Here is a 57,671-nt window from a genome sequence, read left to right as displayed (position 1 = left end):
AAAATTCTAACCGCTTCGTGACTTTGTTTTACTCACAATACGATCCTCCGACTCGGACTTTGTCTTACAGTAATGCAGCACACAATCCTCCTTTATGGTGGCATGCGACAACAAAAACAATCACGCGCTTGGATACTCTGGGAATGTTGATCGGCTTAGATGCTAACAGTCAATATGAGGACGCTAAGGCTCGCCTAGAACCCGGAGATACTATTATTTACTATACAGACGGCTTGACTGATGCAGCTAGTTCTAGTGGCGATCGCTATGACGAAGAAAACCTTGTAAATGAATTTAGTGCTGCTTGTAGATATTGCCACGACCCACAAGAAATTCTAGACTATCTGTTTGAGCGAGTACAGCATTTTATCGGTGCTGATAAACAAAATACCGACGATATGACACTAGTTGTACTGCAAGTTGATTAGTTAACTAGGGGCTAGAGACTAGGGATTAGGAATTAAGAAAACCTAATACCCATTCCCCAATTCCCAGTTTCTCATCTTGTGATTTCTAGATTGAGTTTATGTATTTCTAGGTGCATGATGAAATTGCCACTACTCTTGCACCACCTCAACCAATTCCTCAATCATGACATCAAATGCCCGCGCTAATTTCTGAATTGCCGTAAAATCTACAGTTGCTAATCCAGGCGATCGGGCATAGGTTCTGAGAGTGCTGTATACTACACCAGAGCGGTCTGACACTTCCTTTAACGTCCAACCTTTCTGATCAGCAAATTCTCTAATCTTTAGCCTCACCAACCCCATAATTTACTTGACAAGTGACTTGTATTAGTCATTTAATAATTTTATTCCAAAAAACGAGCTCTTTCTAGTTTTGGCAATTTGAAGGGCAATGGCGCTCATGTTGCCCAGCCTGGTGAAGACTAGGTTAAACCCAAATTTTGTTTGGGTATAAAAGTGCTTTGCATTTTCCGGTAACAGCACTCGTATAGCGGCACTCGCATTTAATAAAACCCTAAAAACAAAGTTTTCTGTCGGTAAAAGGTTATTTGCCAGAGGAACCTATTCGCGAAAGGCTATCCGCTAAAGGATTTGTCTATTATGTTATCATCATCCACATTAAAAAAGCTTGTTATTCGTGAGTCAAAAATTGTCCACAAATCCCCTGTGATTAATCCCCTAGCGCGATTTGTGACAGAAGAAGCTGTAGCCTTAATGTTCAAGATTAAGTTTGAAGATATTTACGTTGTAGAGTGCTGGCGTTATGTAGTTTATGTTCATGCCAAAGGCGTAAGTAAGTTTGTTAGCTATGCAGATTTTCCGCCAATTGTAGGAGTAAAGCCACCTACATCAGCAGAAATAGCAAAATGGCGCAGACGCTGGCGAAAGCATCCAGATCCAGCACGCAAGAGGCAAGCTCCAAATTGGTGGGTAGATTTCTTTAGCTGCGAGTTTTGGCAAGCTCTCTCGAAGGCTAGATTGTCTAACTGGAGTGAATTAGTGGGATTAATCAAATTTGCATTTAACGAAGAAACGTTGTGGGAACTTCAACAGATTTATTGTGAGGATTTGTTAATGGTTAGTGGTAAATAACCAAATACTGTACGGGCGGGTTTTAAAAACAATCTCTCTACAATAACAAAATTAATTTATGTAAACCCGCCCCTACTAACACAATTTATTCGGAAAGTTTAGCTCTAGCCCGTTCTGCCCGTGCCTGAGCTGAAGTCATCACTTCATCAAAGTTCTCCAGTACCTCGCCGGGGAAATTTTCTAAGATTTTAGTAGAAAGAGCGACTCGACCTTTACCTTCGTCTAAATCAATAATTACAGCTTTTATTGGTTGGTTAACTTGAAATACCTTTTCTAAATTGTCGATAAATTTCTGACTTACCTGCTTAATGTGAAGCAAGGCACTGACGCCATCTAAATCAATAAATACACCAAAAGGTCTGATCCCAGTTACTTTCCCTTCTACCAATTGACCTATTTCCAACATACTAAAATTGGCTGAACGAGTTGCCAAGCGTTGGGAAAGGATTAATTTGTTGTTGCTGCGATCAACTTCCAAAAAGCTAGTAGTGAGAATTTGCCCTTTGAGTGCTTCTAAATTGTCACGTTCGAGCAGGTGCGATCGCGGAATAAATCCTCGCAAACCTTGAATATCGACAGTCACACCACCTTTATTTACATTAGTTACCCGAACTTCTACTGTTTGGGAATTTTCTTGCATTTGCGTCAGTCGTTCCCAGAGATGTCTAATTTCCAACTGTCGCCGTGAAAGAGTGACTTGCCCTTCTGCATCCTGATCCCGGATCACCAAAAATTCTAGTTCTTCATTCAACGGCAAGATATCTGATAAGTTGGCTACTGTTCTCAAAGAAGCCTCTTCACGGGGAAGAAAAGCTGATGATTTGCCACCAATATCTACATAAGCTCCCTCAGTTTCTAACTGGAACACTTTTCCGTGTACTACTTGTCCCTTTTGAAACTGGTAGTCGTGTTGTTCTAGTGCTCTAGCAAAATCATCGAGCGAAAACGACGAATCGGCTTTTTGAGAAGGTTTGGCTTCGGAATTCATAACTTGTAAAGATATATTGCTATTTGTTAATAGCTAATAGTTAATTTCTAGCTATTAACTATTAACCATTAACCATTAACTGTTTAGTTGTTCTTTAAACAGTTGTTTGACTTGCTCCCAAGCATCAGCAGCAGCTTTAGGATTATAACTGGCACGCTGGTCGCAGAAAAATCCGTGGTCAGCTCCATCGTAGCGAAACACACGATGAGGAATGTTGTATTTTTCTAACTCTGCTTCAATCTGATCTACCTGTTCAGTAGGAATGCTGGCATCTTCCATGCCAAAAAAGGCGTAGAGAGCACCTGTAATTTCCGGTGTGCGGGTGATAGTAGGTGCGCCACCTCCAGGTGTAGTGGTAGTGATACGTGCGCCATAAAAAGAGGCAGTGACCTTAATGTCTGGTAGAGTTGCAGCAAGATATGCTACGTGTCCACCGAAGCAGAAACCAATACAACCAAACTGATTTTGTTTGACTTGGGGTGAGGTTTTGAGATAATCGATAGCTGTTTGAATATCGCTCAACAATTCGGATGCCTTGGTTTGCCCCCAGGCATAGTTTCTACCAACTTCTATATCTTCTTTTGTATATCCAGTTTCAAATCCCGGAGCAGTGCGCTGAAACAATGCGGGTGCGATCGCTACATAGCCTTCGCGGGCAATACGTTCTGTCACATCGCGGATGTGAGAGTTAACTCCAAAAATTTCCTGCAATACCACAATGCCTGGATAAGAGCCTGGTTCAGTTGGCTGTGCTAGGTAAGCGGCAATGTGTAAATTAGCTTGCGAAAGGTTAACTGTTGCAGTATCGATTGTTCGCTCTGCCATAATAGTTTTTACGAATGATCCGTAATAGCTTAGATATACTCATGCAAATATTTCTAGACTACCTCAAAGTCAAACTGTCAGTTACTTTTGGTGAATTCATGAAAAATTTTGCCCAGAAAAATTGAATGTATAAATAAAATATTTGACAAGTAGCATTTGCAGCTAGTCACAAATTGCTACTGCCACCTTTGGAGGTTTGGTAATGATTCAGTTCCGCATTCAGCCAGACAGTGAAATACCCGCATCTTCTCAGTTATTTAATCAAATCAGGTTTGCGATCGCTTCTCGTCAGTATCCTCCTGGTTACAAACTGCCGAGTACACGGGCATTGGCAATGCAAACAGGATTACACCGCAATACTATCAGCAAAGTTTACCGTCAGTTAGAAGACGATGGACTCGTAGAAAGTCTCGCCGGTTCGGGAATTTATGTCCGCGCCCAAGGGCATGAAGGTGGTAGTAGGCTGCAATCGCCGATTCTCAATGAAAATCCCCAAGCATACAAAGTTGTTCAACAAGCACTAGATGAACTTCTTTTCCAGGGCTGTTCCCTCAACCAAGCAAGAGAAATCTTTCTTGCAGAAGTAGACTGGCGTTTGCGTTGTAGTGCGCGAGTATTGGTGACAGTGCCTACTAGCGATATCGGTGCTGGAGAACTGATGGTGCAGGAATTAGAACAGTCTCTCAAAATACCAGTACAGCTCGTAGCTATGGAAGAATTAGTTGCTGTGCTTGAGAAAACCACCTCTGCTACAGTTGTCACCAGTCGGTATTTTATTGGTGATGTAGAAGTAATTGCTGCACCGAAAGCAGTGCGTGTGATTCCCCTTGATATCTATGACTATGCTAAGGAATTCGAGCTTTTGAAAAATCTTCCAAAAGAGAGCTGTGTTGGTATCATCAGCCTCAGTTCAGGGATTGTACGCGCTGCAGAAGTAATTCTCCACGGTTTGCGCGGAGACGATCTCCTCGTAATGACAGCACAGCCCAAAGATATTTATAAGCTTCATGCGATCGTTAAGCGGGCGCAGCTAATTATCAGCGATCAAGCCAGTTTTGCATCGGTGCAAGCAGCAGTACAAATGCTCCAAGAAGATATTATTCGTCCACCCAAGTTGGTACGCTGCGATAATTACATCGGCACCACATCTATTAACTTGCTTAAAAGAGAACTGGGTTTGGCATGAGTGGTTAGTCAATAGTCATTAGTCATTGGTTAGTGGTTAGTTAGTAGGGGCGGGTTTACATAATTATTTCGTTATCTTAGAGAGATTACTGTTAAAACCCGCCCGTACAGTGGTTAGTAGTTAGTAGTTAGGTTCATTACTCCCCTTGTCCCCTTGTCTGTTGTCTGCTCCTCTGGTTGTTAGTAGTTGATGATTAAACTAAACACTAGTAGTTAAGAATTCGTGATTCAACAGTGTCACTCTCAAACAACAACTGAGCCTAACCAAAACTGGCATGGCAAGCTCAATTTAATATATGCTCGCGCTCAAGGTGAAACCCAACTAATTCACAGTCAATATCAAGCACCATTGAAGGTACAACGTCCGTTTTATCCAGAGGGGAAAAATGTTTGTCATAGCGTGATTTTACATACAGCTGGTGGGATTGTGGGAGGCGATCGCCTATCGTGTAATTTTTATCTCCAACCTGATGCCCAAGCATTGATTACAACTGCTGCTGCTGGTAAGATTTATCGGACTAATGGGTTACGAGCAAGACAAACCATCAATATTCAAATTGATGCAAATGCTTGTTTGGAGTGGTTACCCCAAGAAACAATTGTGTTCAATAGTGCGTTGTATAGGCAAGATTTACGAGTAGAATTAGCTACGGGAGCAAGTTATTTAGGCTGGGAAATAACTAGATTTGGTCGCACTGCCAGAGGAGAAAAGTTTGTACAAGGAGAGTGGCGATCGCACACCGAAATTTGGCAGCAAGGCAAACCCTTATGGATAGATAGACAATGGTTACCCGGTAGCGACAAAATTTTTCACAGCCCTCACGGATTAAATGGACAAGCGATCGTAGGCAGTTTAGTTTGGGTTCAAGGTGCTGTTTCGCAGGAGATGATTGAAAAAGCACGTAATTTATGGCATGGAGAAGGTGAAGTCGGTGTGACTCGTCTAGAACATGGATTTTTGTGTCGATACCGTGGTTCTTCTACTGCTGAGGTGAGAAACTGGTTTATCAGTGTCTGGCAGCTAATTCGTGTATCTTTTTTAAGTCGTGTAAGCTGTCTGCCAAGAGTTTGGCAGATTTAAATAAACTGCCACCAATAAGGAGATCAGAATGCAACTGACGCCTCAGGAAAAAGATAAGCTACTTATTTTTACTGCTGCTTTATTAGCAGAAAGACGTAAGGCAAGAGGTTTGAAATTAAATTATCCCGAAGCTGTTGCTTATATTTCTGCTGCCATTTTAGAAGGTGCAAGAGACGGGAGAACAGTTGCAGAGTTAATGAGTTATGGCACCACTCTCCTGACGCGAGATGATGTCATGGAAGGAGTGCCAGAAATGATTGATCAAGTGCAGGTGGAAGCAACTTTCCCAGATGGAACAAAGTTAGTAACTGTACATAACCCTATTCGTTAATTCTAAGGTAAACATTATAAAAGTATGATCCCAGGAGAAATCATTACACCACAAGGAGAAATCGAACTCAACGCAGGGCGTCCGACGGTAAAATTGCGAGTATCAAATACAGGCGATCGCCCAATTCAAGTTGGTTCTCACTTTCATTTTTTTGAAGTTAACGCCGCTTTAAACTTTGAACGAGAACAAGCGCGGGGAATGCGCCTCGATATTCCCGCCGGCACCGCAGTTCGTTTTGAACCAGGGGATGAAAAAGAAGTGACGTTAGTTCCTTTAGTTGGTAGTCGTCAAGTTTATGGTTTTAACGGCAGAATTAATGGCAACCTCTAAGTATATTTATTTTTAAACGCAGAGGCACGCAAAGGTAAACGCAAAGGAACGCGGAGTTAGAGTTTATTGGCTACACGTTAGTTTCAAGGAATGTATTATGCCTTACAGAATGGATCGCCGCGCTTACGCAGAAACTTATGGCCCCACAACAGGCGATCGCATCCGCCTTGCTGATACAGAATTATTTATAGAAGTTGAACAAGATTTAACTACCTACGGGGATGAAGTAAAATTTGGCGGCGGAAAAGTAATCAGAGACGGAATGGGACAATCTCCGATTTCTAATGCCGATGGTGCTGTTGATCTGGTAATTACTAACGCTTTGATTCTCGATTGGTGGGGTGTAGTCAAAGCAGATATCGGTATCAAAGATGGCAAAATATTCAAAATTGGTAAAGCTGGAAATCCCTATATTCAGGATAATGTAGATATTATTATTGGCCCTGGCACCGAAGCCGTCGCTGGGGAAGGAATGATTCTCACGGCTGGTGGTATCGATGCTCACATTCATTTTATCTGTCCCCAGCAAATTGAAGTTGCGATCGCTTCCGGCATTACCACTATGATTGGCGGTGGTACTGGCCCAGCTACAGGTACAAATGCTACTACTTGCACGCCTGGCCCCTGGAATATTTACAGAATGCTACAAGCAACTGACGCTTTTCCTGTAAACTTCGGATTTTTGGGTAAGGGCAATGCCAGCCAAACTCAAGGGCTTGTGGAACAAGTGGTAGCTGGTGCAATGGGGTTAAAGTTGCACGAAGATTGGGGAACTACACCAGCAGCTATTGATACCTGTCTCAGTGTTGCCGATGAATATGACGTGCAGGTTGCAATTCATACCGACACGTTAAACGAAGCAGGGTTTGTAGAAAATACTATCGCTGCCTTCAAAAATCGTGTTATTCATACCTATCACACAGAAGGCGCAGGTGGCGGACACGCACCAGATATCATTAAAGTTTGCGGTGAAGCAAATGTTTTACCATCTTCCACTAACCCTACACGTCCTTACACTCTCAATACCTTAGACGAACATCTGGATATGTTGATGGTGTGCCATCATCTTGATCCGAGTATTGCCGAAGACGTAGCGTTTGCGGAGTCACGCATTCGTCGGGAAACTATTGCTGCTGAAGACATTTTGCACGATTTGGGCGCGTTTAGTATGATTTCTTCTGACTCTCAGGCAATGGGAAGGGTAGGTGAAGTAATAATTCGCACTTGGCAAACAGCACACAAGATGAAAGTGCAACGTGGAAACCTCACGCCAACCAACCTCACAGGAGAAGAGGAGCAAAGAGCAGATAACTTGCGAGTCAAAAGGTATGTTGCTAAGTACACAATTAATCCAGCAATTACTCACGGAATTTCTCAGTATGTGGGTTCAGTCGAAGAGGGTAAACTGGCAGATTTGTGTTTGTGGCATCCAGCGTTTTTTGGTGTCAAGCCGGAGATCGTGATTAAAGGTGGCGCGATCGCATGGGCGCAAATGGGCGATGCCAATGCTAGTATTCCCACACCGCAACCAGTGCATATGCGTCCGATGTTTGGTAGTTTTGCAGGCGCACGTCATGCCACGTCTTTCACTTTTCTTTCCCAAGCAGCTTTAGAAAGAGGTATTCCCAGTCAGTTAGGGTTACAAAAGCAAGCTGTGGCTGTTTCTGGAACACGTCAGTTGAGCAAGCGGGATATGAAGCTCAATGATGCATTACCCCATATGGAAGTAGATCCGGAAACTTATGAAGTCAGAGCAGATGGAGAATTGCTAACTTGTGAGCCAGCAACGGTTTTGCCGATGGCACAGCGTTACTTTTTGTTTTAATAGGATACAAAATTTACAATGCGATCGCATCATCAGATCTGGCTGTAAATGTAGCTAAACTGGGTTTTAGGCAAGCAAGTCAAACCATGAATATTTACGAGCTTTTGGAAGCGAAACGAGAAGAAATCCTCCAAAGTGCTGCCAAACACGGAGCATACAACATACGTATTTTTGGTTCCGTAGCACGCCGAGAGGCTGATGCAAACAGTAATGTGGATTTTTTAGTAGAAATGGAACCTGGAATCAGCTTTTTTGACTCACAATTACTTTGAAATTGATTTAGACGTGGTTTGGTCTGTTGTTGAGCGAGATTTGCCAAACCTGAAACGCAGATGGAAGTTATTTTACAAGCATTATCCTAACTGATGCAATTGAAAGTTAAAGATGCGATCGCTTAATTTTGAGGTAAGGATATTTAATCTGCATATACTACAACTGTATTAGTGATGCAGTCGCAAATATTGCCAGTCAAAGACAAAACAAACACCAACTACCCATTTTTCACGATCCAGTAATTTGGCTAGTTGTTTATTGGATAAGTTCCATCATTTTGCAATGTGTTTATTTATTAAATCGCTCCATATGTTGTTGATACAGTAGATTGGTAGCTATTTATTGGTAAATAAAATTTCTTGAGCGATGTTGATTATAAAATAAAAAACAATATATACCAAACTATTTACTTGTCAAAACAGAACTTTTATCAAAAAAATCATTCCCAATGAATGCTCTATCTTCTCGCTCCGATAAAATACTGGTAGTAGATGATTCCCCAGATAACGTATTTTTAATTAAAACTATTTTGGAGGAAGAAGGCTACACAGTTAGCACAGCAGAAAACGGCTCTTCCGCATTAGCAAAAATTGCAGAAGCACCATTTGATTTAGTGTTGCTGGATCTGATGATGCCAGGGATGGATGGTTACGAAGTCACTAAATGTATTAGAGAAAACAAGAGTTTGCCGTTTGTCCCGATTCTGTTGATTACTGCCCATGACTCACCCAATGTCGCGCATGGTCTAGACTTGGGTGCAGATGATTTTATCCGCAAACCTGTCACAGTAGACGAATTATTGGCACGAGTGCGATCGCTGCTTCGCCTCAAGCACAGTATTGATGAACGCGATGAAATTGCCCGCCAAAGAGAAGATTTTGTCTCTCGCCTAACTCACGACTTACGCACTCCCTTAGTAGCGGCAGATCGAATGCTGATGTTGTTTCACGAGGGAGCTTTGGGGCAGTTATCATCACAAATGCAGGAAGTGATTACAATCATGGCTCGCAGCAACAGCAACCTGTTGACTATGGTAAACACCTTGCTAGAAGTTTATCGTTTTGAAGCGGGTCGTAAGGCTCTGGCATTTCAACCAGTAAATTTAGCACAGTTACTAAAAGAAGTTGCAGGCGAGTTAACTCCTTTAGCTCAACAAAAGGGACTAGCTGTAAATTTGGATCTATGTGAAGACTCAACTACAAGCACAGTCGTAGGCGATCGCTTAGAACTGCATCGGTTATTTACTAATTTGATTGGCAATGCCATCAAATTCACTGATACTGGCTCTGTGACAGTCAATCTCACACCATCTATCACTTCTGGTGAAAGCGTTACCATCAAAGTTGCAGATACAGGAGTAGGCATTCCTCCCGAAGAACAAACAACTTTATTTGAAAGATTTCGCCAAGGCAGTCACAAGCGTTCTGGTAGTGGTTTAGGATTGTATCTTTCTCGGCGAATTGTTGAAGCACACAAAGGGACTATCGAAGTCGATTCAGAAGTAGGTAAAGGTAGTATATTTATTGTGAATTTACCTATGAAACAGTAAGGTTATTCTGATATTTTTCAAGGTAAAAAAATGGGTGTTGAATTATCAGTATGTGAGCTTGTTCACAAACAACGTAATTTTTTTGCAACAGGTCAAACAAAAGAATTAAATTTTCGGCTCAAAAATTTGGAAAGTCTCAAGCAAGTAGTTATTGAACATGAACAGGAAATTTTAAAAGCGTTAACAGCAGATTTACATAAGCCGATATTTGAAAGTTATCTCACAGAAATTAGTACTATCAAAGAAATAGATTATGCTAGAAAAAATATTAGAAATTGGATTAAACCTAAAAAAGCAGCAGTTTCCTTAGAGTTTTTTCCCTACTCAGCACGAATTCAACCAGAACCACTAGGGGTGGTTTTGATTATCAGTCCTTGGAATTATCCATTTCATTTAATAATTTCTCCATTAGTAGGTGCGATCGCTGCTGGTAACTGTGCCATCCTCAAACCTTCAGAATTTGCTCCTCACACTTCTACTTTGTTAGCCGAAATAATTAAAAGAACTTTTGATCCTGCTTATATTACTGTGGTAGAAGGTGCGGTAGAAACGAGCCAAAATTTATTAGCAGAAAAGTTTGATCACATCTTTTTTACTGGTAGCACTGCTGTGGGTAGAATGGTCATGGAAGCAGCTGCCAAACATCTGACACCAGTAACTTTAGAATTGGGTGGCAAGAGTCCTTGTATTGTAGATACTGAAATTGATATCGAAAAAACTGCGAGAAGAATTTGTTGGGGTAAATTTGTTAATGCCGGACAGACTTGCATTGCACCTGACTACCTTTTAGTACATCAAGATATTAAACAACCTTTACTAGATAGTATTAAAAAATGTCTGCAAGAGTTTTATGGTGAAAATCCAGCTAATAGTCCCGATTATGCCCGAATTATTCATGACAAACATTTTGAGCGACTCATAAAATTTTTAGATGATGGTGAAATAGTAATTGGCGGAAAAACTAATCGGGATCAGCTTTATATTTCTCCTACAGTTCTTGATCATATTTCTTGGGACGATTATGTCATGCAGGAAGAAATTTTTGGTCCCATTTTACCTATAATTACATATACCAATATTGCAGATGTGATAAATAATATTAACTCTCGACCAAAACCTTTAGCCTTATATTTATTTTCTAACAATAAAAATCTGCAACAGCGAGTTTTACAATCTACCTCATCTGGCGGCGTTTGCCTCAACGATACGCTCATGCAATTTGGTGTGCCAACTTTGCCCTTTGGTGGCGTGGGTGATAGCGGTATGAGTAGCTATCACGGTAAAGCTAGTTTTGACACCTTTTCTCATTACAAAAGCGTGTTGCAAAATTCTTTCTGGCTAGACTTAAAATGGCGATATGCACCCTATGAAGGGAAGTTGTCTTTTTTAAAGCGACTGATTGGTTAGTATGCTAACAGCTAATAGTTAATAGTCTAGTGGCGTGACCGGACTAAAATAGTGCAATAAAGTAGTTGGCTCAATGTTGCAGAAATTGAGTTAAGTGTACTTTCTCAACAATGCCTTGACCGTCGTATTTCGTCTGCCACTAAGTTATAACAGGAGTTATCTGCTTGGCAGAATCAGCGTAATTGCACTGCCTGCCAAGTTCAATGGCGCTTTACTACCCCTGATGCCCGCATCAAACTTAAACATCTCTATCCTAATGCACTAAATTAGCCCAGTCAATCCACTACATTTATTGGGTAATTTATTTTCTGTTAATCCTTAGGAGCAGCAAAAATTGTAGCTCTGTTTTAACGATTACAGGTTTAGAAAAAATTGATGATATTATCCAAGTTTTGGGTGAATTGAAAAATAGTAATGACATTGCTGCTGGAGACATTACTACTGAAGTTGCTACAGCCCTTTTAAATACAGCTAATGAAACTAAAGTGAGCTAAAAATATTTTACCCCTCCCCGCAAGCTAGGAGGGGTAAGGGGTGGGGTTCTACAACTGCTTCACCTCAGAAACTAACTTTGCCACCATTTCTTTGGCACTACCAAACAGCATCGTGGTTTTATCCTTGTAGAACAACTCGTTATCTACACCAGCAAAACCCGTACTCATCCCACGCTTAATTACAATTGTCTGCTTTGCCCGATCTACCTCTAAAATAGGCATTCCGTAAATCGGGCTATTGGCATCACTGCGTGCAGCTGGGTTGACAACATCATTTGCCCCAATCACTAACGCTACGTCCGTTTGCTCAAATTGGGGATTAATATCTTCCATATCGTGTAATTGCTCATAAGGCACATTCGCCTCTGCTAACAATACATTCATGTGTCCTGGCATTCTTCCAGCTACAGGGTGAATAGCATACTTAACATCAACACCCATACGTTCAAGCTGATCTGCTAACTCGCGCACACTATGCTGTGCTTGCGCCACTGCCATCCCATAACCAGGCACAATCACTACAGAACGAGCATAACCCAACATCATTGCGCCTTCTTCTGGATCGATGCTGCGAACTGTTTGATCTGTTGTACCAGCACCGCCACCAGTAGCACTAGCACCTCCACTTGTACCAAAAGCACCAAACAGAACGCTCACCAAAGAACGATTCATCGCCTTACACATAATTTCGGTGAGGATGATACCTGATGCTCCCACCAATGCGCCAGCAATGATTAGCATATTGTTCATCACCACAAAACCAGCCGCCGCCGCAGCTAAACCAGAAAATGAGTTCAACAGCGAAATTACTACTGGCATATCACCACCACCGATGGGGATGACGAACATCACGCCCAAAACTAAAGAAACTGCAACGATCGCTAAAAAGATAGACAAGTTATGCGGCGCTACGATTAAAAAGGCACTGCCCACCACATAGGAACCTAACAGTAAAACGTTGATGAGTTGCTGTAAGGGGAATGTAATTGGAGCACCGCTCATAATCCCTTGCAGCTTGGCAAATGCCACCATACTGCCCGTAAATGTAACACCACCAATTAACACATCCAAAAGCATGGAAATATTGGCATCTAGGGCTATAGCTTCCCCATGTTGCAGCAGCCGCCAAAATTCAGCAACAGCAACGAGTGCAGAAGCAGCGCCACCAAGTCCGTTCAGTAAACCCACCATTTGGGGCATATCCGTCATTTGGACTTTATAGGCAGCGATCGCACCCAACACCGATCCAATTGCCAACCCCAACAAAATCATTTCAAAGTTCAACACATGCTGATCCAAGAGTGTTGCTGCGATCGCCAACAGCATTCCCACAGCTGCAACAACATTACCTTGCCGTGCTGTAGCGGGTGAACCCAGCTTTTTCAAACCCAAAATAAATAGAGATGCAGCGACTAAGTAAGTCAGTTGAATCCCAGTTGGTAAAAAGTCAGTCATAATTTCGCCGTAATTGGTAATTATTGATTGCTAGTAGGAGCAGGTTTAAAAGATAAATCGTCGGTTTTAACAGAAAGATAATCAACAAAACCCGCCCGTACAGTATTTGGTTGTTAACCACTAACCAGCTTTCTTCTTGAACATTTGCAACATCCGATCAGTGACTAGAAAACCACCCACTACGTTGATAGTTGCCAGCACAATAGCAATCAAACCGAGAATGACTGACAAATTCCACTCTTTCGCACCGGAAGCGACAATTGCTCCCAAAACAGCAATGCCAGAAATAGCATTAGAACCTGACATCAGAGGTGTATGCAAAGTCGGTGGTACTTTGTTGATAACTTCAAATCCGGTAAATGATGCCAAAACAAATACAAACAAAGCAGCGATTAATGCTTCTGTCATGTTGAGAAAATCCTTTATTAGGGGCTAGAGGCTAGAAGCTAGGGGTTAGAGGCTAGGGGCTAGAGAGCTAAAATTCCCTAGTCTCTAATCCCTAGCCCCTAGTCCCTATTTAACTAACTGCTGATTGTTGAACACCAAGAGCTTGCAGCGCCTCTTTGATGCGTGAGGAGCGAATTTCACCTGCATGGGTGATACAAGCGGCATCAATGATGTCATCAGCAAAGTCTAGATGCACAGCCTTGTCTCGAATTAGTATTTGCATTAAAGATGTCAAATTCTTGGCATACAATTGGCTGGCGTGAACTGGCATTGAAGATGGTAAATTAATTGGGCCAATGATAGTGATTCCATTCCAGACAATATCTTTGCCGGGAGCGGTGCAAGCACAGTTACCACCCTGTTCTGCCGCAATATCTACAATTACAGAACCAGGTTTCATCTGCGCTACCATCTCCTGCGTGACTAATAAAGGCGCTTTTTTCCCTGGAACTTGAGCAGTTGTAATCACAACATCCGCATTCTTGATGTGTTCTGCGACAACTTCTTGGGTGCGCTGCTTGCTGGCTTCAGAAATTTCCTTCGCGTAACCTCCAACAGCAGTAGTTTCTTCGTCCAATTTGATTTCCACAAATTTTGCCCCAAGGCTTTGCACTTCTTCTTTCACAGCAGGGCGAATATCAAAAGCTTCTACCACCGATCCCAGGCGTCTAGCAGTTGCTATTGCTTGCAAACCAGCGACACCAGCACCCATAATAAATACTTTTGCCGGAGCGATCGTGCCAGCAGCTGTTGTCAGCATCGGAAAGTACTTTGGTAGTGCGGCTGCGGCAATTAGTACTGCCTTATAACCAGCGATTGAAGCTTGAGATGACAAAGCATCCATACTCTGTGCTCTTGTCGTGCGGGGAATCATCTCCATACTGATAGCACTAACCTTACGCTCTGCCAGGCGCTGTGCTATGACTGGATTCCCTAAAGGATTAAGAAAGCTAATTATTACCGATCCTTCCTTCAGTAAATCAATTTCTGAACGTCCATCTTCCCGCTCTTGCGGTGGACTAACTTTGAGCAGAATATCTGCTTCACTCCATAATTTACTGTTATCAGCAATAATTGTTGCTCCTGCTGCTTCATAAGCAGCATCACTAAAAAAAGCTCGCTCTCCTGCGCCTGCTTCTACCCAAACTTCTAAGCCTTGTTTTACTAAGCGCGCCACAGTGTCGGGGATTAGAGCCACACGACGTTCACAAACTTCAATTTCTCTAGCAACCGCTATTTTCATGCAATCTCCTTGAGATCAATATTTATTTCTGTGCAAGCTTTGAAATGTTTCTGTTGAGTTAATATACTCAGTCTCAATGTCTTAGGCAGAGCTATCGATTATTAGCTTTCCCAGTTGATGGCGACGCAGGCTTTCCCGCTCTACTTATCCCAGGCAAAACCTGACCGTATCACTCGCGGATGTCACAATTTTAAAGATACTTGCATTCATGGATTACTCATTGCACATCCTATGCCGATCCCCAAACTTTGCATCGGTGTCTTCAAGTTCTTTTAGGGATTGAAAAATATTGTTGTGTGTTCTTTACATTGTGCAATATCAATTAATTTCTGACAAACTAGATCCTCAAATAACTAGAATTAACTTTGTTGGGAATAACGTTTGTTGTAACCAATCTAGCCCAATTTCACCAGCGATCGCTGTATTGATTCGCTTAATTTTTATAACAAAAATCTGATTTTTAGATACACTAATACATATTCTGCAACACAATCTTTTCTCAACTGTGTTTTACACCTGGTGAAAATGTCGCCAAGCTAGCAATAATAAAAACGTCTACTCTTCAAAAAAGAGTGAGGTGAATTTAAAAATCAAATGTAAATTAAATTACTATTTTTTCAGTAACAATTCTGACAAGGACAAGAAATTGGCACCTTTCACCAGAATTTTACGTCCAGTTCTTAAAAGTTATTAGTCAAGTTTGGCTACGAGTCCCCATCCCCAATTACTGAAATCACACACCATAATTTTCTGCGACAGGAGCTTAACCATGCGACGTTTATTTTCTGCTTTAGCAGTGACTAGTTTTTTACTAGCAGGCTTACCAGCAATCAGCTTGGCAAATCCCTTGCCTGGATTCACACTCTTTAGTGGAGTCAAAGGTGAGAACCAGCTACCCTTTCGTTTAGATTTTGGCGGTAACGTTAACGCCTGGGATAGATACCGCTTAAGAATTCCTGCCAAAAAGATGAACTTGGCTGCTGCTCAATTTGTTGTTACTTATCCCCAATACTACAAAGGAACTTTTGATCCCAAAAATATTGAAGTACGGGTAAAAAACAAAAAAGTGCCACTATCCGAAGTTAGATGGGATAAAGAAAATCGCGTCATTGAAATTTTCCCTCAAGAGGCAGTGCCAGCAGGTAGTAATGTTGAGTTAGTACTCTCTAACGTTAAAAATCCTGCCTTCGGTGGAATTTATTATTTCAATTGCTCAATTCAATCTCCCGGTGATGTACCATTATCTCGTTACTTAGGAACCTGGTTACTTAGCATCGGTTAATTAAGACTTACTCATCAAAGGTCGATAGTCAAAAAATCTTCAGAAATATGTAGATTTTAAACTCTGAGGCTATCGGCTTTTCATGATTTTAAAGGCTTTTCCTACTTTGTGCATAAAATTAATGATATAATTATAGATTGTGACATTTTATATTAAGAGTTGTTGGAGAGGATCAGAGTATGCGAAGAACTTTAGAAGGAACTTGTCGCAAAAGAAAAAGAACATCTGGTTTTCGTGCCAGAATGCGGACACCAGATGGCAGAAATGTGCTCAGAGCAAGGAGAAGAAAAGGACGTCATCGTCTGAGCGTCTAACTCAACAGAAGCAGAAATAGCGGCTGTGGCTTTGCCCAAAGCATATCGGCTTAAATCTCGCCACGATTTCCAAGCAGTTTTTCGGGAAGGCATTCGCCGTCATGGCTCTAACCTGACTTTGAGAGCCTTGCGGTTGTCATCTGTGAAACAGCCTTTTGTAGATGCAAAGAGCAAGATTGCACAATCATCAGACTCAGCACTTCTTGCTCCAACCCTAATTGGTATTTCGGTTAGTACCAAAGTCAGCAAACGGGCGGTAGTTCGCAACCGCCTCAAGCGGCAAATAGCAGCAGCGTTGCATCAATTGTTGCCCAAAATCTCACCAGGGTGGCGTCTAGTGGTAATTGTTAAACCAGGCGTAGCAGAATCTAAGTGCGTAACCCAACAATTTCTGCAAGAATTAGAGCAGTTGTTGGCACAAGCTGAGGTATTAAATGGGCATTCGTGAAGAAGTTTATTTTGAAGGTGGGCCCCATATTGGGGATTTGATAATAAACATACTAATTGGGTTTACTGTTGTAGGCTTGCCATTAACAGTTGGGGCAATTGTCAGGGCTTTATGGCTGCGTTTCCGCATCACTGATCGCCGAGTTTCTGTAACTGGTGGTTGGATGGGACGTGATCGCAGCGATGTCATTTACTCAGAAGTTGTCAAAATTGTGAAAGTTCCCCGTGGGATTGGCTTGTGGGGGGATATGGTGCTAACCCTTAGAGATGGTAGTCGTCTGGAATTGCGGGCTGTTCCCAGATTCCGTGAACTTTATGATTACATCAGTGAAAGAGTTGCAGCCAAAAATCCCAATTTTAGCGGCGCTGTTAATAAATGATAGGGGCTAGGGATTAGGGACTAGGAATGTTAGATTTTGGATTTTAGATTAAATTCCAATCCAAAATCGCAAATCCAAAATCCAAAATTTAATTACCCAATCCCCAATACTGTGCGGCTATCCGTAGTAGAACTATAGTCGCAGGCAAATTCTGATTTAGATAAATTAGATTCAGTTGGCCAATTTTAGAATTCGGACAAGCAATAACTATATAGCTAATAGCTGCTATTAGCCATTAGCCATGAGCTAGTTTCCAATCTAAAATCGGTAGTTAATTTACATAACCTCAGGTTGAATTCAGAATAATGGATTTTGGTATCGGGTTCCTCTCGAACAACGTAATGTTGCCAATCATAGACTTGTTCTACAGCATAGTACCAAGCTATGGATTGGCGATCGTTGCCTTGACATTGATAATTCGTTTTGCACTTTATCCCTTGAGTGCCGGTTCAATTCGCAATATGCGACGGATGCGAATTGTACAACCCTTGATGCAAAAGCGGATGCAAGAAATCAAAGAACGCCATAAGGACGATCCGCAAAAACAGCAAGAGGAAATGCTCAACGTCCAAAAAGAATTTGGCAATCCTTTGGCTGGGTGTTTGCCGCTATTGTTGCAAATGCCGGTGTTACTCGCCCTATTTGCTACCTTACGAGGTTCGCCTTTTGCCAGCGTTAACTACACTGTGAACCTGCAAATCTTTCCAGCAGAACAAATTGAAAGAATTCAACCCCAGGCTTTTGCTACTGCTCCCCAAAACATCTATATTGCCGATGGAGAGCATATCAAGGTGAATGCTATTGTTCCTAGCGGCAACAAATTAGCGGTAGGAGAGACAACTAAAATTCAATATCAAACTCCTGAGGGCAAACCATTTCAATCAGTTTTAGCTGAACACCCAGATGTAAATCTCATTCCCCAATGGAAAATTACCAAAGGGGAAGAAAGAGTGAAAATTGATGCGGAAGGAAATATAGAAGCCTTACAGCCAGGAGATGTGACTATTCAGGGAACAATTCCCGGATTAGCAGCAGATAAAGGATTCCTATTCATTGATGCCTTGGGTAGAGTTGGCGCGATCGATCCTGATGGCACAATCCATTGGGATATTGTGGCGATGGTAGTGATGTTTGGCGTTACTCTTTACATCAGCCAGGTGCTTTCTGGACAAAATTCAAGTGGTGGCAACCCGCAGCAAGATACGGTTAACAAAATTACTCCCGTGATTTTTTCTGGGATGTTTTTGTTTTTCCCCTTACCAGCTGGGGTGCTGATGTATATGGTAATTGGTAATATTTTCCAAACTTTACAAACCTACATCCTCTCTCGCGAACCCCTACCAGAGGAACTGCAAAAAATCGTAGATACTCAGGAGAAAGAGGCAGAAGTACAACAAAAAACGCTGCCGTTTGAACCAAAAAGTTCTAAGAAAAAGGCTACAGGTTAATGATGACCGATAGTCGTATGCAACGAGGGCAGCAGTGGCTAAAAACTCTGCTGCAATTAACTGGGATCAATACTAATATTCAGGTTGAATTAGAATCACTTGCAACTGGCGAGGGTGAATCTCAAGAACCCGATAGCTTCTGGTTGACGATTGACGAAATCAATTTAACACCAGAGCAAATTCAGGTATTAATTGGCCCTGATGGTACAGTGCTAGATGCTATTCAATACTTAGCGAATTCTATTCTCAACTTGAACCAACCCCATGAGGAACAAGCCTCATACACAGTTGAACTAAACGGCTACCGCGTCAGAAGACAAGCGGAAATTCGAGCGATCGCTATGGGAGCAGCCGAACAAGTACGTACAACAGGCGCAGAAGTGGAAATTAAATCTCTTAGTTCAGCTGAACGTCGCCAAGTTCACACCTTTTTAAAGGACTTTAGCGACTTAGAAACTTTTAGCCGAGGTAAAGAGCCACATCGCAATTTAGTTGTACGTATGGCATCACCTGAATAATTAAGTAGTTGAAGGTTGGAAGTTGGTAGTTAATAACTAACAACTAACAACTAACAACTCATACATTTTCTCGCAATCAAAATATACGGATTTCCGTATTTATCAGCTATAAAACTAGATCCCAAATAAAGTTAGACTAAAGAAGTACTATCGGCATTTTTGTCGATTATTAGGCATAATTCTCGTGAGATTGTCTCACAAATCCTATGGACGCAATTTATATTCCGCAGCTAACTAAAGCGCCGGAGCGGACAGAGGAGATTCAGGTGAAAGAGTTTCTACCCGGTTTGGAAACCTTAACACCAGTTCGCGGTCGCATTCGAGTACGGCATTGTGGTAATTATTTAGAGGTGTTTAGTCAGGCAGAAACAATTATGACTTGCACCTGTAACCGTTGTTTGCAAAGCTACAATCATCGCTTAGTGGTAGATACTTCTGAAATCATCTGGTTAGATGAAGCTGTAGAGCAAGAACAAGCTTTCGTCTTGGAGCGAGAAATCGCTGTTGAAGATTTAGTGGAAACTTTATCACCATATGGGTATTTTGACCCTAGCGAATGGCTTTACGAGCAAATGTGCCTGGCAATTCCCCAACGCCAACTGTGTGATAAAAATTGTCAGGGTATTCAACCAATTAATAATAGCAATTCCGAACAGCTTTTAGACCGTCGTTGGTCTTCTTTGGAAGCATTGAAAAAACAATTTCCTTCTTAGCTATTTGTGCTTGCGTAATTACTGTCAGGGGTGCGTTAATGTAGTTTAACGCACCCTTGATTGCTTTATATTTAGCTCAACCTTCGCCATAATCCAACACCCTAGAAAGGTGCCGCTATACATATACGCCCTCTGGGCAGCTACTTATCCTGCGGGAATCCCTACGTAGAACAGAAGCCACTACTCTATGAAAAGCCGGACTACATCCGTCTACGTGTCTACCCGTAGGGTACAAAGACTGCCCCCGCAGCTTGTAAGTTTCAAGTCCACAAAGACGGTCTCCGGGAAGCCGCCTACGGCGTCTATGTTGGTTTAGCTTCAGGCTTACAGCCTGTAGGCGTTTCTATCCCCCGATTTGTAAAATGACTTTCTTTTGCCTTTAGTGATGTTCCAAAATTGAAATAATTAAAGACCTAGCTATATACAGAATGAACACAGAGATTGAGAAATATCCTATTTTGGCAATTAAAAATTTATGCGTTAATTATGGGGGCATTCAAGCTCTGAAAAAAATTAATTTAGTTGTCAATAATGGCGAAGTAGTGACGCTCATTGGTGCAAACGGTGCAGGTAAAAGCACCACCCTTCGCGCTATCTCTAAGATAGTAAATCCTCGTAGCGGTGAACTTATTTACAGTGGCAGAAATATTATTCGTCGTCAACCTCACGAAATTGTGCAATTAGGTATTGCCCATTGTCCAGAAGGCAGAAGGGTATTAGCACGGCAAACTGTTTATGATAATTTACTGCTGGGAGCTTATATTCGTTCTCATCAGGCAGAAGTAAAAGCTGATATTCAGCACCAATTTGAACTATTTCCGCGTTTGGCACAAAGACGTCATCAACTAGCAGGAACTCTCAGTGGGGGTGAACAACAAATGTTAGCGATCGCCCGTTCGTTGATGAGTAAACCTAAACTTTTGCTTCTAGATGAACCGAGCTTGGGTTTAGCACCAGCAATAGTTCGAGAAATATTCACCATCATTGAGAATTTACGCACAACAGGTGTAACCATTTTGCTTGTAGAACAAAATGCCAATCTTGCTCTACAAATTGCAGATAGGGGATACGTTTTGGAAGCAGGCAGTATCACCTTAACAGGTGCAGCATCGGAATTAATTACTGATGAGCGAGTTAAAAAAGCTTATTTAGGATAAATGAAAATAGTTTTATAGCCTTAAAAAATTAGGGAGGCGAATCTATATGGTACAGTTACCAACGACAACCCTAACTTTATAAGAGTTTATCAAGCTGCCAGAGACTAAACCAGCCAGTGAATATATTAACGGACAAGTAATTCAAAAACCAATGCCTCAAGGTAAGCACAGTATTATTCAGGGTGAACTAATCAGTGCCATTAATTTTGTAGCGAAGCCAAAGAAAACTGCTCTTGCTTTTCCAGAATTACGGTGTACTTTTGCTGGGCGTTCAATTGTACCAGATGTAGCAGTTTTTGCTTGGGAGCGAATTCCTGTAGATGAAAATGGAGATAGAGCGAACGTATTTCAAGCCGCTCCTGATTGGACAATTGAAATATTATCGCCAGAACAAAGTCCGACAAAAGTTACTGGCAATATTTTACATTGTCTAAAAAATGGCTGTCGTATGGGTTGGCTAATCGATCCAGATGAGCGATCGCTTTTGGTTTTTCCACCAGGAAAGCAACCAGAAATTTTCCAAGCAGAACACGTTATATTAACTGTTCCAGATTTAGTTAGCGACGTGAAATTGACTGTGGGGCAGTTATTTGGATGATTGAAGTTGTAAACTTGTCAAACTCTTTAAATCTTTGAATTTCCCAACATGAGATGATATTTATTTTGCAGCCCGCAAACTTATCCACTTGGGAATCAATCCATGAGTCAAATCATCTGGATCGCAAGACACGCCAATCGCCTTGATTTTGTTAACCCAGAGTGGTTTATAACAGCAGAACGACGCTACGATCCACCTTTATCTGAAGATGGTTTTTTGCAAGCACAACAGTTAGCTAACCGCCTAAAGCAAGAAAAAATTACTCACATTTTTGCTTCTCCCTTCCTCCGAACAGTGCAAACGGCGAACGCTGTTGCAGAGGTGCTGGATTTACCAATTAAGTTGGAAACAGGTTTAAGTGAATGGTTGAATCCTGCTTGGATGGCAGAAGAACCCAAAAAACTGTCAACAACGCAATTAGCAGAACTCTTTCCCCGGATTGATGTTAGTTATACGCCGCGCATTGCTGCTAACTATCCCGAAACTCATGAACAAGTACGAGCACGCTCTGGGCAAACAGCTAGATGTCTAGCTGCGGAATTCTCTCCACAAAATATCTTGCTAGTGGGACATGGTGCATCGGTACAAGGTGCAGCAATGGGGTTCGTAGGAGAAATTGCCTTAACAGAAGTTAAAGCTTCTCTGTGCAGCTTAGTAAAAGTTGTACGCCAACACCCAGAATGGTTTTTAGAACTTAAGGGAGATACATCTCACCTTACACAGGTAGAAGAATTTGTTCGGTTTAATTAATAAATATAGTGGCTAGTGGCTAAATCGCAATCAGTCACTAGCTATGATTAGCCATCACAAAAACCTAAGTTGATTTTGCTACACATTATGTCACTAATATTAGCAGGAGACATCGGCGGAACAAAAACTATTCTGCGACTGATGGAAGAGTCAGAAGGACAGCTTTTACGTACCATAAGCGAGGAACGTTACCTGAGTGGAGATTATGCCGATTTAGTACCGATAGTACAAAAGTTTTTGGCAGCAATTGATACTCCAGCACCTCAAAAAGCGTGTTTTGCGATCGCAGGGCCTGTAGTTAACAATACTGCCAAATTGACTAATTTGGCTTGGTTTTTGGATGCTGAACGTCTCCAAAAACAACTAAGCATTGCTTCTGTCTCTTTGATTAACGATTTTGCTGCCGTTGGCTATGGTATTTTAGGATTAGAACCACAAGATTTATATACTCTCCAATCTGGCAAACCAAATCCAAATGCACCGATTGCGGTGATTGGCGCTGGTACTGGCTTAGGGCAAGGGTTCTTAATCAAACAAGGAAGCTACTATCAAGCTTTTCCTTCCGAAGGTGGGCATACTGACTTTGCCCCTCGTACAGAATTAGAATTTCAACTGTTGAAATATCTATTGGATAAACACGATATCCAGCGCGTTTCTGTAGAAAGAGTTGTTTCGGGTTTAGGAATAGTTTCCATTTACGAATTTATGCGCGATCGCAAAATTACTGAAGAATCACCAGAGATTGCCGCGATCGTCAGAACCTGGGAACAAGAAGCAGGAAAACAAGAAAAAAGCGTTGATCCAGGTGCTGCAATTGGTACAGCTGCCGTACAAGGAAGCGATCGTCTTTGCGAAGAAACAATGCAACTATTCGTAGAAGCTTACGGTGCTGAAGCAGGAAATCTTGCTCTTAAACTTTTACCTTACGGTGGTTTATACGTTGCTGGTGGCATTGCTCCCAAAATTCTACCTCTCATTAAAAAAGGAGAATTTCTTTTGAATTTCACTTACAAAGGCAGAATGCGTCCTCTTTTAGAAGAAATACCAGTGCATATTGTACTAAATCAGCAAGTAGGGCTGATCGGTGCTGCTATCTACGCTGCTAGGTTATAGCAGACAATTTGGGTGAGCAATCCTTCCTAGACAATTTTACTGGTGCTACTGTGCATACCGCTAGGTTATAAAAAACTAGCAACATACGTGATCTCAATATATATAAAAGCAAAAACTATGACAAAAAGAGTGTTTTTGCCCTTAATTATCGCCACTTTAGTATGCAGTGGATTGCAAAATGTCGAGGCACGCCCACCCAGACATCAAAATTCTAAGACCAAGCCAATTATTACTCAACCAATTAAATCACAATGGGAGCTATTCACTGCTCCAGATGGTAGCTTTTCTGTTTTAATGCCAGGAAAGCCAAAAATCATTAGCCAAACCCAAAAAACTTTTATGGGAGAAATTGACTTGCAATTATTTGTTAGTCAACCAGCTAACCAGGAAGTGGCATACATAGTGGTGTATAATGAATTTCCCTATAGCTACGGTCAAATGACTAATCCCCAAGCAATACTTAGCAATGCTAGGGATATGGCTTTAAAAACTACACAGAGTAATTTAATCCGCCAACGTACAATTCGCAGTTCCAACGGTCACCCAGGTAAAGAAATCGAGTATGTAAATGCTGGTGGTAAAATTACTAAAAACAGGATGTATATTGCTGAGGGGCGCTTGTATCAAGTCATGGTTATTACTACTAAAAAACAGCGCAATACCCTATCCAAAACTCTAAATGGATATTTAAATTCTTTTCAAGTAGTCTTGAAAAGATAATTATATTTTTAGGGACATTGTTGCTTTTTGCCATGTCCCTTCTCACTGGGCAAATCTAGTGAAATCTAGAATTCCTTTGCTGCACATAATTTTGATGCACGTAATATTTATGCCCAGCCATAACAATAGCTAAGAATCCCCAAAGAATCATACCGGAAACACCTAGCATACCACTACCAATCGGTAAGGATGCCACACAAGCAATACCAATCGCGCGTGCGGCAGCCATAAAAGGATCGACGCGAGTTTCAAAATATTGAAATACTTGAAACAAAAGCAGAATTAATCCACCTAGATAAAAGACAGCTCCAAACCAACCTAAAGTGAAAAACATATCCAAAATTCCGCTATCAATCACAATTGGTTCTAGGAGTCCTTTTTCATTAACAATAAAAGTATTTCCAATTCCGTTTCCTAAGCCATTAGTCAAGGCTTTCGTAAGTCCATCTTTATAAATTTCTTGCCGAATCTGGGCGCTGTTATCTTTTTCTAAATTAGAAAAAGTTTCTAATCTTTTGCTGATTACCCCAGAGAATGGCTCCATATTAGCCAATGGTACTACACAAACTGCCATGACCAAAATAGTTACCATCAAACGCATTTGAATTTTCGGCTTTAGTGAAGAAAGTAGGCTCAGTAATCCTACTAACCAAGCTCCCCAAATACTTCGTACCATTGTTAGCAAGAATGACAAGTAACCAACCGCAGAGGCAGGAATACGTAAAACATCCTTACTATTGAATAACAACAGCAAACCAGCCATCATCGTAGTCGCAAAAGGGCCTGGTGATGCCATCGTACTCCAAACACGAATACCAAAAGGTTCAGGATCACCAAAACTTGTGAGTTTCGTGCCGATCAGCCAAAATCTATCCCACTCAGGAGCAATCAAAAACTGTACCACTCCATAGATTCCTGTTACCAAAACTCCCCATAGGAATGTGCGGACAATGTTTTGGCGATGTCGAGGATAATTTTGCCAGGTTATGAATATGTAGAAAGCAAAGCTAATAGGCGTTAACCAATCTAAAAGTCCTCTAGCGGCAGTAAAAGGTGTAGTTTTAACTAATCCAATTAAATAACCATACAAAACACCTAGAAAAGCTAATATAAAAGGCAAACCACCTTGACGATATGACCGAGGAAGGTTTTTCAAGGCAGTGTGCATGGTAATCAGTGTTACCAAGTATTGCGATACCAGTATGAAGCGAGTGCTATCAAAGCTAGTGCGATAATCAATTAAGCGAGCAACAAGAGGTGTAAGAAACCAAATCCACCACAGGAAACCCATGTAAAGTGTGGGGTATCGCAAATAAAGGAAAATGCCTACAGCGAAAGAAACCACTACATACCCTGGGCGAAAAATGGAGCCAGCGCCTACGGCAATGCAAGCTACCGAAAAAAGTACTAGTCCCAGGATTGCTAGCCAACCAAAAAGAGGTGGATTTTCTGGGGCGCTTTCTGCAAAAGAATTATTGAAAGTTACCTGCCTGTGAATCACTTAGTATCTCCAAAATCAAAGACTATATCCAAAAGACTACTGACTAGTGTTCACTTTTGCTGATTTTTCCTGCAAACACTGTTGCCAACTCCGCAAACCTGAAGAGCGCCCCCGCAACGATGCTAGCCACTTTCTTTGAGCTAATTTTCCTTCTTTAGGTAAAAATCGCAACCACTGTAATAAACCCAAAGCCTCTTGAGTACCCACTAATACAGCCCACAGCATAAATATGACACGACGCACAGGCGCAAAGTGTTCCAGCAATACTAAGGTTTCATTGTGTACTGCATTTATTAGTGCTACTTCATTCAATCTGTCTCGCTTATCCTCGTCAAAACGTTGTGCGGGATAGTGATCTACTGCGATCGCTGGATCGTAAATTAGTTTCCAACCATTTCGTTTTAGCGCCAAGCATAACGCCATTTCAAAATGAACTTGTGCGCCTGTACCCCACATTCGGTGATCAAAGCCAATTTGCGCGATCGCACTCCGACGATAACTCATGTTTACACCCTTGAGGATGTCTACCTCGCGCGCTTGCCCAACGCCTCGATGATGATTCCCAATGACACGTCCGAACCACTGGACTTTACCTACTATTGCAGTATCGGGATCATCTAGTAACTTATTTTGAAAGTACACCCAATCACGCCCACCTACACCACCCAAGTGCTCATCTGATAAATAGTAAGTTTCGATACGTTCTAGCCAATTGGGATGAGGTGCCGCATCATCATCCGTAACGGTGATGATATCGCCTTTGGCAGCATCAAGTCCAGCATTGAGAGCGGCAACAACTCCTGGAACATTGACTGTTATAGTACGTATTGGTAAAGGGTTAAAATTTGATTCTTTAAGTAATGCCCAAGTATCACTGTCAGTATTCCGTACTACCACTAACACTTCATCAGCAGGACGAGTTTGCAACTTCAGCGCTTCTAAACAACGAGTTAAGTCTTTGGGGCGACGATAGGTGGGAACGATGACGTTGATTGCGATCATGGACGGGTAACTGCATTCACTCTGGAAGTATTCTTCAATCTGCTCAACCATCCTTTGACCATTCCTTTTAACTCTAATTCTGTATGGTGCAGCCATTCAAAGAAAGGAGCTAGACCTAAAGATAGTACAAATAGACGTAGCCGCAATGCAGGTGAATCACCTAATTGTTTTAGCAATGCCACCAGTTCTGCCCGTTCTTGTTGGTCGTAAATGGGCAAAAAACAGTATGCTGAATGTAAAATAGCAAACTTCCGGCGCTGCCTTTCCAGCACTGTCGTATCCCAGCCTCGGTTTACAAAAGCAGGTAACAAGCTTTCCTCAAAGATTCTGATGTAACCTTTCAATTGCAGATGTTTGCGCTTAGGACGTACTTTTTTAGCGTCAGTCCATACTCTATAGCAAGCTAAAATTTTATCTACATAAACATTGCCATAGCCAGATGCTGGGATTCGGACTGCAAGGTCATAATCTTCAACAAATTCTGGGCGCTTGTCATAATAGTTCAATTCTTTTAATACTTTGCTTCTAAACATACAGATATTTGCCGCAACCCGATAACCAGTAACTGAGGCTTGTAAGGCTACATCAGCATCTTGAAACTCCTCTTTTCTGGCTACTCGCCCAACTGAAAGATTTTCCCCTTTTTCGTTAATTTGTTGGATAGCAACATGGGCATAACCTGCTTGGGGATATTTCTGCATTAGTGGAACTAAAGTCTCCACATAATTTGGCAGCAGAACATCATCGGAGTCCAAGCGGACAATAAATTCAGTTTGCGGTTGGCTCAACAGCCAAGTGTTATTGGCGGCAATACCGACGTTTTTTGGCTGCCGATAATAGTGCATCTGCGGATATTGCTGGCATAGCTGTGCCATTACTTCAGGTGTATTATCGGTACTGCCATCATCTGAAACCCACACCTCTACATTTGGGTAAGTTTGTTGACACGCACTCCGTACTGATTCTGTCAAATATTGTGCTTGATTGTAAGTAGGTATGCAGATAGCAACTTTTGGTAATTCTTGCATAGGAATAACTTTTCAAAGGTATGTACTAAGACTGATTTTTATATCAAAAAAGCTAGTCAATAAAAATATACGAAAAACAGATTAATCTATATTTCCTACTTCAAACTTTACTAGATGAACTTAACTCTTCAAATAAATCTACATAACGTTGTGCCATTTGATCCCAGCTATGATTTTGGGCGAGCGCTCTAGCAACTTTGCCCATTCGCTCACGTAAAGCGTGATCGCTTGCCAAAGCTAACAGTGCTTGTGCCAAAGCTCCGGCGTCATCCGGATCTGGTAAAACTATCCCTGATTCTGGCGTTACTAATTCAGCAGCTCCTGTTGTCTGGGCTGTAATCACAGGTAAACCACAAGCCATCGCCTCAATCACCACTAATCCGAAAGGTTCATAACGGGAAGGGAAAACGAGGAAATCTACTGCTTTCATTAGCTGTGGCACATCATAGCGAAGTCCTAAAAAATGTACGCGATCGCTTAATCCCAGTGAGTCTGCAAGTTGAAGATATGGGCTGCCTTCTGTAATTCCCGCTACTGCCAAATGTAATTCGGGAACTTTTACTAAGGCTTGCAACACCGTATCCAAGTTCTTGCGAGGAATTCTAATGTCTCCTGCAAACAGTGCTAAGGGAACTGCATTAGGAAGCCCCCAGATTTTGCGATCACTAGTACCTGGTGAAAACTCCTGCAAATCAACACCATTTAAAATCACCTGCAAGCACTCTGGCGCTACACCAATGTTTAATAAATCTTTGGCAATCTGATTAGAAATTGCCACAACTATTTTTGCCTGACTAAAAGCCTTTTTTTCCCAACGTGCATTTGCAGCTGTGTATAGCCATTGGTAAAAATCATATAAAACTCCGCGTGGATTCAGCAAAGTTATAAAAGATTTGGAAATAGACACTTTCGGAGAGAATTTTAGCCAAGAACTATGCACAAAATGGACTGCATTAACATCTGCTGGAAACACTGTAATTGCACCATTAGCTTTTACCAGCTCAATCTCAGACCGATGTTGACGTAACCAAATTGCACTCCGCCAGGAAAATATCATATTACGGATAAATTCTGTAGGCCACCTCTTCACTGAAATACGAATCCACTTAACTTGGCTATTTTCCTGTAATTCCGGGGCTACTTGGCTTGCTAGTAATGTAACATAGTAACCTCGACGAATAGCCTCCCAGGTAATTTCATAATTTACCCGACCTTGGCCATCACCTTTGATAACATTGTGGGTAACAATGCAAAGTTTCACGCTTAAGTTTCCCTAATTAATTATTATGTAAATTTTCAAACACTAGATGGCAACAATAACCTTTGGATTCGAGAACGACGCAGAATTTCTGGCCAAGCTTGGATAGCTTTTCGTTGTAACAGATATCTTGTCATCTGTACAAAATACAAAATTATAAAACCTAGTAGGTTCAATGGATTAGGAAATAAATCTTTATAGCGTTTAATACCAATATAAAGCCTAGCCGCTTCTATATATAATTCATAATTACTCAAACCACCAATACCAGATGTACCCACTTCAAGAATGCTATTTTCACCAATACATTTTGCTTTTAATTCCGAACAATATAAAATCTTATAACCACGCTTAATTGCTCGCAAACAAAGCTCTGCATCTTCATAGCCAAAAAATATATTTTCATCCCATTGTTCTTGAGTAAAAAATTGTCTAGGGAACAAAGCGGCATGAATAACTACAGTTTGAGGAATATCTTTAGTTGGAGAAAAGTGACCTTGAAATGTAAGTTTGGCAGGTAAGAGTTGATTGCCGATTTCATCATTTTTATGACGACTGGTACCTGTCAAAATAGTATATTTTCTCTCTTTAATTGGCATTTGATTATATCTGTCTATAGCAAGTTCAATAAAATCTGGCTCAACAGAAATATCATCATCTACAAAAGCAACAAAATCGGTTTCGGACTCTGGAATTGCATTCACAGCATTATTGCGGTTGCCACAGACGCCAGTTCGAGGTCCTAAAATATAACGAGTCCCTGGATATTTTTGGACAATTTGCAGATTTGCCTGCTGTACTTTCTCTTCAGGCGAATCATCGGAGACTACTACAATATGAGGTTTAACTTTAGAACTCCACAAAGCTTCCAGACAAGCATCAAGTTCTTTTGTACGATTTCTTGTTGTAACACAAGCAGATACTCGCATTGATTTTACCTATATATAAATTGCAATAAATTAATCTTCTAGATATATGGAGCAAACTTGGATATTTTCTGTAAATATTTAAAATCTTGCTGCTACCTTTGTAGGAGTAAAACTTAGCATTAGTGCAGCAATTGTCCGTAAATTTAACTTTTGGCGCAAAGAACGCCAAAGATAAGGACGTGCTTGTTTAACTTGTTCGGCTCGCATTAAGCCAATTCCTAAGGTTGTGCTTACTTTAACCCATTGTTGACGAAAATATGGTTTAAACTCCTTTAGTTTTTCATCTTCCATAAAACACTGAAAACAAAACATATCTGCTTGAGCTTTACGGATTTTTGCCTGATAGTTTTGCCTACCACTAAGCATTGTTTCTGTTTCTTCATGTCTCCGGTATCTAGTTAATTTTCCCGGATAATAATAAGCTCCCATACCTGTAGAGCAACACAGATAAGTTAAGTAAATATCCCATGAGCCGCCTACTTCTACAGGAATCTTATCCCAATCTATAACCTCTCTACGAATGACAGCCGCCATTGCTGTAGCTACCGCTTGATCTACTAAGCCAAGCTTGTAGAATGGTTGATAAACACCTTCTTGAAGATTGGCTCTTTGAAATAACTTTGAACAATGCTCTGTAATCTCATGATTAATTTCACCCTCAGCATTGATCACATAATGATCACAAAAAGATAAAACTAAATCAGGATTAGCTTCGAGGGGAGGAATAAGCTTTTCTAAAAAGTCTTCTTCCCAAAGATCATCATCAAGTAGAGTAGCTAAGTATTTTCCACGCGCCATTCTAAAGGCTTTCATAGTGTTGCCGAACATTCCTATGTTCGTTTCATTGCGCGAAAAACGAATTCGCGGATCTTTAAAAGAATCCACAATTGCTTGTGGATTTTCCGGACTACAATTATCAGAAACAATAATTTCTATATTTTTGTATGTCTGGCGAACAGCACTAGTCAGAGCTTGCTTGAGATACTCTGGACGATTATAAGTTGGAGTGATAATACTAACTAGAGGTTTAGTAGTTATATCCATACGAATATTTACCTAGAATTGAATTATTAAAAAACTTAATTAAAGTGTAAAAATAAATGGTTAATCAGGCATATATATTTTGTTAGTTGCTTAACTGTTTATTTATCAACATATTTTTCCTCATCTCCATGCACGCCGAATATAATTATTAAATTCCTGTAGGCTGCCCACCCATAATTCGTTTTTACCTTACTAGACTACTGTCTCATTCACGCTAATATTAGGATGAGTCAGCAATTTAATACTCTTTATCCAAAACCGCACCAGATAATAAACTTTTTCCCACAGACTATAAAATCGCCATCCCAATATCAAGTTTGAGATGGCTAGAACTTCTTTGGTATCCCATTTACCACGTCTATAAAAGTTTGTACGCCGATATTGGAGATTTCGAGATAAATTTACTCTGTAAGGATGACCAATTTGTTCCAAAAATTCGTTAACGTATCGGTTGGTCATCTCAATTTCTGCTAGTGCTTGCGCTTGTTCACTTTCACTTGTGGAAGATTTAATGAAGTGATTAGCACCGTGAATGCGATAACTCCCCAAGACTTGATTCAATGTTTTAACTTTGCCTAAAAAGGCAGTGCAGTATATTAGACAACCATCTGCACATAAACGCCATTTGCTACAGTCAATAGGAAATACTTTTTCCAAAGCTTTACGTTGATAAGCCAGTCCAGAGGTGGGTGGGAAACACCAAGCATTACCCGTGTCTATAATTACTTGTGCTAAATTTTCATCCAGTAACTGACCGACGCTAGAACTACCATTGACAATGTTGCCATTACCATCAATGTTGTTCAACAGATGCATTACTCCAATTACCTCAGAGCTCTTGAACTCTTCTACTATGCGCTCCAATTTTTGCGGATCCCACACGTCATCAGCATCTAAAAAGGCGATAATATCTCCACTAGCAGCTTCAAATCCAGTATTAAACGCTGCCCCTTGCCCTTGGTTTGGCTGGTAAATCGCCTTAATTCTATCGGGTGCTGTTTGCTGTAACTGGGCAATCACTTCACGGCTATTATCTTTGGAACCATCATCCACTAAGATGATTTCAAAGTTTAGATAGGTTTGTGCCAAGACAGAATCAATAGCTGTTGGTAAGTAACGAGCGTAGTTATAGTTTGAAATAATGACGCTAACCTTCATTTTGTTTAATTGATTATCGATAGGGTTTAAAGATACCTTTGCTAATTTTATGATGCTGGTATTATTTATGACTTAGTTGGGAGAAACAACTAAAAAATACATTGCTATGTATGAAAGTTAGCAAAAGGAATTACGTATATTTTTTAATTTATATCAAGGCTAATGGCAAAAGGTAATAATTTTACCTAGCTTTTTTGAATCAAAATTTTTATTACGACTTTCTTTATAAGAACTTTAATTTGCCAGAAGTAATAGCGGATGAACCATTGAGAACACCACAAAAGATTTTCAATGGGCGTAAACCAATTACTGTCTCTGAGATAGCGAATCCACACTAACTGTTGCGGATGAATGCAACCTATCTGCCAAGGTTTAGAACCTCCTGCAAAATGAAAGATATAAGGCTTACTAATTAATTCTTGTCTAATAGCCCCAATCTCTTTCTTGTATGCTGATTCATCCCAAATGTCGTAAAAGTAAATATGTGATATCAGGTTCCATTTGGGATCTAGTCTTCCCCATTGATTAGCCAGAACCACATTAAGACCTTCTTGGTCTCCCAAGTGAACATCTTGGCTATATTCTTGAAGATATTGAATTACACGTTGGCTAACATTTTCTGCTCGCCATTTTTTTACATTGATTACCAATACCCCAGAATTGAAATAGGGTGTTTGAGGCGCAAGACCAAATTCTTGGTATTTAGCTATACCAAAGGGAGAAGATACATAGGGAGTTCCCAAATCTTGAACAGCTAGTACTGCGTATTCGCTTAATGGTTGTTCCCACAAGTTTTTGAGATTTGCCTCTACTTGCAAGTCACAATCTAAGTAAATAGCTTTTTCAAACTGCTCTGGTAACAGATCTGGAATCAGCAATCTCAGATACGAGGCTACCGTTATCCAGGGAAGGGTATGTAAATTTTTGAGTGATTCTAACTCTGATGGCGTTACCCATTTGAGATGAACATCAATATGCTCTAGATCAATTACACGCTCTAGCCGTTTTTTACTTTGGTTACTAATACCACCGTCGATAATATATAGATAAAGTCTGCAATTGTTTTCTAAATGGATCAGTGTGCTATACAGAGTTATGGCAAGGGGCATAGCATAGTTATCATCCGCCCCACAAACTACAACAAGCGGTTCTTGTTGTAATGTCGTAGAAATTACCATAGGTGACTATTTTAAGATTTAAGTATATAATATTGAAATATATGTAAAAGATATTTCAATTTTGAAAAATCATAGTTAAAACTCAAAAGTAGAAAACTTGCTTATTAAGGATAAGTTCTCTATACTTTTAGCCTAATTGACCTAATTCATGCTGCATTTGATGATAATTCCAAAGCTTGCCTCGTTGTTGCAGCAGTTCTTGGTAGTTTCCTTGCTCTACAATACGTCCCTGTTCTAAGACAACGACTTTATCTGCTTTGGCAATTGTGGAAAGTCTATGAGCGATCGCGATTACAGTTCTACCGACAGAAAGCTTCTCTATCGATTCTTGGATTAACCGTTCTGATACAGAATCTAAAGCGCTAGTTGCTTCATCCAAAATTAGAATTTCTGGATCTCGTAGCAAAGCACGAGCTATGGCGAGTCGCTGTCTTTGCCCTCCAGATAACCGTACTCCGCGATCGCCTAGTTGTGTATCAAAACCAGCAGGCATTTCCTCTATAAATTCCAATGCATTCGCTAGTCGGGCGGCTTCTCGAATTTCAGCTTCGGTAGCCTCTGGCGTACCATAAGCTATATTATTCCAAACTGAAGTATTAAAAATAAATGTATCTTGGCTTACTACAGCCATCTTACGTCGCAGCGAGTTAATTTCAAACTGCCGCACATCAACTCCATCAATTAAAACTTGTCCTTGTGTTGGATCATAAAATCGTGGAATTAAATCTACAACTGTGGTTTTACCAGCACCGGATGCCCCAACTAGTGCTGTCATCCTCCCTCGTTCAATCGTAAGTGTAATATTATGCAGTACTAAATCGTTGGGGTTATAGCCAAAATCCACTGAGATTAAATCAATTGCTCGTTTTAAGCTGCTAAATGCAATATCACCGTTCTGAAAGTAAGTTTTATTATCAGTTCGCAACAGTTCTTTGATATTTTCTACTGAACCTTTTAATGTGCTGAGGAAAGCAAATGTTCCATTCATATCTTGAATGCTGGGTACCGCCCTCAGCAAGACAAAGAAAAATGTCAACAAGGAAGCAACTGGTAGTGTTAGTTGTGTAAATGAAATAATAATTAAACTAACAAGCACTGTAGTGGCGATCGCTTCTGCTACTGGCTTTACCAGTGTCCAAGCTAAAGCTACTTTCACTGAAGCATTGAATACATTCTCACTAGCTTTGTAAAAACGCTGGCGCTCAAAATTTTGAGTACAAAATGCATGAACAGTACGAATACCATTAATAAATTCTATAGATGTTGAATTTAAAGTCCCATTGGCATTAGAGATCCCAAAACTTTGTTCTCGGATTCGGGCATTAAAAGTTGTTAGTCCTACTGCTAAAAGTGAGAAGACTAAAACTGAAATTATTGAAAGTTGCCATGAAATCAAAAACATGGCGATAAAGTAAACAGTAACTGTCAAACCTCGTGTAAATAAAAAAGCAATACCACCAAAACAGGCTTTTATTCTCTCAATCTCTGTGGTGATAGTATTTATTAACTCGCCAGAACGTGTTTTGGCAAAATAACTTATTGATAATGCTTGTAACTGTTCAAACATTTGCACTCGCAAACGATGCGCAAGATTTAATTGAGCTGTTTCTGTATATATTGATGCAAAGTAATTGAATGTTACTCGCATCCAAGTACTCAATAAAATTAGAATAGATATTAGATATAAAGGATTAATTATTGTTGTATTTGCAATCCATGTATCTAACCAGCCTATACCTATCTGAGGTTGGGCATTAGGATTAGTTAAGCTTTGCAAAAAAGAAAGTAGAAAACCAATACTAACACCCTCAAATGTTGCTGCTAATAGAGAAAAGGTAATAGCTAAAACTGTAGTTTTGCGAAAATTCTTAAATTCTCGCAATATCAAATAGTTGTCCTTCCAGAATTTATTAGCTGTGACTAAATTTTTAATTATTCTGCGCAATGGCTGTAAAAGATTTAGATGCATGGATATTTTTTACAATATTTTGACAAAGAAGATACTCTGCTCCAGAAGATATGTATACAATTTATCTCAGGCACTTTGCAGAGAAAATAAGTGATCACTGCATAGGCTTGGTCAGCAATTGTTTCAAAATTGAAGAGGAGTTTTACAAAATATTATCTGCAAATGCTGGTATACAGTATAACTCTCATCAATACATTAATCCACTCACTTGAAAAAGACACAGAAGGTGGAAATCTAAAATAATTTCAGACCTTCTGGTGTACGTAGACAAGACTACTTAAATAAATTCACTCACAGAATTTGGCTGTCTAGTTGTAAAAGCTTCGTTTCTGCACCTTCTTGCCATAAACCCGTAATTCCAGGTAATTTATTAAGCTGGCGTTGAGCTTCTAAATTTAGACGTGCTGCCTCAGCTAATGTCCAGTAACGGGGACCGATCAAACTCATTTCACCCCGAAGTACATTGAACAAAAGTGGTAAGTTATGTAGTCCGTACTTAAGCATGAAACGTCCCAAAGATGTAAATTGATTCTCATCCTCGCGAACGCCTGCATTATTTTTATAACTTCTTGTTGAATCGATCTGTATTTTTTTGTTAACTACAGTTGTACGAAACTTGAGTACTTTGAACAGTCTACCCCTCTCTCCAATATGCCACTCTTGTTCAAAAATTGACCCTGGGGAGTAAAAACGTATCAGCAATTGCAATCCGAGCATAACAGGGCTAATTATCAGCAGCAACGTCAAAGCAACAGTAATATCTATCAGCCGCTTTAGTAAAACTTTTGATAGTGGTTCTTTTTCCCTAGTAGGTATACGTAAGTATATTGGCTTTGATGCTTGCTTGCATGCTTCAGCCCAAAACCTTAGCCTTGCCTCACCTAACTTTGGATCGATGCGAACAAGCTTGATTGAAGAATACTTTAAACATTCTACTAAGTGTTGTTTATGATCTAATGAAGGTAAGTATGGCTGTTTCACTTGTCCAAGAGGTCTCACTAACAGCTGCCCTTGTCGCCATTGAAGCGTACAATACGGGGAGCGATGATCTTGGTTTTGTTTGGTTACAGTATAGCGATCGTCTAAAGTTGAAAGAATAGAGTTAGGCATACGTATTGGTACTTATAGAAGGATAGCGCGCCGAACTGATATCAAAAACTGTTACACTAAATAATCCAATCTATATCTAGCTTTTTTGCAATAACGAACTTGAAAATTAGTTGTGCAGAGAAAAGATGATAGGATTGGTGTCAAAAATAAATTTGTACCTTAATAAACTCTAATTGAGAAAATGAAGACACACAGACACCTAAATATTTATTCAGTTTTGAACTATCAAATTACTGATTGAGCGCGTTGATTTTTAATAATGTGTTTCAATATCTAGGATATAAGACTCGGTAGAATTAACACTGGATTAAGTAAACTCTTTATTTACTCTTTAAACAAATTGTCTCTTTCTTCGGCTATTGTTAAGTTATTATGAATTATTAATAGGATATAAACAGTAAAGCTTTGACTCATCATGTTGATTCTAGCACTACTTAAGTGAATAATTAACAAAAATTTTACTGATTACGACTTAGATGCGCAACGAAGCAAAACACAATCAATTATCTGGAGTTAGCTTAGATGTCATGGATAGAATATTGTAATATAATTTTGCAATTAAACAATTCAAATCAAACATAATATCAATCAAAATGTAATTTATTAAAAACGAAAAATATGGATTTATAACTTACCTATAATTATCCGAAATACTGTTTTAAATAATTTACAAAGTTCTACATATTGTGGCAGCAAAATGATTCATTATAAAATTGACTTTAGCAGTATTATTACTATGCTCAATTCCTTTTTTCAACTTGTTTCTTATAGTATCCGTAGACTGCTTACTCTTCGGTAAACCGCCTACGGTATTTATGTAACTATAGATAGACGATAATCATTTTAATGCTAATTAATCTTGTAACCTGTTTTGGATAACCTAATCTAGTGGAAACTTCATCCTGGTTTCTGTCCTCAATGAAGTATTCTCAATGTCATTTACTGCAAGTTATTAAAATGAAGAAATTTCCCCACTATTAAGAATATATTTATTGATAGAACAGTACAAGTGCCATAGTCTCGCTTAAAAAAATGAACAATAATATCATTGCTTATTGCTCTATTTTTACTACTAAATTTCACCCAGCTATATAGTTTTTCATATCTACTAACCATATAACTAGCAGTATCGATGGTTTTAGGATTTTTTATTAGTATTTGTCAAATAGTTATATCAAATTGCAGTTAACGCTTAAAGATATATATCTAAATATAATGTAAAAGCTGAATTTATATAGTTTTATCTTTAGGCTAATTTATGCTAAACCGAATTTTTCTCAGTAAATTAAATAGATAATTCCAACTTGCAAGCAACATCTAGTTGAAATACTTAAAATTCACTGTGATGTTTAGGGTAGTTAGGTATGTGGAAGCAATTATTAAATTTGCTTACTTATTTAATCTAATTGTTATACCTGCTACCCCAACCATTGACTTACGTGTAAACTTATTAACCTAAGTTTTTCCATTTCTTTGGTTTGCAAGATCTCTCCAATCAATAATATTTAATAAACCTGCATAGGAAATGGAGAAACTTAAGAGTATAAAATTGTTATGAAATCTAAATGGTCACACAGTAATATTTTGGCTACTCTTCAATAGCTTGTTGCAATGCAAAAGAGTGCTGTTTAGCATAAGGGACATAGGTACTGCCAGAATTTGACACTCCGTTTGCGACAACACCAATTAAATTTAACTTACTGAGCATAGCTGTAGCTTGTGCAAGCTGATTTTTAGTTACTCTGCCAATACTTGCCGCCATAACAACACTTCGACAAGCGGATGCTGTAAGTAAAGCATCTACCAAGCCAAGGACTGGAGATGCATCTACGATTACCAAATCATAGTTTTCTTCAAATGCTATCATCAATTCCTGCATTCGAGGGGAACTAAGCAGATGAGCAGGATCAGCAGGTGTTGGGCCAGCTGTCAAAATATCAATATATGAAGAACCCGAAGATTGAAGATTTATCTGGTTTGGCAGAGTTACATCACTTGCTAATAGAGTTGAAAGCCCTTGTTCATTAGGAAGATTTAGCTGTTTATGTATACTAGGGTCGCGTAGATTGGCATCTATTAATAACACCCGTTTATGCAGACGGGCAGCGCTCATTGCTAAACCCAATGCTAAAGCAGATTTTCCTTCATCAGGTAGCGCAGAAGTAACCATTAAGGATTTGTATGTGGAAACTGAGTTTATAAGTTCAATGTTTTTATAAATCAGATCCATTGATTCCCAACGTGGTGGTGATTGTAGTACCTGAATTGTCCAAGGAGCCAAAACCTCAGGCTTTCCAAAAGGCAATTTGAAGACTGAATCTCTTGCTCTAGCTGGAGGCAACTTAGGAGTTGTTCCTAACAACGGTATGGCAGCTTGCTTTTCTAATTCAGCGGTAGTGTGAACAGAATCATCAGCAGCTTCACGAATAAAAGCAACAACACTTCCTAGCATTAACCCAACTACTGCTCCTAACAAAAGGTTTTGCTGGAGATTAGGACCAACGAAAAAGCCTCTGTGAGGTTCTTCTACTACCTGCCAATTAAATCCTCCCTTAGCAAGTTCCTGCCGCAATTCTTGTTCTGCCTTCAATAACTGCTGTAACCTTTCTCGGCTCAACTGGACTTGCGGTTGTAAACGACCGTACTCAGCCAACTTAGCAGGGAAACTTTTGAGTTCGTCCCGTACTTGCAGTTCTTTTTGTGCCAAAGTTTGATCGCGAGCTGCCAAAGCTAATAAATTTGTTTGGGTTTCAACTAATTGGCTTGCTAGAGTGAGGTCAATTTCACCGAACTGTCCTTGGTTGAGTAGACTTCCTTTTGAAACATCTGCATTTTCAGACTCTCCTCCCAAAGTGCGCCCTACTTCTTGTTGCAGCAATGCCATCTGCTCCTTGCGCTGTTCTAGCAATTTTTGCACTTGGGGAGTTTCATCAGTGAAACGTAAACGTTCCTGTGCTAAAGCTAATTCTGTTTTTTGAATTTCGTTGAGTAACGTTTGATAGCGAGAAGACTGACTAAGACGAGAAGCAACCAAAGCTTTTTGGGGAGTACGATTCAGTTGTTGTTGCAAAGAAGTATAGCGAGCTTTAGCCTCTTCAAATTGAGAACGAGCTGTGCGTCGCTCTTGGAGAATACCATTCAAATTATCTTCTAAAACTTTTGCTTGTGACTCTGGATTAATTAAATTCTGAGTTCGGCGAAAGCGTTGTAAGTTAGCTTCGGCATTTGTAACTTCTTCACTTACCTTTTTGATCTGTTCTCTAACAACTCTAAGACCTCCCCTTAAACGTTCATCCTGCTGCGCTCTATTGTATTCCAAATAAACTTTTTGTATTGCTTGTAGAATTCTTTCTGTTTTATCTGGGTCGTGAGCAGTATAGTCTACTTGAAAAATTTTAGTGGGAAGATTTTCTTCTCCTGTTCTTAATTGATTTAAGACTAAAGCCCCTTTGATTTCATTTACAGTTATATCTGGATATTCTGGTTTCAATTTGTCAACAGCTTTTTGGATGAGTTTGGAACTCTGCATTAAGCTAAGTTGGGTGGCTGTGTCTATTTCAACATTAGTATCGGTGAACTTATTTTCCCCTGCTGTTCCTTCTTGTTTACCTTGATAATTGGGCTCCACTAGTAGCTGCATTGAGCTTTTGTAAGTGGGTGGCGTTCTTTTTGTTATAGCTCCTGCAATAGCGATACAAGCAATAAATACTACTATAAACCAGGGAAATCTACGGATTAAGACCGCAAACAGTTGTCCATAACCTGGTTCTGTCTCAGTTACTGGATTTACTTGGAGGCTTAGACTGGATTGATTCACGTTTACTATCCCTCAGCTAACAAATCAAACGAGTGATCTACTTAAGTTACAAGCTTGGTCAATTACTTGCTCAACTTTACTAAAGAAAGCCTGTTCAGAAAAATTTGCTACTGCATGAGCGCGGATGTTTTGATAATCCCAACAGATATTATTGCCTTCTAGTAGTGCAGCTTGCAGGGATTCGGGTGTTTGCCTTTTAAAAAGTACCCCAGTTTTACCAGGTATTTGAGTATCTAATACTCCTCCTGCTCCATAGGCAATCACTGGTGTTCCACTGGCATTTGCCTCTACCGGAACTAATCCATAGTCTTCTAAAGCAGCTATTATGATAGACTTCGCTTTAGCGAATAACTGAGTACGTTGTGCATCTGTAACGTGTCCTAAAAATTTTATATTGTCTAAAGCTTTGGATTGCAACCGTTCTCGTTCAGGGCCGTCTCCTGATATTAATAATCGCCATCCGAGCCAGTTAAAAGCTTCAACTATTATATCAAGCCGTTTATAGCTGATCATCCGAGCAGAGGCAAGATAAAAATCTTCTTTGAGATCAGAAAAAATAAACTTAGTAGTATCAATGGGATAGTTAATAACGATCGCTTTTTTGCCATAAGTTTTTTGAATGCGATCAGCGACAACACTAGAATTTGCTATATAAAGGTCCGGTTCCTGTGCGTATATGAGATCTATCTTTCTCATCACCTGGAAAACTTGTTCAATCAAAGGAGCAAAATATCGATAGTCTCCATACTCGCGTAAATATGTTTCTGTATCCCATAGAAAACGAGTAATATTGTGGCAAAAGCAAATATGTTTTGCTCTGGGATTTTTTTGCACAGCTTTGGCAAAGCTAGTACTGCTACTAATAATCAAATCGTATGCTTGCAAATCCAGTGCGCGAAAGGCGGGAAAATAGAAGGGAGCCATCAAACGGAAATATTTAGCTGCACCGGGAATATTCTGTAAAAAGGTTGTTTTAACTATGCGTTCACCCAAGTCAATTGTTTTTTGAGGGTCGTAAACAGAGGTGTAGATGTCGGCTTGGGGGTAGCGCTTGCAAAGTAATTCAAAAACTCTTTCTGCACCCCCTCGTTGAGTTAAGTAATCATGTACTAACGCTATTTTCATAAAACTATTCCTGATTTATTTAGTTTATACAAAAGCTAATTTAGCTTTGACACTACACCGACCTAAGCAATTCGTTGTTGTTCTTTAGATACAATGTATTGGCACAACAAACCTGACTTTTTTCAAGAAAAATTGCTGCAAGTCATGCTAATTTTGTAAATTCTTGATGAAGATTTACTGTTTTTCTCACAGGCAGCGATCGCGCTCGACATTATAGTTCGAGGAAACCTATGTTCAGAGTCTAACCCTACCATCCACACAAGCTATCCAATGTCCATTCTCCATTAGATGAGGATCGATATGGTGCATACCAGAACCATTCCATCCAGTATTACTCGGTTCTAAGATAGGATTTGGGCTGATTTCTCGTTCATGGTATGTTGTTGGTGACAAATCATCGATTTCAAAGGCTCGTACTTGAATTCCGTATTCAGGATCGCAATCTTGGGTATGTCGGATAATACTGTCTTTCATGACTAGAACTCTACCGGCTGGTCTAGCAATATGGGCATTACCGCTGACAATTGGACTACTTGGATGTTCTATCCAAGGGCCAAGTAGATCATCGGCATAATAAAGACGGAGGGTATCCCATTTATGTTCTGGGTTAGTCTCAGTGAATAACCACCATTTATCCGCGTAGCGAAAAACAGATGCGTCCAAAAACACTGAGCCATTCAGAATATTTCCTACAAAATTCCATTGAGTAGGAAATTTGGATGCCTTATACAATTTTACAGAGTTAGCTTGGTATGTCTCTGGAATCATGTAATATTCATTCATCCATTGAAAAACATATGGATAAGACAAGTGATATGGCTCTGCGAGAACGATTTGTCGGTACTGCCAATCTACAGTATTTTGACTAGTTGCGAGTCCAATTTCCCCTTTGCATGTCTGACTATTAAAAACCTCAAAGAACATATACCAAGTATGCTTGACTTGCAGCATAAAGGGATCAGCAACAAAACCTGCCCGCACATCTGAAACATCTTGGCGAGTAAGAACAGGATTTTTTTGCAGGCTTGCAGAATATAAATCTAATAAAGAATCTCCTATATAGATACCAATTGACCATTGAAGAGACTTTTCTGGCAAGCCAATAGGCAAATTGTTGATTAACTTGGGTGGTAACTTATTGATAATTGGTCTCAGTGGTTTTTTGATGAGTGTTTTTATGCTCTTCATTTACAAATTCTCAGTGAACAGAGGCAGAAGGTTTATTCTTACATCTTCCAATTCATAAAAACTTTAAATATGCTCTATGAAATTATTAATTATTAATCTAAGCTATGTTACGATATGACGATATATAGGGATATTAACTGAGAACAAGCACAGTAATATATATTGTTTTTAATTTTTTGATAAAAATCATCTAAAAATTGTATTTACAGTAAACAAACAGTTTGGGCGTAAAGGATAACAGGAATAAAGCTCCAGATATATCTGCTTACGAATCCTGAAAATCCTTCTTTGGAGTGAAATCAAACCTCAATTATATATTTATCCCTAGAAATAATATTTTTGCGATATTAATAACTTGAATAATATAAATATACTCACTTATGTAGTCGTTGCAAATTTTACTACATATAGAAGGCTAGTAATCAATGTTTTGGTAAAAGCGGTCGCTGCATCTAGAAAAACTACTTGTCTTTGACTATCATCTATCATTTTTTTCATCAACTTAAATTCAGGATGCTAAGAAAAATTTTGTTATTTTCTATTCTTTTAAGTTATCAGCTATAGTAATACTGTATTTTACTACTCTTTGAATCACAATAAAATTTATATTCTGCATTCTTATTTTAGATGATTCTTTAGATGAAAGTTAAAACTTAATGCCTACCAATAGGTGAAATGTTTTGCTGTTGGTAGGCATTACTTCTCCCTAACTATTCCAATTTTTATTTATTAGCCTAGTATTTAGGATTGGTAATTTTGTTTCGAGATTGTGATTTTTTTGGATAGTATTAATTGTTTGTAGATAAGTTGTGCAAAATCTCTCCCTAGTATGATGTGCTCTAGCATATTCCCATGACTGTCGTGCCATTAGTTTCAATTGCCCAATAGATAAACAAGAAATTCTAATAATTGCCTCCTTAATTTCTTTCAATGAACACTCATGTAAAATCACACCAAAATTATGCACATCTACACCAGATTCATAGCTGAGGATTGGAATTAAACCTGCATGCAGACAGGTCACTACTGCACCAGATTGCCCTTCAGAACAAGAAGGATAAACCAGTCCTATGCAACTATTTGTAATTTCTCGAAATTGATGACTGGTAATATCTATCCAACCTACAGTATGAATATTCGGTGTTTGATAAAGCTCTTTGTAAAAAGCTTGGACAAAATCTTCTTCTTTGTCAACTGGCCCACAGATAGTCAGATGATAGTCAGACATTTGTGAAAATACATCTAAAAGCAAATCCAATCCTTTGTGAACCAAACCACCACTACTGAACCACACAAAATGCTTACGACAAGCATCAAAGTTTTTATTTTCCGGCCATGGATAAACTACTGGTGTAGTGATAGGAATTGGATAGAGTGGTTTTTGAGCATATTTGTAAGTATTAAGAGTAAACTTATTACCAAGAACCGTAGCATAGTCAGCATGTTCAATGGCTTGGTTGGGTGGTTCGTATCTACGAGGTTTTAGAGTAATGCCACGTCGTTGTTGTAGTGCCAGAAGTCTATTAGCTTCAGCAGCATTATGAAACAAAAGATGTGCTGTATCTGCATGGAATATCTTGATGCAATCTTTGTTTAGGTGTGGAGCACTTCTTTGTAAATTCCAACGGGTTTCAATGAAAAATACGTAGTCCTTTTGTGGGATAAAAACATCATTATCGCAACGAATCACATCCACGCAATAGCCCATTTCTAAAAAAGTTTTTGCTATTTGCAAGCACTCCCAATAGTGAGTGTGGGAAACAGGAAGAGATTCATCTACTTTGAAGAGAAAAGGTTCAACAATATATGAGATCAGCACGTTACCTATGGTACGCTGTTCTGGCTTGAGCGATACCATCATTCGTCTTTGCATCCGAGCTTGGATTTTGCCTGCCAAAACAGTGACAGTACTTTTAACACCACTGATAACGTTAATTTGCATACACACTTCAATGACATGAATAATGAAAGTTTTGTGGAGAACTAGATTACTCAATTGCCATTGACTGTTGCCAACAAGTACTCACACTCTAAAGATTGCCTAAATTAAATTTTTAGGTGTTTTGTACAACCTTATTGATTACACCATTCTCAAATTATTCAGTGTAAACCGATTATGACCAGACGTGAAATTTCACGCCTGGTTGAATCAGTTTTAGAACTATCGGGTCAAAGTATTAACTTTCACCAATTCTAGCCCTGCTAAAACCTTTTTAAGCTGAATTGCCATTATATTGAGATTGGCATCAGATATGAACAGAACTGCTTACTTGACTGCTGCTAAGGTTTTAGGCGAAGTGAAATAAGCGTTTTGCTCAGATCTGAGTTTGTCACAAAGTCTGTCTTGGGGTAATTCTACGTCGTCGTAGGTTAACACCCCATCTTTAGGAATACCTCGCTTGAGACGACATCCCTCAGCTAAACCTATAGGCAGGAGGTTTTGTTCTTGAACTATATGAGAGTTTTCACACTGTCCGTAGGTCATGTAGTAGCCTATGCCATCTAAAGTCTCACCTGCTTTCAAGTCAATTTTGGCAGTAGTGACAACATCAACAAGGGGAGCACCCAAAGGACTTAAGACGTAATCTTTGAAGAGAACTGCGCGTGCAACAGACATTGGCACTTCAAAGTGACAAAGGTGGTAAGGAGTGTAGAAGCTATACAGGGGGCCTTCACCCAACTTGTATAGATTGAGGTAATGACGTTGCTTGGGATCGTCGTGGCTGGCAAATACAAAAACTCCTGGCCCTGGTTTGGCTCCAACGACGTAATCAACTATTCCACCCAATTCTTTTAGTTGTTCAACGTCATACATATTAGTCATTTCATCAACATGGCCGTCGAAGTTGTATCCCAACATTCCACGTTTGGCAACTTTCATTCCTGTGGCGTTAGCAACGATCGCCTGTTCAAAGGAAATTTTTGTGCCATCGGCGAAGCTGGTGACCATGTGGGGCTTTTGTCCCCAACGTTTAGCAAATGCTTCCTGGGTAGTTGGATTTCGGTATGGATCTTGCAACCCCTTGATGTTACCACACAGTAGGGGAGTTAGACCAATGCTTTTGACAAATCGGTAGAGGTTCATTTGTACCCCTGGTTGATCGCCGTCGCAGGCGGAGAGGATGACACCTGCCTTATCGGCATATACTTTTAGGATTGGGCCGATCGTGCCGTCAAGTTCAGCATTCATCATGATCACGTGCTTACGATTGGCGATCGCTTCCATGATTATATGTGCGCCAAACTCAACTGCGCCAGTCACTTCAATTAAAGCATCGATGCCCTGGGCCTGGCATAAACTAATCGCATCTTCGGTAACTGTGTAGTTACCGTGGGCGATCGCATCTTCTAATTCAGTGACAGTGGAGGCGATTTTAAATTCCTCAATACCTGCTTCTAAATAAGCTCTTTTTGCTGCATCGAGATTACGGTTAGAGATGGCAACTAGCTCCATACCGGGAACAGAATTGATAATTTGATTGGCAATTCCTCGTCCCATAAAACCGGCACCAATCATACCAACTTTAATGGGGTTGCCTGCTTCAGCACGGGCAGCTAGAGCATTATCAACGATAATCATCACTTAAACTCCTTTGTCAACTGATTACTGGTTGTATTCGGTAGCAAAACTCAAAAATTGTAGTTTAGGAAAATAACTATGGTGTGTTATGGTTTTTCCACAATATTTCTCGATAGGGTTAGACAAATTTGCTTCTTATGTGATGTGTGCTGAATATATTTCCATGCTTTGTTCACTATATATTTCAAGCTACACAAAAAACAGATTGGCAATTTATAATTTAGTAACTTTTTGATTCCTTTTCTACAATTGAACACTCCTTAGTTTTGTGTACGATTTTTCATGTAAATATCCCTCCCAATACTTCTCAGAAAATCTGAAAATGAGTATTAGGAGGATATGATTAGTTGCAATCACACAAAACACTAGTGCGATGATTATGAGTGAGATTTAAATTTATTTAAACCTAAAATTGTCTCACTTTAGCAAAGCTCAGTCAAAAATCTGATTATTCTTGTGTTAAGACTAAAATTTTACAGCATTAGCTCAGTGCCTAATGTTCGAGAATTTTTATTCTCGTCTAAGAAGATGCACTACCAACAGTCATCATTGTCATCAAAGGCCAAGTTCTATCTTTTTCAGAAATTTCAGTTACTTCTAGAGGCCATTCAATATTAAAAAATGGATCATCATAGCGCAAACCTCTTTCATACCCTGGCGTGTAAAATTCACCAACTTGGTATAGAACTTCAGCCCCATCGGTGAGTGCTTGATAACCGTGGGCAAACATTTCTGGTACATACAAAGCGCGATGATTTTCCGCAGTTAATTCTACACCGATGTGTTGTAGAAAAGTAGGTGACTCAGGACGCATATCAATAATTACGTCATAGATAGCACCTTGAATACAGCGAATTACTTTCGTTTCTGCTGCTGGAGGAATTTGATAGTGCATTCCCCGCAGAGTCCCTTTTTTGTGGTTAAAAGATAGGTTACATTGAGCAACAGTTGGCTTTAAACCATGAGCCTCAAATTCTTTAGCGCAGAAGGTACGAGCAAAAAAGCCACGGTGATCGTGTTTTTCTTCCAAATCAATAATGTATGCGTCTTTGAGTTCAGTTTTGGTAAAAATCATAGATTAATTCAGACCTCTAAAATTATGGAGAAAATTATCTATCCTAAGTATTTGTGATACACCTATCATTAATCAATTATAAATAATAGGTGTAAATAAGTCTTAGCTAATTTCCTAATACAATACTTTCCGGAACTGCTTCTATTTGCTTACGTGGAAGCAGAATTCTGAAAGCTGATTTACATACTAAACTCAAATAGGGAATTATTGTAGAGATTGTCAGTATGGGCCATCTTTTCAAGGCACCGAAGAAAACTCTCCAATTATTTTTGATAAAATGTTGCAAAACTAATCTGCTACAAAATTCTGGAGAATATCCTAGTTCCATCAGTTTTACATAAAGTTTAGGTAGATCTATATATTGCATCTTAAGTAAAACCTTTGGTTCGCGCATCCAATGACTAAGTCCAAAAAGACTTTCTACATATGTCTCTTTTGTAACTTTTACACTACCGTGAGCAGCACAAAAAGCAGTCCAGTATACTTGTAATTCCATATTATCCAAGCCGGATAAACATTTTTTTACAGCAGACTGCGCCAGTGCTGTTCGGTATATCTGAGCAGTCATAAAACCTACACCAGAGTGATTTTCCTGCAAGCAACGTTGAAATACTGCTTTGCCATCAACACAAACTTCTTCATGTTTAATATCAAAGCAGCGTTCATAAATTATTTGACCAGTTGGTTCATAACGGCAAGAAAAATTGAGAATTAATAAAGATAATTCTGGAGATTCTTTGAGATTCTTTAATATATAAGCAATAGTTCTATCCTGAATAGGATCGTCATCACCAACTGTCCACACATATTCACCTTTAGCTTCATTGATGCAATAAGTTATATTTTTGATTACACCTATATTTTTATTATTTCTATTGACTTTGACTTGGATATCACCAAGTCTATTTAACCATTTTTCAATAATTTCCTGTGTGTGATCTGGAGAACAATTATCAGAGATGATAATTTCACATTCTGATTCAAAGCCTTTGATAGCTTGGGAAAGCCACATGAGCTGGCGATCAAGTAACTCAGCACGGTTATAAGTAGGGATAGCAATTGTCAATAATTTGTTCATACGGGATGTGGTTGTATCTGTAGGAAAGTTGTTTTTGAACCTTGTAATTGCGTCATTGGCTACTTCAATTTCAATTACATTCAAACAAATAAGCAAAACTCAATTAGGTAAATAACATCTATTAGAAAGTGGTAAGTATAGTGTTTAAACTCCTCAAAAAAATGATGATTTTACATAGAGATAATTCCGAATCAAACATAATTGATTCGGAAACTTTAAAGGTTTGTTAGTACCAATTAAGAAGTTCTGCTACTTTTTAGCCCAGAAGAAATCTTGGTCAATTTGTTGGGTACGAATTAGGTACTCTAGCTGTTTTAACCGAGTGAAGCCTCTAGAGAAGAAGGTTTCCTGTGTCATATCAATGAGGTTGAATAAATCAAATAACTGCCTTGCACCCTGCTCGGCATTCCAATCACATTTAAAACCAGGAAGTTTGGTGTTAATTTTCTCAAAAGAAACACGATAGCTGCGATTATCTGAGCCTTGCTCACCAAAGCTTAGTTTACATCCAGGAAACGTGTCTGCAATAATTTCTGCAATTTCTTTGACTCGGTAATTGTTAGTGGTATCACCAACGTTGAAGATTTGATTATGGACGATGTCGCGGGGTGCTTCAAGGGTGCAGGCGATCGCTTTGGAAATATCCAACGCGTGTACTAAAGGACGCCAGGGTGTACCATCACTGATCATCTTAATTTCTTTAGTAGTCCATGCCAACCCTGCCAAGTTATTTAAAACAATATCAAAGCGCATCCTGGGGGAAGCACCAAAGGCTGTGGCATTTCGCAAAAAGGTAGGGGAGAAATCATCATCAGCTAGTGGTTTAACATCTTGCTCTACCAAAGTTTTGCATTCTGCGTAAGCTGTTTGGGGATTGACGGGTGATTCCTCGGTAACATCTCCGTCGGTAGCAACGCCATAAACACTGCACGAAGACATATAAACGAAGCGACGCACACCTGCTTCTTTTGCTAGTTTTGCAAGCCGAACTGAACCCTTGTGGTTAATATCGTAGGTGATATGAGGTGCGAGTTGTCCAGTCGGATCGTTGGAGAGTTCCGCCATATGAACGACTGCTTCAACACCTTGTAAATCTTCCGTAGTGATATGACGGATATCTTTGTTTAATGTTTTAGCTGTTAATTCAGTACCGTTATATAACCAACCAACTTTGTAATAACCTGTATCTACACCTATAACTTCATGTCCCTTTTGCAGCAACAAGGGAGCTAATAATGAGCCGAGATATCCTTCTGTTCCAGTGACTAGTACTTTCATTCAATATTCCTTGGTGTTGATTGGTTGAATTTAATTTTTTTTAGGATGCTCTAGGTACTTGTTAACTTCTGCGGATTGTTTGCGCTAAAAATTACAAGCAACTACAGACTTAAACTAGTGCAGTTTTTAAATGCTGTTGCTCAGGAATTTGTGCAATTATTGCTTTACCAATTTCAATGGAAGAAGTCGCTGCTGGAGAAGGAGCATTGCACACATGAACGGAATTTTGCCCATGAATAATCAAAAAGTCGTCTACTAACTTACCATCATTCATTAATGCTTGGGCGCGAACTCCAGCGTGGGTGGGAACTAAATCTTCTGCTTGGACTTCGGGAATTAGTTTTTGTAAACTTTTCGTAAAAGCTGCTTTACTAAAGGAACGAACAATTTCCTTAATTCCTTCATCGGCGTGTTTTGCTGCCAGTTTCCAAAACCCTGCATAAGTCATAACTTCGGCAAAATCACGCAAGTCAAAGTCTGTTTTGTTATATCCTTCTCGCTTGAAGCTAAGAACAGCATTTGGCCCGGCATGAACGCTACCATCAATCATGCGGGTAAAATGCACGCCCAAGAAGGGAAATTCTGGATTAGGAACGGGGTAAATTAAGCCTTTTACTAGATAGCGCTTTTCTGGGGTGAGTTCGTAATATTCTCCTCGAAAAGGAACTATTTTTGCTTGCGGATCGGCTTTGCCTAATTTGGCAATGCGATCGCTGTGCAATCCAGCACAATTGATCACAAAACGAGCTTCAAAAGTGCCATTACTTGTTTCTAGTACTTGAGTGTTGCTAGTGGTAATAATCTTTTCAACTTTGGTATTGAGTCGCAGTTCACCACCCTGCTGTGCAATTATTTGAGCATATTTTTCGCAAACTTGCTTATAATTGACGATACCCGTCGAAAGTACGTGAATTCCACCTACACACTTGACATGAGGTTCGATTTCTTTAACTTCTTCAGGGCTAATTCTTTTAATTTCTATACCATTTTCTAAGCCACGCTTGTATAGGTTCTCTAAACGTGGCAATTCTTCTTCTTCAGTGGCAACAATTACTTTACCGCAAACTTCATAATCAATTCCGTGTTCTTGGCAGAACTCTACCATTGAATGGCAGCCGTCACGGCAAAATTTAGCTTTAAAACTTCCTGGTTTGTAGTAAATACCAGAGTGAATTACACCGCTATTGTTACCAGTTTGGTGGAATGCCCATTTACTTTCTTTTTCTAGTACTAAAATCCGGGCATGGGGATAGCGTTTACCTAAAGCCATACCGGTGGAAAGACCTACAATTCCTCCACCTATAATTGCAAAATCGTACATTGGTAAAATGGCCCTTCCACAACAATAAATGAAATTTGAGTGATGAATGAGTGATGCACAATCAAGAAGTTAATGGTCAATTCATTTCATCACTAATAGCTCTCTAAACTAGATTTATAGCCTACCATGCCTTCCAAGGAGCTTTCCCACTCTTCCATAGCTCTTCTAAATAATTTTTATCCCTTAATGTATCCATTGGTTGCCAAAAACCATTATGTTTAAAGGCAGATAGCTGTTGCATTTCTGCAAGTTTTTCTAATGGTTCTTTTTCCCAAACACAAGAATCATCTGGGATGAGATTGATTACCTCAGGTTCTAATACGAAATAACCACCATTAATCCAAGCACCATCTCCTTCTGGTTTTTCATGGAAGCTGGTGATTGTGGTTTGCTCTTGTCCTAATATAATTGCACCAAAACGTCCTGGGGGTTGAACAGCTGTGAGTGTTCCTAAGGTCTTTTGTTCTTGATGAAATTTAATTAGTTCTGTAATATCAACATTACATACACCATCACCGTAGGTGAAGCAGAAAGTCTCGTTTCCAATATGTTCCTTGACTCGTTTTAATCTGCCACCAGTCATGGTATTGTCGCCTGTGTCTACCAAAGTGACGCGCCAAGGTTCAGCATAACCTGAGTGTACACTCATTTGGTTAAACCGCATATCAAAGGTTACATCTGACATATGTAAGAAGTAGTTGGCAAAATACTCCTTGATGATGTAACCCTTATAACCGCAGCAAATGATGAAGTCATTAATACCGTGGGCAGAATAAATCTTCATAATATGCCATAGGATTGGCTTCCCGCCAATTTCAACCATAGGCTTTGGTCTGATACTAGTTTCTTCACTTAGGCGTGTGCCTAACCCACCAGCCAAAATCACTGCTTTCATGCAATTGCCTCGGATTTTTATAAGTATTAATGATTGTTTGACTGTTTCTAAACTTAAATCAAGCAACTATTGATTGCTAAATTCTCAAGTATATAATTTAAGCGTATTTCTGCTAATTATTATGAAGGCTGAGTAAAAAAACTTTATTTGACTGTAAAAAAATTAAAAAGCTTGAAATTATAGTAAGCCTTCTTTTTCAGTAATATAAATGTATAACAAAGTAGCTAGCTAGAGTTTCAACGGTTTTGAGTAATTTCACTCTTTCTAATTTAGAATAAGCTAGCTACCAATGCCAATATATGATTTGTTATTTACTTTTTTAGTTGTTCTAATCTAAAAAATTAGTGTTTTGGAAGACTGATTCACACTTATTTTCAAGAACTACGCAGATACTACTGAGGGCTTGTTGATAATTATCAACATCTTCTTGCTCAAGGGAAATTTTGGCAGCAGTCTGCAAATCATTTATTGCTTTATTTTTATTAACACTAGATTCACTGCCTCCATACTGAGCAAGTTCATAGCGAACCATTCCTCGTTTCAGATAAACTTTTGCTAATCGTGAATTAAGAAGTAAAGCTTGATCAAAGTCTGTGATCGCTTGGTTGTATTCTTTTTCAAAGTCACTACCATATTGAGCAGTTTGATAGCGGACAAGCCCGCGTTGGAAATAGGCTTCTGCCCTTGATGGATTAATAGCGATCGCTTGATTAAAATCAGCTATGGCTTTTTGATAATTCAGTTGCGAATCACCTGTATATTTGGCAATTTGAGCGTGGGAAATGCCTCTTCTGATATATGCTTCCACTTCCTTTTCATTAAAGCGCAAAGCACTATTAAAGTCACTAATTGCTAGATTGTAATATTTTTCAGGATCGCTACTAGATTCAGCAAGCATATAGCGAGCATTACCCCGATTAACATATGCTTTGAATTCTTTGGGGTTAGTTTGAATTGCTTGGTTATAATCTGCAATTGCAGCCTCATAATCTTTAAGGTTATAGTGGGCATTGCCCCGATTTATGTAGGCTTTGGCGTATGTGGGAGCTTGTTGGATTGCAAGAGAAAAGTTTGCGATCGCTTGATCATAGTCTTTGAGTTTGTAAGAGGCATGCCCTTGCTTATAGTACTCCGCAAACGTCAGATTTCTACGATTGGCATTGTTGGTATTAGGAGAAATAAATGTTTGTTGAGAGTAGGAATTTTGAGTTAGATAAGGGCGACTAGTAAATTTAACTACTAAGTCTAAATATCCTAATGTACCCAATCCAAGCAAGCCAAGAATAATTGGATAAAATTTGGGCTTTCTGGCAGGTTTGTAAAAAGGAACATTGTGATGAGCAAATGAACTGTAACGATGAATTTGTTGCAATGGAATAACTGGCTGTGGAGCACGCCGATGTTGGGAATAGCGCTTTCTTGATTGTGGGCGGGGTTTGAGATGCTCTTTTGCCGCGATCGCAGCTGGTGAGGGGAAAGGATCGCGTCCTCCCAATCTTAAAGCGCGTTCACACCAAGGGCAAGATTGTAAATGGTTGCTGTAGCGATGTTGGGGGTTAACTTCACAGTTCATTAAGGATTCTTCAGCTTCTGCCAAAGCTAAAGCCCAAGTTTGCGCACTAGGACGCAGTAAGGGGTTATTGTGTCCTTCTTCAAAACAACGCACAAACAGATCCTGCAAACTGGGATGCAGAATTTTCCAAGCAGGTGCGATTGGAGTAGGAATATAGGGTACAGAATGATTCTTACTGTAAGTGAAATGACCACTTGCTATGCGAGCTTCGTAAGGAGGTGGTTCACCTGCGCCTGTGTAAATACCAGAAAATGGATGCGTACCCTCCATTAACAGTTGGAATATTAGTACTGCTAAACCAAATAAGTCATGGGGAATAGCGCGATCGCAGTGAGCGAAAGTTTTATTTTGTAGTTCTGGTGGGGTAAATTCTGGTTTACCAACAGGACAACGGTAAACGAAATCGTTGTCTGGATCGCTTACTTGGAATGAGTCTGTGTCTACAACTGTCACCAAAGCTGTATCGCTGACAAGAATATTTGACTCATTCACATCACCAACACAGTATCCACTGGCATGCAAAGCTGCAAAAGCAGCTGCTAGGTTGCGAGCGGTGCGAAGCAAGTATTGGTAGCTAAATAGAGGACAGTGCTCTCGACGAGTTCTGGGATTGTAGAAATCGATGATTGGACGCATTCCCCGAATGCGCGGCATTAGAAAACCAATAATGCTGTCACTACTATCTTTTGCTCTTAACAACTCCAAAGGCCAAGCAATCGAAATGTGTCCTAAGCTAGCTGTTGGGTTTTCTGGTGGGTGAGAGAGCATCACCTCAAGTTTGCGAGCTTGTTGCTCTGATGGCTTGTGATAAACTTTAGCCACTAAGTTGGCATCAGTTGGCACTGTATAAATACAGGCTTCACCACCACGCCCTAAACTGACAGTGAGATTGAGAGGAATTAATGTTTGGTTGGGAAGACAACGTAGTACCTGCATAATGATGTTTATCTCGATAAGTAGTTGGGGATAGGTTGACGAAACTCTCGAAGGCTTGGAGAGATAGTCTTGTGATTATTAGTTAATCAGTTAGCGCTGCTACGATCAGGGTCAAATCATCGTCTGTCCTTTGCGCGATTCGCTCTGAACGCAAAAACTTTACCAGTTGCTCTTTCGCCACTATTTTGTCGTCAGCGTTAGCAACAAAGTCAAACAAAGGAAGGAAGAAAGGTTTGTGAGGGGCGCTGATAGCCATGTTCATCGCTAACCATTGAAGTCCATCAGTAATAACACCGAGATTAACTACAGATTGACGTAATATTTTCACTTGTACTCTTTCTATGGCACCAGGTGAAACCAAAAAAGTGGTTTCATTCATGTATTCTCCGTTGTCAGGAGTGGTAAGTGCGCTCAGATTGCCCATACTATCCTTCACTACTGCCACGCCATCTCCGATTTGTGCAACTGCCACAAGTCCCGGAGTCGCAATTACAACAATTAATGTACTTGCCAAATCGTGTGGCTTTTTGTTGCAGGCAACAGCCTCCTCTTCCACGGCGGTTTTGGCGGTTAATATGGACTCCATTAGAAGCGATCGCACTACAGCGTCATCTTCAAGTGCAGCCTGATTAGTTTCTTTTCGAGATATAGTTTCGACTGCGGTTTCTGTCGCAACCATCGCCCCAACCTTACCTAGAATGGCAGATCCAGCACCATCTGCTGCTGCCACCACTAAAACATTATCTGGCAATATTAAAAAATGGTGAGCATCCTGACACAGCTGCTTATTTTTTATGTGACTTGTACCGCATACTGATGCGGCGACTACCCGCCATTGAGGTATTTTAATTGAAGTTTTCATAAAGCCATTTTCCGACAGCTGTGTGAGTGTAAGCAGGAAATCTCAATTAAACAGAACCCCAACCAATTGGAGGTAGCGCCACTTGTTCGTCTACTTTTGAATGGGAAACTGCTGACATACTCGCAGATAGCCAGACAAACAACTCTACAAAATTTAATCCATTTAGCTTTAATGGAGTACGGACAGCAATATTACTTAACCGTGTCATATTGGCATTTTCTACACCTACTGTAAAAAAAGCCACTTTTTTGTTGGCCTCATCTACTTGCAAACGCTTCGTAGCTTGCTCTATGATGTTATCTGACTCGCCTTGCGGTTCTCCGTCAGTGATCATAAATACCCAAGGACGATAATAAGCAACACCGTTACTGCGATACTGAGCTTTGCGCTCTTGAATCATGTCTAGGGCTTTATGGATTCCAGAACCCATGTTAGTTAAGCCTTGGGCAGTTAATATGGGCGGATTAAATTGATCCGCTGTCACAAAGTCTTGTACAACATTGACATGACTATCAAAGGTGACTATTGCTACTTCAACCCTCCTGGATGCCAAGGAATTTTTAATTAATTCATCCTTAAAACTCAGTAACCCCTCATTCAATGCATTGATTGGTATTCCTTGCATTGAACCGGATGTATCGAGTAGCAGCACACAAGGACAACGTGGCTCAGGATTTTCGGCAAATTCAACTACTTCATCAAGTTTTAATGTATCTTGCATAACTTCTCTTGTTATGTCGAACTCCAAAGATTTGTTTACCTATTGTTCAGAGTATTATAGTCTCCAGTACTGCTAAACCTCAGATAGTATATATGGTTCAGTAGATTGGTTACTATACAATGAAACAAGTCGCTGCTACCAGAATACGCACAACTTCTCAAAAATCTTCCCTAAGACTTAGTTAATAGTTTAAGAAGGGAACCTGCCAGAGGCTGGCATTACTGTAGAAGTGCTGATAAAAAATTTATACATTATTAAACTAGAATACTATAATTACGTACCTTTGCTGACGTATTCTCTTAAAGATTTCGTGTAGAACAGTAATATTTTAGATGAAATCCATTAACAGAATTAAACAATCGATACTATCACCAAAACCTAAAATAAAAATAGAATTAACCTTCATCAAAAAATACTTAAAACTACTTACTTTAAACTTTATAAAAATTTTAATAAAACTAGCACAGTTCAGATTTGATAACACCTCGGCTATGCTATGGAAATAAAATTGATTTATAAAAATGAATAATTTAACTCGAAATACAATATCTTTTACTATGGCAAACCTATAAAGTTTGTTCTGAATAACCATGAATTTTTATAGTGATGAATAAATACAGCACATTTACAAAATTCTATTAATTCAGTTCATCACAACAACTATCTGGTTTTGATGGCGGTTCTTGTTTAAAGCATTAAATAACTCATTTTTTTGGGTAATTTTTCTAGATCAGGGCAAAATCACCTATGCTACTCGTTTAATGATAGCTTTTGTAGGTAAGTTACTTACGTCGCTTTATTCATCACATTTCGACCTTAACTTGTGACACTCGTTTCTATATTGTCTGATATTTGAATCAAACTCAGTTTATTGTTAATCAACAGAACGTTACAGCAGTTTTCCGGAAGAATTATGTCTCCCTTCGTCTCTCTCCAAAGAGAAACCCCAGCCCTAACCTTGCCCGCAAGTGAGGAGGGGAATGAATAATATTGCTTGTTGTATTTGGTGAGGAACTTCAGCGATTAGTTCTAGAATAGTCATTGCATTCTGATTTCAGCTCTGATTTCGCACAAGCACATATTCCATGCGTATTTCTATTAAATGGCTGCGGGAACTAGTCGAGGTAAAGCTCAACCCGGAAGATTTAGCAGAAACTCTGACAATGGCGGGGTTTGAAGTTGAAGATATTGAAGATCGCCGCACTTGGGCAGATGGTGTTGTTGTGGGAAGAGTGCTTGAGCGCCAACCCCACCCCAATGCTGATAAATTAAGTGTTTGCCAAGTTGATGTTGGCACAGGTGAGACTTTAAATATCGTCTGCGGTGCTCCCAATGTCCGAGCAGATATTTATGTGCCAGTAGCAACAGTAGGCACTTATTTACCAAATATTGATTTAAAGATTAAACCTGCAAAACTGCGTGGTGTTCCGTCAAATGGCATGATCTGCTCTCTAAAAGAACTGGGTTTGCCTAGCGATGTAGATGGAATTCATATTTTTACCCAAGAAAATTTGCCACTGGGTAGTGATGTGCGATCGCTATTGGGTTTAGATGATGTGATTTTAGATGTGACTGCTACTGCTAACCGCGCTGATGCTTTAAGTATGGTAGGT

53 protein-coding genes and 1 pseudogene (2 of these 54 cut by a window edge) are annotated in these 57,671 nt (G+C 39.7%); 25 read left to right on the top strand and 29 right to left on the bottom strand.

Annotation, left to right across the window (positions count from 1 at the left end; genetic code table 11):
• Positions 1 to 428, top strand: partial view of a PP2C family protein-serine/threonine phosphatase gene (locus QUB80_RS10110; protein WP_289789487.1) — the 3' portion only. 967 nt of this gene lie to the left of the window's left edge; only the last 428 of its 1,395 coding nucleotides appear in the window; the start codon falls outside the window, past its left edge; the stop codon is at positions 426 to 428.
• 129 nt (positions 429 to 557) lie between these two features.
• Here QUB80_RS10110 and QUB80_RS10105 read toward each other — a convergent pair whose 3' ends face one another.
• Positions 558 to 770 (bottom strand): helix-turn-helix domain-containing protein, encoded by a 213-nt coding sequence (locus QUB80_RS10105; RefSeq protein ID WP_289789364.1) that lies wholly within the window; start codon positions 768 to 770, stop codon positions 558 to 560.
• Positions 771 to 1,067: 297 nt separating this feature from the next.
• Here QUB80_RS10105 and QUB80_RS10100 point away from each other — a divergent pair, with 297 nt between their 5' ends.
• Complete coding sequence (locus tag QUB80_RS10100) at positions 1,068 to 1,559, top strand: hypothetical protein (RefSeq protein ID WP_289789363.1); 492 nt, start codon at positions 1,068 to 1,070, stop codon at positions 1,557 to 1,559.
• A gap of 85 nt (positions 1,560 to 1,644) precedes the next feature.
• Here the strand turns inward: QUB80_RS10100 and QUB80_RS10095 are convergent, their stop codons facing one another.
• Together QUB80_RS10095 and QUB80_RS10090 are read right to left on the bottom strand one after the other, a co-directional pair.
• Positions 1,645 to 2,547, bottom strand: a complete 903-nt coding sequence (locus QUB80_RS10095; RefSeq protein ID WP_289789362.1) for a S1 RNA-binding domain-containing protein — start codon at positions 2,545 to 2,547, stop codon at positions 1,645 to 1,647.
• Between the two features lie 75 nt (positions 2,548 to 2,622).
• A complete protein-coding gene (locus QUB80_RS10090) occupies positions 2,623 to 3,372 on the bottom strand; it encodes a dienelactone hydrolase family protein (RefSeq protein ID WP_289789361.1) in 750 nt (249 codons plus the stop codon).
• A 202-nt stretch (positions 3,373 to 3,574) separates the two neighbouring features.
• Here QUB80_RS10090 and QUB80_RS10085 point away from each other — a divergent pair, with 202 nt between their 5' ends.
• From QUB80_RS10085 to QUB80_RS10040, 10 genes and pseudogenes are all read left to right on the top strand, one after another.
• A complete protein-coding gene (locus tag QUB80_RS10085; RefSeq protein ID WP_289789360.1) occupies positions 3,575 to 4,558 on the top strand; it encodes a GntR family transcriptional regulator in 984 nt (327 codons plus the stop codon).
• A 222-nt stretch (positions 4,559 to 4,780) separates the two neighbouring features.
• Positions 4,781 to 5,638, top strand: a complete 858-nt coding sequence (locus QUB80_RS10080; RefSeq protein WP_289789359.1) for an urease accessory protein UreD — start codon at positions 4,781 to 4,783, stop codon at positions 5,636 to 5,638.
• Positions 5,639 to 5,666: 28 nt separating this feature from the next.
• Positions 5,667 to 5,969: an urease subunit gamma gene (gene ureA, locus QUB80_RS10075; protein WP_289789358.1), complete on the top strand. Its 303-nt coding sequence runs from the start codon at positions 5,667 to 5,669 to the stop codon at positions 5,967 to 5,969.
• A gap of 24 nt (positions 5,970 to 5,993) precedes the next feature.
• The gene (locus QUB80_RS10070) at positions 5,994 to 6,299 is read left to right on the top strand and encodes an urease subunit beta (RefSeq protein ID WP_289789357.1); all 306 of its coding nucleotides are present in this window, start codon (positions 5,994 to 5,996) and stop codon (positions 6,297 to 6,299) included.
• 109 nt (positions 6,300 to 6,408) lie between these two features.
• Positions 6,409 to 8,124, top strand: coding sequence for an urease subunit alpha (gene ureC, locus QUB80_RS10065; RefSeq protein WP_289789486.1), 1,716 nt, complete (start codon positions 6,409 to 6,411; stop codon positions 8,122 to 8,124).
• A gap of 86 nt (positions 8,125 to 8,210) precedes the next feature.
• Positions 8,211 to 8,396: a nucleotidyltransferase family protein gene (locus QUB80_RS10060; RefSeq protein ID WP_289789356.1), complete on the top strand. Its 186-nt coding sequence runs from the start codon at positions 8,211 to 8,213 to the stop codon at positions 8,394 to 8,396.
• Positions 8,397 to 8,409: 13 nt separating this feature from the next.
• Entirely contained in the window at positions 8,410 to 8,490 is an 81-nt protein-coding gene (locus tag QUB80_RS10055; protein ID WP_289789485.1) for a hypothetical protein, read from the top strand.
• Positions 8,491 to 8,845: 355 nt separating this feature from the next.
• A complete protein-coding gene (locus QUB80_RS10050; protein ID WP_289789355.1) occupies positions 8,846 to 9,946 on the top strand; it encodes an ATP-binding response regulator in 1,101 nt (366 codons plus the stop codon).
• 30 nt (positions 9,947 to 9,976) lie between these two features.
• Positions 9,977 to 11,353: an aldehyde dehydrogenase gene (locus QUB80_RS10045; RefSeq protein ID WP_289789354.1), complete on the top strand. Its 1,377-nt coding sequence runs from the start codon at positions 9,977 to 9,979 to the stop codon at positions 11,351 to 11,353.
• Between the two features lie 63 nt (positions 11,354 to 11,416).
• A pseudogene (locus QUB80_RS10040) lies at positions 11,417 to 11,623 on the top strand (IS630-like element ISMae25 family transposase); the annotation flags it as partial.
• A 272-nt stretch (positions 11,624 to 11,895) separates the two neighbouring features.
• Here QUB80_RS10040 and QUB80_RS10035 read toward each other — a convergent pair.
• The 3 genes from QUB80_RS10035 to QUB80_RS10025 all read right to left on the bottom strand — a co-directional run bounded on the left by QUB80_RS10035 (position 11,896) and on the right by QUB80_RS10025 (position 14,992).
• Positions 11,896 to 13,302: an NAD(P)(+) transhydrogenase (Re/Si-specific) subunit beta gene (locus QUB80_RS10035; protein WP_289789353.1), complete on the bottom strand. Its 1,407-nt coding sequence runs from the start codon at positions 13,300 to 13,302 to the stop codon at positions 11,896 to 11,898.
• A gap of 120 nt (positions 13,303 to 13,422) precedes the next feature.
• On the bottom strand, positions 13,423 to 13,710 hold the full coding sequence (locus QUB80_RS10030; RefSeq protein WP_289789352.1) for an NAD(P) transhydrogenase subunit alpha part 2: 288 nt from the start codon (positions 13,708 to 13,710) through the stop codon (positions 13,423 to 13,425).
• A gap of 109 nt (positions 13,711 to 13,819) precedes the next feature.
• Positions 13,820 to 14,992: a Re/Si-specific NAD(P)(+) transhydrogenase subunit alpha gene (locus QUB80_RS10025; protein ID WP_289789351.1), complete on the bottom strand. Its 1,173-nt coding sequence runs from the start codon at positions 14,990 to 14,992 to the stop codon at positions 13,820 to 13,822.
• Positions 14,993 to 15,761: 769 nt separating this feature from the next.
• Between QUB80_RS10025 and QUB80_RS10020 the strand changes: the two genes are divergently transcribed.
• From QUB80_RS10020 to QUB80_RS09965, 12 genes are all read left to right on the top strand, one after another.
• Positions 15,762 to 16,274: a DUF2808 domain-containing protein gene (locus tag QUB80_RS10020; RefSeq protein ID WP_289789350.1), complete on the top strand. Its 513-nt coding sequence runs from the start codon at positions 15,762 to 15,764 to the stop codon at positions 16,272 to 16,274.
• Positions 16,275 to 16,453: 179 nt separating this feature from the next.
• On the top strand, positions 16,454 to 16,588 hold the full coding sequence (gene rpmH, locus QUB80_RS10015) for a 50S ribosomal protein L34 (RefSeq protein WP_071588406.1): 135 nt from the start codon (positions 16,454 to 16,456) through the stop codon (positions 16,586 to 16,588).
• 25 nt (positions 16,589 to 16,613) lie between these two features.
• On the top strand, positions 16,614 to 17,036 hold the full coding sequence (gene rnpA / locus QUB80_RS10010) for a ribonuclease P protein component (RefSeq protein WP_289789349.1): 423 nt from the start codon (positions 16,614 to 16,616) through the stop codon (positions 17,034 to 17,036).
• Positions 17,023 to 17,415: a PH domain-containing protein gene (locus tag QUB80_RS10005; protein WP_289789348.1), complete on the top strand. Its 393-nt coding sequence runs from the start codon at positions 17,023 to 17,025 to the stop codon at positions 17,413 to 17,415. The genes rnpA and QUB80_RS10005 overlap by 14 nt, the downstream gene beginning before the upstream one ends.
• A gap of 305 nt (positions 17,416 to 17,720) precedes the next feature.
• The gene (gene yidC / locus QUB80_RS10000) at positions 17,721 to 18,863 is read left to right on the top strand and encodes a membrane protein insertase YidC (RefSeq protein ID WP_289789347.1); all 1,143 of its coding nucleotides are present in this window, start codon (positions 17,721 to 17,723) and stop codon (positions 18,861 to 18,863) included.
• Positions 18,863 to 19,381: a Jag family protein gene (locus QUB80_RS09995; RefSeq protein WP_289789346.1), complete on the top strand. Its 519-nt coding sequence runs from the start codon at positions 18,863 to 18,865 to the stop codon at positions 19,379 to 19,381. Before yidC ends, QUB80_RS09995 begins: the two co-directional genes overlap by 1 nt.
• A gap of 206 nt (positions 19,382 to 19,587) precedes the next feature.
• Positions 19,588 to 20,094 (top strand): YceD family protein, encoded by a 507-nt coding sequence (locus QUB80_RS09990; protein WP_289789345.1) that lies wholly within the window; start codon positions 19,588 to 19,590, stop codon positions 20,092 to 20,094.
• Between the two features lie 428 nt (positions 20,095 to 20,522).
• Positions 20,523 to 21,251 (top strand): ABC transporter ATP-binding protein, encoded by a 729-nt coding sequence (locus QUB80_RS09985; protein WP_289789344.1) that lies wholly within the window; start codon positions 20,523 to 20,525, stop codon positions 21,249 to 21,251.
• 88 nt (positions 21,252 to 21,339) lie between these two features.
• On the top strand, positions 21,340 to 21,849 hold the full coding sequence (locus QUB80_RS09980) for a Uma2 family endonuclease (RefSeq protein WP_289789484.1): 510 nt from the start codon (positions 21,340 to 21,342) through the stop codon (positions 21,847 to 21,849).
• A 102-nt stretch (positions 21,850 to 21,951) separates the two neighbouring features.
• Positions 21,952 to 22,599, top strand: a complete 648-nt coding sequence (locus tag QUB80_RS09975) for a histidine phosphatase family protein (RefSeq protein ID WP_289789343.1) — start codon at positions 21,952 to 21,954, stop codon at positions 22,597 to 22,599.
• An 87-nt stretch (positions 22,600 to 22,686) separates the two neighbouring features.
• Complete coding sequence (locus QUB80_RS09970; RefSeq protein ID WP_289789342.1) at positions 22,687 to 23,712, top strand: glucokinase; 1,026 nt, start codon at positions 22,687 to 22,689, stop codon at positions 23,710 to 23,712.
• Positions 23,713 to 23,829: 117 nt separating this feature from the next.
• Positions 23,830 to 24,432, top strand: a complete 603-nt coding sequence (locus QUB80_RS09965; RefSeq protein WP_289789341.1) for a hypothetical protein — start codon at positions 23,830 to 23,832, stop codon at positions 24,430 to 24,432.
• Positions 24,433 to 24,487: 55 nt separating this feature from the next.
• Here the strand turns inward: QUB80_RS09965 and QUB80_RS09960 are convergent, their stop codons facing one another.
• From QUB80_RS09960 to QUB80_RS09850, 23 genes are all read right to left on the bottom strand, one after another.
• The gene (locus QUB80_RS09960; protein WP_289789340.1) at positions 24,488 to 25,933 is read right to left on the bottom strand and encodes an O-antigen ligase domain-containing protein; all 1,446 of its coding nucleotides are present in this window, start codon (positions 25,931 to 25,933) and stop codon (positions 24,488 to 24,490) included.
• Positions 25,934 to 25,969: 36 nt separating this feature from the next.
• Positions 25,970 to 26,935 (bottom strand): glycosyltransferase family 2 protein, encoded by a 966-nt coding sequence (locus tag QUB80_RS09955; protein ID WP_289789339.1) that lies wholly within the window; start codon positions 26,933 to 26,935, stop codon positions 25,970 to 25,972.
• Positions 26,932 to 27,963: a glycosyltransferase family 2 protein gene (locus QUB80_RS09950; RefSeq protein WP_289789338.1), complete on the bottom strand. Its 1,032-nt coding sequence runs from the start codon at positions 27,961 to 27,963 to the stop codon at positions 26,932 to 26,934. The genes QUB80_RS09955 and QUB80_RS09950 overlap by 4 nt, the downstream gene beginning before the upstream one ends.
• Positions 27,964 to 28,063: 100 nt before the next feature.
• A complete protein-coding gene (locus QUB80_RS09945) occupies positions 28,064 to 29,224 on the bottom strand; it encodes a glycosyltransferase family 4 protein (RefSeq protein ID WP_289789337.1) in 1,161 nt (386 codons plus the stop codon).
• A gap of 35 nt (positions 29,225 to 29,259) precedes the next feature.
• Positions 29,260 to 30,150 (bottom strand): glycosyltransferase family 2 protein, encoded by an 891-nt coding sequence (locus QUB80_RS09940; protein WP_289789336.1) that lies wholly within the window; start codon positions 30,148 to 30,150, stop codon positions 29,260 to 29,262.
• A gap of 78 nt (positions 30,151 to 30,228) precedes the next feature.
• On the bottom strand, positions 30,229 to 31,194 hold the full coding sequence (locus tag QUB80_RS09935; protein ID WP_289789335.1) for a glycosyltransferase family 2 protein: 966 nt from the start codon (positions 31,192 to 31,194) through the stop codon (positions 30,229 to 30,231).
• A 192-nt stretch (positions 31,195 to 31,386) separates the two neighbouring features.
• Complete coding sequence (locus QUB80_RS09930) at positions 31,387 to 32,352, bottom strand: glycosyltransferase family 2 protein (RefSeq protein WP_289789334.1); 966 nt, start codon at positions 32,350 to 32,352, stop codon at positions 31,387 to 31,389.
• Positions 32,353 to 32,537: 185 nt separating this feature from the next.
• A complete protein-coding gene (locus QUB80_RS09925; protein WP_289789333.1) occupies positions 32,538 to 33,530 on the bottom strand; it encodes a glycosyltransferase family 8 protein in 993 nt (330 codons plus the stop codon).
• Between the two features lie 127 nt (positions 33,531 to 33,657).
• On the bottom strand, positions 33,658 to 35,499 hold the full coding sequence (gene hepA, locus QUB80_RS09920) for a heterocyst formation ABC transporter subunit HepA (RefSeq protein WP_289789332.1): 1,842 nt from the start codon (positions 35,497 to 35,499) through the stop codon (positions 33,658 to 33,660).
• A 291-nt stretch (positions 35,500 to 35,790) separates the two neighbouring features.
• The gene (gene hepC, locus QUB80_RS09915) at positions 35,791 to 36,609 is read right to left on the bottom strand and encodes a heterocyst development glycosyltransferase HepC (RefSeq protein ID WP_289789331.1); all 819 of its coding nucleotides are present in this window, start codon (positions 36,607 to 36,609) and stop codon (positions 35,791 to 35,793) included.
• A 1,588-nt stretch (positions 36,610 to 38,197) separates the two neighbouring features.
• Positions 38,198 to 40,426 (bottom strand): GumC family protein, encoded by a 2,229-nt coding sequence (locus tag QUB80_RS09910; RefSeq protein ID WP_289789330.1) that lies wholly within the window; start codon positions 40,424 to 40,426, stop codon positions 38,198 to 38,200.
• A gap of 24 nt (positions 40,427 to 40,450) precedes the next feature.
• Positions 40,451 to 41,551 (bottom strand): glycosyltransferase, encoded by a 1,101-nt coding sequence (locus QUB80_RS09905; protein WP_289789329.1) that lies wholly within the window; start codon positions 41,549 to 41,551, stop codon positions 40,451 to 40,453.
• Between the two features lie 234 nt (positions 41,552 to 41,785).
• A complete protein-coding gene (locus QUB80_RS09900; RefSeq protein ID WP_289789328.1) occupies positions 41,786 to 42,739 on the bottom strand; it encodes a glucosamine inositolphosphorylceramide transferase family protein in 954 nt (317 codons plus the stop codon).
• Between the two features lie 706 nt (positions 42,740 to 43,445).
• Positions 43,446 to 44,681, bottom strand: coding sequence for a glycosyltransferase (locus QUB80_RS09895; RefSeq protein WP_289789327.1), 1,236 nt, complete (start codon positions 44,679 to 44,681; stop codon positions 43,446 to 43,448).
• 324 nt (positions 44,682 to 45,005) lie between these two features.
• Positions 45,006 to 46,319 carry an NAD(P)H-dependent oxidoreductase gene (locus QUB80_RS09890; RefSeq protein ID WP_289789326.1) on the bottom strand — a complete coding sequence of 438 codons (1,314 nt, stop codon included), beginning with the start codon at positions 46,317 to 46,319 and terminating at the stop codon, positions 45,006 to 45,008.
• A gap of 520 nt (positions 46,320 to 46,839) precedes the next feature.
• Positions 46,840 to 47,394 carry a dTDP-4-dehydrorhamnose 3,5-epimerase gene (gene rfbC, locus QUB80_RS09885; protein ID WP_289789325.1) on the bottom strand — a complete coding sequence of 185 codons (555 nt, stop codon included), beginning with the start codon at positions 47,392 to 47,394 and terminating at the stop codon, positions 46,840 to 46,842.
• A gap of 106 nt (positions 47,395 to 47,500) precedes the next feature.
• Entirely contained in the window at positions 47,501 to 48,472 is a 972-nt protein-coding gene (locus tag QUB80_RS09880; protein WP_289789483.1) for a glycosyltransferase family 2 protein, read from the bottom strand.
• Between the two features lie 249 nt (positions 48,473 to 48,721).
• The gene (locus QUB80_RS09875; RefSeq protein ID WP_289789324.1) at positions 48,722 to 49,750 is read right to left on the bottom strand and encodes an NAD-dependent epimerase/dehydratase family protein; all 1,029 of its coding nucleotides are present in this window, start codon (positions 49,748 to 49,750) and stop codon (positions 48,722 to 48,724) included.
• Positions 49,751 to 49,859: 109 nt separating this feature from the next.
• A complete protein-coding gene (gene lhgD / locus QUB80_RS09870; RefSeq protein WP_289789323.1) occupies positions 49,860 to 51,071 on the bottom strand; it encodes an L-2-hydroxyglutarate dehydrogenase in 1,212 nt (403 codons plus the stop codon).
• A 121-nt stretch (positions 51,072 to 51,192) separates the two neighbouring features.
• Entirely contained in the window at positions 51,193 to 51,966 is a 774-nt protein-coding gene (rfbF, locus tag QUB80_RS09865; protein WP_289789322.1) for a glucose-1-phosphate cytidylyltransferase, read from the bottom strand.
• A 328-nt stretch (positions 51,967 to 52,294) separates the two neighbouring features.
• Positions 52,295 to 54,475 (bottom strand): tetratricopeptide repeat protein, encoded by a 2,181-nt coding sequence (locus tag QUB80_RS09860; protein ID WP_289789321.1) that lies wholly within the window; start codon positions 54,473 to 54,475, stop codon positions 52,295 to 52,297.
• Positions 54,476 to 54,557: 82 nt separating this feature from the next.
• The gene (locus tag QUB80_RS09855; protein WP_289789320.1) at positions 54,558 to 55,337 is read right to left on the bottom strand and encodes a PP2C family serine/threonine-protein phosphatase; all 780 of its coding nucleotides are present in this window, start codon (positions 55,335 to 55,337) and stop codon (positions 54,558 to 54,560) included.
• A gap of 46 nt (positions 55,338 to 55,383) precedes the next feature.
• Complete coding sequence (locus tag QUB80_RS09850; protein WP_289789319.1) at positions 55,384 to 56,058, bottom strand: vWA domain-containing protein; 675 nt, start codon at positions 56,056 to 56,058, stop codon at positions 55,384 to 55,386.
• A gap of 1,085 nt (positions 56,059 to 57,143) precedes the next feature.
• Between QUB80_RS09850 and pheT the strand changes: the two genes are divergently transcribed.
• Positions 57,144 to 57,671, top strand: partial view of a phenylalanine--tRNA ligase subunit beta gene (gene pheT / locus QUB80_RS09845; RefSeq protein WP_289789318.1) — the 5' end (the start) only. The gene runs 1,908 nt beyond the window's last position; 528 of the gene's 2,436 nt are visible here — the first part of the coding sequence; its start codon is at positions 57,144 to 57,146; the stop codon falls past the right edge of the window.

The organism is Chlorogloeopsis sp. ULAP01, assembly GCF_030381805.1.
Lineage (GTDB): Bacteria > Cyanobacteriota > Cyanobacteriia > Cyanobacteriales > Nostocaceae > Chlorogloeopsis.
This window is presented reverse-complemented; position numbering and strand designations above follow the sequence as displayed.

What these genes read in the sequence shown, in the direction of transcription:
- QUB80_RS09880 (WP_289789483.1), bottom strand. Translation starts at nt 48,472, where the DNA reads ATGAACAAATTATTGACAATTGCTATCCCTACTTATAACCGTGCTGAG.
- QUB80_RS10105 (WP_289789364.1), bottom strand. Translation starts at nt 770, where the DNA reads ATGGGGTTGGTGAGGCTAAAGATTAGAGAATTTGCTGATCAGAAAGGT.
- QUB80_RS09875 (WP_289789324.1), bottom strand. Translation starts at nt 49,750, where the DNA reads ATGAAAGTACTAGTCACTGGAACAGAAGGATATCTCGGCTCATTATTA.
- QUB80_RS09975 (WP_289789343.1), top strand. Translation starts at nt 21,952, where the DNA reads ATGAGTCAAATCATCTGGATCGCAAGACACGCCAATCGCCTTGATTTT.
- QUB80_RS10090 (WP_289789361.1), bottom strand. Translation starts at nt 3,372, where the DNA reads ATGGCAGAGCGAACAATCGATACTGCAACAGTTAACCTTTCGCAAGCT.
- hepA (WP_289789332.1), bottom strand. Translation starts at nt 35,499, where the DNA reads ATGCATCTAAATCTTTTACAGCCATTGCGCAGAATAATTAAAAATTTA.
- QUB80_RS09940 (WP_289789336.1), bottom strand. Translation starts at nt 30,150, where the DNA reads ATGCGAGTATCTGCTTGTGTTACAACAAGAAATCGTACAAAAGAACTT.
- QUB80_RS09925 (WP_289789333.1), bottom strand. Translation starts at nt 33,530, where the DNA reads ATGGTAATTTCTACGACATTACAACAAGAACCGCTTGTTGTAGTTTGT.
- QUB80_RS10020 (WP_289789350.1), top strand. Translation starts at nt 15,762, where the DNA reads ATGCGACGTTTATTTTCTGCTTTAGCAGTGACTAGTTTTTTACTAGCA.
- QUB80_RS09890 (WP_289789326.1), bottom strand. Translation starts at nt 46,319, where the DNA reads ATGATTATCGTTGATAATGCTCTAGCTGCCCGTGCTGAAGCAGGCAAC.
- QUB80_RS09965 (WP_289789341.1), top strand. Translation starts at nt 23,830, where the DNA reads ATGACAAAAAGAGTGTTTTTGCCCTTAATTATCGCCACTTTAGTATGC.
- QUB80_RS10030 (WP_289789352.1), bottom strand. Translation starts at nt 13,710, where the DNA reads ATGACAGAAGCATTAATCGCTGCTTTGTTTGTATTTGTTTTGGCATCA.
- QUB80_RS09990 (WP_289789345.1), top strand. Translation starts at nt 19,588, where the DNA reads ATGGACGCAATTTATATTCCGCAGCTAACTAAAGCGCCGGAGCGGACA.
- QUB80_RS09850 (WP_289789319.1), bottom strand. Translation starts at nt 56,058, where the DNA reads ATGCAAGATACATTAAAACTTGATGAAGTAGTTGAATTTGCCGAAAAT.
- QUB80_RS10025 (WP_289789351.1), bottom strand. Translation starts at nt 14,992, where the DNA reads ATGAAAATAGCGGTTGCTAGAGAAATTGAAGTTTGTGAACGTCGTGTG.
- ureC (WP_289789486.1), top strand. Translation starts at nt 6,409, where the DNA reads ATGGATCGCCGCGCTTACGCAGAAACTTATGGCCCCACAACAGGCGAT.
- QUB80_RS10050 (WP_289789355.1), top strand. Translation starts at nt 8,846, where the DNA reads ATGAATGCTCTATCTTCTCGCTCCGATAAAATACTGGTAGTAGATGAT.
- rfbF (WP_289789322.1), bottom strand. Translation starts at nt 51,966, where the DNA reads ATGAAAGCAGTGATTTTGGCTGGTGGGTTAGGCACACGCCTAAGTGAA.
- rfbC (WP_289789325.1), bottom strand. Translation starts at nt 47,394, where the DNA reads ATGATTTTTACCAAAACTGAACTCAAAGACGCATACATTATTGATTTG.
- QUB80_RS10060 (WP_289789356.1), top strand. Translation starts at nt 8,211, where the DNA reads ATGAATATTTACGAGCTTTTGGAAGCGAAACGAGAAGAAATCCTCCAA.
- ureA (WP_289789358.1), top strand. Translation starts at nt 5,667, where the DNA reads ATGCAACTGACGCCTCAGGAAAAAGATAAGCTACTTATTTTTACTGCT.
- hepC (WP_289789331.1), bottom strand. Translation starts at nt 36,609, where the DNA reads ATGCCTAACTCTATTCTTTCAACTTTAGACGATCGCTATACTGTAACC.
- QUB80_RS09985 (WP_289789344.1), top strand. Translation starts at nt 20,523, where the DNA reads ATGAACACAGAGATTGAGAAATATCCTATTTTGGCAATTAAAAATTTA.
- QUB80_RS09930 (WP_289789334.1), bottom strand. Translation starts at nt 32,352, where the DNA reads ATGAAGGTTAGCGTCATTATTTCAAACTATAACTACGCTCGTTACTTA.
- QUB80_RS09995 (WP_289789346.1), top strand. Translation starts at nt 18,863, where the DNA reads ATGATGACCGATAGTCGTATGCAACGAGGGCAGCAGTGGCTAAAAACT.
- QUB80_RS09905 (WP_289789329.1), bottom strand. Translation starts at nt 41,551, where the DNA reads ATGAAAATAGCGTTAGTACATGATTACTTAACTCAACGAGGGGGTGCA.
- QUB80_RS10070 (WP_289789357.1), top strand. Translation starts at nt 5,994, where the DNA reads ATGATCCCAGGAGAAATCATTACACCACAAGGAGAAATCGAACTCAAC.
- yidC (WP_289789347.1), top strand. Translation starts at nt 17,721, where the DNA reads ATGGATTTTGGTATCGGGTTCCTCTCGAACAACGTAATGTTGCCAATC.
- lhgD (WP_289789323.1), bottom strand. Translation starts at nt 51,071, where the DNA reads ATGTACGATTTTGCAATTATAGGTGGAGGAATTGTAGGTCTTTCCACC.
- QUB80_RS09900 (WP_289789328.1), bottom strand. Translation starts at nt 42,739, where the DNA reads ATGAAGAGCATAAAAACACTCATCAAAAAACCACTGAGACCAATTATC.
- QUB80_RS10035 (WP_289789353.1), bottom strand. Translation starts at nt 13,302, where the DNA reads ATGACTGACTTTTTACCAACTGGGATTCAACTGACTTACTTAGTCGCT.
- QUB80_RS09855 (WP_289789320.1), bottom strand. Translation starts at nt 55,337, where the DNA reads ATGAAAACTTCAATTAAAATACCTCAATGGCGGGTAGTCGCCGCATCA.
- QUB80_RS09895 (WP_289789327.1), bottom strand. Translation starts at nt 44,681, where the DNA reads ATGCAAATTAACGTTATCAGTGGTGTTAAAAGTACTGTCACTGTTTTG.
- QUB80_RS09970 (WP_289789342.1), top strand. Translation starts at nt 22,687, where the DNA reads ATGTCACTAATATTAGCAGGAGACATCGGCGGAACAAAAACTATTCTG.
- QUB80_RS09935 (WP_289789335.1), bottom strand. Translation starts at nt 31,194, where the DNA reads ATGGATATAACTACTAAACCTCTAGTTAGTATTATCACTCCAACTTAT.
- QUB80_RS10100 (WP_289789363.1), top strand. Translation starts at nt 1,068, where the DNA reads ATGTTATCATCATCCACATTAAAAAAGCTTGTTATTCGTGAGTCAAAA.
- QUB80_RS10005 (WP_289789348.1), top strand. Translation starts at nt 17,023, where the DNA reads ATGGGCATTCGTGAAGAAGTTTATTTTGAAGGTGGGCCCCATATTGGG.
- QUB80_RS10045 (WP_289789354.1), top strand. Translation starts at nt 9,977, where the DNA reads ATGGGTGTTGAATTATCAGTATGTGAGCTTGTTCACAAACAACGTAAT.
- rpmH (WP_071588406.1), top strand. Translation starts at nt 16,454, where the DNA reads ATGCGAAGAACTTTAGAAGGAACTTGTCGCAAAAGAAAAAGAACATCT.
- QUB80_RS10085 (WP_289789360.1), top strand. Translation starts at nt 3,575, where the DNA reads ATGATTCAGTTCCGCATTCAGCCAGACAGTGAAATACCCGCATCTTCT.
- QUB80_RS09860 (WP_289789321.1), bottom strand. Translation starts at nt 54,475, where the DNA reads ATGCAGGTACTACGTTGTCTTCCCAACCAAACATTAATTCCTCTCAAT.
- QUB80_RS09950 (WP_289789338.1), bottom strand. Translation starts at nt 27,963, where the DNA reads ATGCAAGAATTACCAAAAGTTGCTATCTGCATACCTACTTACAATCAA.
- QUB80_RS10095 (WP_289789362.1), bottom strand. Translation starts at nt 2,547, where the DNA reads ATGAATTCCGAAGCCAAACCTTCTCAAAAAGCCGATTCGTCGTTTTCG.
- QUB80_RS09955 (WP_289789339.1), bottom strand. Translation starts at nt 26,935, where the DNA reads ATGATCGCAATCAACGTCATCGTTCCCACCTATCGTCGCCCCAAAGAC.